The following is a 56,896-nucleotide window of genomic DNA, read 5'->3' as shown; positions in this document are numbered from 1 at the left end:
TAGGCGGTGGGGGTACCAGTCATTATAGCAAACCACACATTGCAAAGGACTTGTAAGATGTGGGAATCGCCCTGCTCAGAATAGCGTGTGACAGGGCGTTTTTCATGGAGCGGATCGCTTACCTCGTCTTAATAATCACCGTCATTTTTTGCTTCATCTTTGTATCCTGAATCCTTCCGATGATCTCCGCTCGCTTCCATACAACAAATTTATGCTCTTGCCCGTTATGCAGCTTGATCTTCATTCCGTTTGGGATCACGAATAGCGTATTCCGCTTTTCAACTGCCGCAATATCATTCAAGCTTAATTCGAGAGGTTGTGTTTGAATATTGAAACTGTGTGGTTGAAAATAGAGTCTTTCACTCGTAATCGTTAACTTCCCACCTACTCCTTCCATTCCTCTGAATAGGTTTGCCGCTATATTCTCTTGCACGATCGTTTCGTTTCGCCTGAGTTCCATTGTTTCCTTTTCCCCTCCGACATACGATTCCGTTTTTTTCACGAATTGGTAGGCACTTCATATTACCATAACTAGGAATAAAGAAACACAGTAGATGGCTTCAACGATCTACTGCGGTTCTTTTCATTAACAATCCTACCTATTCAAAAAAAGCACTGGGGTATTCAACAACGCCCGAGATATGAGCCAAGGCATTTTCTTGCAGTTCCAAAGCCATAAATACTTCATCCGGTACGTCGAAAGGTGCTTTTATTCCCCATCGGGATGCTTTTTGGAAGCCAAACTTCGGGTAATATTCGGGATGGCCGAGGACAACAACAGATTGGTATCCCAGTTCTTTGGCTTTTTGGAGGGCTTCGAGAATTAATTTCTTTCCTATGCCTTTGCTTTGGTAATCGGGCAAGACAGACACTGGAGCAAGTGCAAGTGACTCTATGCTCTGATTGTCATTGCAGATGTGTACTTTTGAAAAAAGAATATGTCCCAAGATCGCTTGATTTTCTTCATCAATCGCGACGAGAGATAACGCGGGGATAAATGCATCCGATTTTCTGATGCGAGACACCAATTCATGTTCTTTGTGATCGGTGAACTCTGCATTCGCGAATGCACTTTTTACGACTTGTTCAGTAACGGAATAATCATCTACCTGTTCTATTCTGATCATCGTGTTCATCGTTCACATCTCCTCATTCCATATCGCTTGTATTGCCCATATGTTATCACATCTATATGGCAAAGCGCCCTGCTCGTATGCCTGGAGACAGGGCGCTTCGTTTGTGTAAAGACGCAGGTTAATAAGTAAACTTATTGATCAAAACTTTCAGCTCTTCCGCCAATGACGACAAGGATTGAGCGGAGGTTGAGATCTCTTGCATGGAGGCGAGCTGCTCTTCGGTAGAGGCTGCTACTTCCTCGGCTGTTTCGGCATTGCTTTTCGCAATGGTGACGAGCACATTGGCTGTCGCGGTTACTTCCTGAACAGCAGCCAAGATTTGCTGTGCGATCATGGAAACCTCTGCGATATGTGGATTGGTCAGTCTGGTGCTCTCCATGATGCCTTCAAACTTGTGAATCGTCTCCTCGGAAACGTTCAAACCTGCTGCAACATCCAGTCTGACTTTTTCCATATTGTCGACGGATTGCTTGGTTTCCCGTTGAATCTCTGTGATCAATTCAGAAATTTGCTTGGCCGACAATTGTGATTGCTCAGCCAACAGGCGCACCTCTGTAGCAACAACGGCAAAGCCCTTACCATGCTCACCAGCCCGCGCCGCCTCAATCGCTGCATTCAATGCCAACAAATTCGTCTGCTGGGCAATTCCACTGATGACATCCGAGATCGTGCCGATTTCTTTCGAACGATCATAGAGTGATTTGGTCATGCGGTCCGACTGTTCTACCGATTCATGAATCGACTTCATTTGACCCATGACTTGAGCGACAAAGTTGCCTCCTTCTTCTGCCTGAACCGTTGTTTGCTGAGCAGTATCTGACAACACATTAACACTCTCTACAATCCGTGTGACCCCTTCCGAAATGTCCTGCAATGAACGAACATTTTGGTCGATTCCGCTCGTTTGTTGTTCCGCGCTGCCAGCTACGTCCTGAACAGAAGTCGTTACATGCTCGGTTGCAATGCTCGTCTGCTGCGCACTCGCAGTTAATTGCTCCGAAGACGCCGCTACTTGCTCTGCCCTGGCCTCAACATCGGAAATGAGCGCACGAAGGTTATCCTGCATCGTGTTAAACGCATGACCAAGCTCACCGATTTCATCAGTTGACCGCACTTTAATCGGGTCAGTCAAAATACCTTGGCTCACTCTGACCGCGTGTACCTTCACTTCCTGAATGGACTGGAGAAGGGAACGCAGTACAGCTGCTACAATGAGTCCTCCCAGCAGCAAGCAGATCGTGATCGTCCAAAACGTTTGTGCGAAAATCGGCTGTGCAGCATCCTCAATCTCTGACAGGTACATCGACCCGGCAATTTTCCAACCTGTAGCCGGATTCGTCACATAGTAAATCTGTTTCGGGATGCTTTGCTCCTCGTATTGGAATTGACCTGTTTCCCCTTGGTACATATTATCGTAAAAACTCTCTTGTGCCAGCGTTCCTGCCTGATTTTCCGGATGGACGACATACTTCTTATTGCTATCCACTACGATGACATCTCCATCGGAACCGATGCTGACTGAGTTTGCCAGTTGTTTGATCTGTTCAATCCCGACGGTAATGCAGATAACCCCTGCGCCATCCTCCGTCGTTCTCGCTACCGCTACTAAAACCTCGCCGGATACCGCCGAAATATATGGCTCCGTTACGACGACAGTCCCCTTGTTTTCCATCGCTCTTTTGTACCAGTCTCTCGTCCGCGGATCAAACCCTGCCTGTACTTCTTGCCTAGGAGCGCGGAAGTACTGTCCGTCAACCGTTCCCACACTGATACTGGACGCTTCCGCATGCATACCCATATACATATCCAGATGATGCATGATTTCTTCTTGGATATCAGTTGATTTCACGCCAGGTGTGATATCTTTTGCCAAATAGTCAGCATCCTTCTTTTTGCCCTCAAACGTACTGCTGACGATGGAGTTGACCAAATCGACGTTTTCGTTGGCGCTGTCCATGATCTGTTTGTCAATTTCTTGTTTCGCTTGATTGTAAGCCAGGCTTCCAACGACAAGGGAAGGGACTAACAGAATCAAGAGAAATGTGATGATGAGCTTGGTTCGATAGCTTCGAAACCAATTTCGCAAGTTAACTTTCACTTCATTTCATCTTCTTTCTAAGTTGTATTTGGATAAACGTTTCATGTTGGTGAAGTCCTAATTTTTTATATCGGTAACGAAGGAAGGTTCATTAAGTAAAAAAATATACAGAACTGTCATAGGTATAGAAAAAGCGGACCCTGAGGCCATAGAAAAACCGCCCTGCTTATGTATGACAGACAGGACGGTCGGTATTGGCTGACTATTTAGTAGCGAAATTTATTGATCATTGCCTTCATTTTCCCCAAGCGAATGAATTGTTCGTCACGTACACGAAGCTTTTCTGAGACAGACGTATCCTTATACGAATAAATACCTGCTCCGGTCTTGGTGCCAAGATTGCCTTCTGCTACTCGTCCCTCAATGATGGCGGGGGCTTTTGTCGAGGAATCCAGCTCTGGCGCCAGGTTATCCATCACACGCTTCCACGTATCGAGTCCACCAAAATCGGCCGTCTCAATAGGTCCGACAAAAGCCCAACGATAGCCAATGCCATCCTTCATCACCGTATCGATCTGGGCTGCATCTGCCACACCTTCTGCGAGCAAATGAAAAGCTTCTCTCATCAAGGCCGTTTGCAGACGATTGGCGATAAAGCCCGGTACATCCTTTTTCAGCAAAACTGGGGACTTCCCGATCTCTTCCATCAACTGCATCGTCTTGTGAACCACTTCCTGCGCGGTCTTCTCGTGCCTGACTACCTCGACCAACGGAACCAATTGGGCTGGATTGAAAAAATGTGTAATGATAAAGCGTTGTGGCGTAGTAGCTTTTTCGATCAGTCGCGCAATCGAAAACGTAGACGTATTGGAAGCAATAATCGCATCTGGCCTCGCGTATTGCTCCAGCTTTTCAAACAGCTCCCACTTCAGCTCGATGACTTCTGGTACCGCTTCTGTGATGACTTCTGCATCAGATACTGCCGCTCGCAAATCCGTGGTCAGGACGATTTGCTCTAGCGCTGCTACTCTAGATTGTTCTGCAATCACTCCCTCTGCAACCAGAAGGGAAAGGCTGTGCTCGATGCTAGCTCTCGCTTTCATCAAAAACGCTTCCTGCAAATCGTAAAGAGAAACACGAAATCCAGCCAATGCGTATAGCTGCGCGATTCCATGTCCCATAACACCTGATCCGATAACAGCCGCATGCTTTTCCATAGAATGAGCCTCCCAGGGGGAAATAGGTTTACTAACAAAGCTTTCCACGATCAAATACCTAGTTCCTGCCCAGCAAATTCCTACTACTTTTACTGAAATTCATTCCTATGGCGCTTGTTGGGGAAAACAAATTTTTGTACCATTAAAATCTCATGCATGAACCCAATTCTTGGAATGCACGTTTCACATCTGGAGGTACACATGAAACTACTGAATAAAGTCGTAGTCATCACAGGAGCCAGTCGGGGATTAGGTCTTGAAATGGCAAATGTTCTGGCAAAAGAAGGAGCAATTGTTTGGGCAACCTCTCGATCCGCGCCTCCTCCCAACGAAATCGCACACGCTGAACCGGGAAGTGTGACGAATATACAGCTAGACGTGACAGACGAGCAAAGTGTCCTTGCTCTGTTTGCCCATGTACAAAGGTTATACGGGCGTCTAGATGTCCTCGTCAACAATGCAGGAGTCGGCGTGTTTAAGCCTGTTGAACAAACGAGCTTAGAAGAATGGGAGAATGTTTTCCGCACCAATGTAACCGGACTCTTTCTTTGCAGCCGTGAAGGATACAAGGTAATGAAAGCTCACGGAGGCCGAATCATCAATATCTCTAGTGTCTCAGGATATATTCCGATTGCGGACAACGGCGTTTATGGTGCTTCGAAATTTGCCGTCCAAGGCTTTTCCCAAATTTGCAATGAAGAGTGGAAAAACGACAATGTGAGGGTCTCTACCATTTTTCCCGGTGCCGTTCATACAAACATGACGGAGGACCGGCATTTTTTTGATCCGAGTGCGATGCTCGTACCAAAAGATGTGGCAGATACCGTGTTAGATATCGCCTCCCGTCCCCTCCACGTTCGAATCGATGAAGTCAAAATCCTTCCTCCTACAGGCATTCTCTAAATAACAGATGAATAAGGAGCGTTTACAAATGCAGCAAGTAGCAATGATCACAGGAGCAGGCAATGGGATCGGGGCCGCAGCAGCAAAACTTTTGGCTCAGCATGGGGTCCATGTCGCTGTTCTTGATGTACAAGAAGAAAAGGCACAGTTAGTCGCCAAAGAAATCAAGCAGACAGGCGGTCAAGCCTTGCCCATTCGCTGTGATGTCGGCCAACGAGGGCAAGTTGAAGAAGCCATCCAGCTTGTGGAATCTCATTTTGGGAATGTCACCATCTTGGTCAATAATGCAGGAGTGGGCGGTCCATTCCACCGAGTCGACGAAGTCTCCGATGAGGAATGGGATTGGATCATGAATACCAACCTGAAGAGTGTGTTCCTATTTTGCAGAAACCTGTTGCCCAAGATGAAAGAAAGGAACTACGGGCGGATCGTAAACATCGCTTCCATTCAGGGCTTGCTAGGCTCTGCACATTCATCCACCTACGTCGCTTCCAAACACGGCATGATCGGCTATACGAAAACAATCGCTGCCGAATGGGGAGAGCACGGGATTACTTGCAACGCCATCTGTCCGGGATATGTGGATACGGCGATGGGCGTACGGCCGGAGGATATTTCGGATTACATGAATCGGGTCATCGCAAAAAGCCCGGTGAAACGCGTAGCTCAGCCGATGGAAATCGCCCAGATGATTTATCATCTCGTCGGACCACATAGCGGGTACATCAACGGAGCGAGCATCACCATGGATGGCGGGATCAGCAGCCACATCGGGATTACGGATCAGTTGTCCTAGTTCGGACACGTAGAAAAAGCCGCACGCTCGGTCAGCTTCCACCGGGCATGCGGCCTTTTTTCCCTATAAAAAGCGGCGGTGCACTTTCTTACCGTCGTACGTAAACAACACTTGTCGATCCTCCACCATCGATTCCAGGTGAACGGATTTCCCCCACAAGGTATAGATGTAAGGCAATGTTTTTTCTACGTATTTGACGTCCAGCTCCAGCCCTTCAAAATGATGCTTCAAGTACATCTCGCCGGAGCGTAAGTAATCCCCATCGTGCACGAGTACATAAGGGAATCCCCCGTTAACCCGTGTGCCCGCAAGACCATCGCGTACCTGTTCCCACTGCTTTTCCGCAACAACCCAGTCGTTGCCCTGCTTGCCGAACATATATAAATCCAGATCACTGACGAGGTCCTTGGTCAGGAAGTTGCGTATGAAGCTGATGTCGGACTCCAGCTCGCGCACCTCGAAAATTTTCGCGCGTCCCTCTCCTGGCTTGCGTCCGAAGCGCTCCTGCTCTTCCTTGGTCGGATTATCCCAGCGTTTTTCGATGTCCTCCAAAATTTTCAGACCCAAATGATACGGATTAATGCTCGTCGTCGAAGGCTGAATGACAGAGGAATGCAGCTTGGCAAACTCGATCGTCTCCGATTCTGTCAGCTCCATTTCCCGCAGGATGCGCATGTGCCAGTAGGTAGCCCACCCCTCGTTCATGATCTTCGTTTCCATCTGCGGCCAGAAATACAGCATCTCATCCCGAATGATCGTCAGCACATCCCGTTGCCAATCGTCCAGGATATTGCTGTATTCCATAATGAAGAGCAACAGGTCTTTTTCCGGCTCCGGCGGGAATTTGCGCGGTGCTTTTACCGGCTCGGCTTCCTCTTTTGCTTTGCGGTCCAACCCCCAGAGATCGTCATATGGGGATTGTCGTTCTTTCTTCGTCTTTTTGTTAGCTTCCTCGGGCTCTCGTTTCCAACGCAGCTTTGGACGCAGCAAGCTCGGATCGATATGCTCTTGAATTGCCAAGCTCGCATCGAGTAAATTCTCGACAGCATCCTTGCCGTACTCGATCTCATACTGGCGAATTCGCTCTCCGCTGGCCGCCATGCTCTCGACCATATCCCGATTCGTGTTGGAGAAGCGCACATTGTTTTTGAAAAAGTCGCAGTGAGCAAGGACGTGAGCCACAATGAGCTTGTTTTGGATCAAGGAATTGCCGTCCAAAAGAAACGCGTAACAAGGATTGGAATTGATGACGAGCTCGTAGATTTTGCTCAGATTCAGGTCATATTGCAGTTTCATTCTGTAAAAGGATTTTCCAAAACTCCAATGAGAAAATCGTGTCGGCATTCCATACGCGCCAAATGTATAAATGATGTCAGACGGGCATATCTCGTATCGCATCGGGTAAAAATCGAGATTGAACCCTTTGGCGATCTCGGTAATTTCATCAATGGATCGCTCCAGTTCTTTTCGCTCGTCGTTGGTCAAATCGTTTCGCCTCCCCCTTTTGCCGTCGGTCTACTTTATGTATATGGGGGACCGCGCTAAAAGACGCCATCGTTCCGAAGAAAAAAGGCATCCCCGGCCGGAGACACCCTTGATTTGTTTTTCATCGTGCTACTTAACCCTTGAACCAGTCGCGTACACCAGAATAAATAAGAGCTCCCGCGAATACGACCACAGCAATCAGACCAACTCCGTCTACCAGCGGGTCCAATCCACTTAGGAAGGAACCTTCCAACGGCGCTTTCAGCAATGCGTAACCACCGAGGAGACCTCCAACGTTGGAAATCCATTTGTTCATATTACGTCACCTCCCGTCGCAGCAGCCTGTAAGCGTTGCCACTGCGATACTTTACTCTATGTCGGAGGTTGACAAGCGGTCTGTACGGTAGTCCAAGGCGTGTTCACCAAATTACAATTGGGCTTTAGCGGTTGTTCAAAAAATCGACTTTTGATCACGAAGTAATATTGCATGCATATTCGACATCGAAAGTGACGTTCACCTTCAAAGTCCGGTGCTCATGTAGGATGCCTACACTCCGCTCCTCCTTCTTCAGGTTCTCGCCACTTTCTCGATGCTGAAAAGTCGACTTTTTGAACTTGGATTTTTACGTTAAAATAGAGAACAGACAAATCGTACAGGTTATGCGAAAAAGGAGTGACGCACTCATGAAGCTGTTTTTGATGCTTGGCAGTATCAGTGGATTTCTTTCGGTTGCGTTAGGAGCATTCGGAGCACATGCACTGAAGGAAAAACTGGACGCCTATTCGCTGGGCATTTTCCATACGGGCGTGACCTATCAGACGACACATGCGCTGGCTCTCGTGCTGGTTGCCCTGTTGCTCAAATGGTACCCGGATTCATCTGGCCTCGTCTGGGCAGGCTGGTGCTTTGTAGCTGGTACGTTGATCTTCTCCGGCAGTCTCTACACGCTGGCTATGACAGGAATTAAGGTTCTCGGTGCGATTACGCCGATTGGCGGAGTTTTGTTCCTCGTTGGATGGGCGCTGCTTGCGATTCATGCTTGGAAAGCCGTATCGTAGATAAAAGCTTGCAAAAGGTTGGGAATTCATTCCCAACCTTTTTACTTTACTCGCCAACCTTTCTCTACATCGTTCACTTTCCTGCTAAAATGAGGTGTCTAAATTTTCTATAAATACTACAATGTTAGGGGGCTAAAAGATATGAAAATTCTTCCCTATTGGGCAAAGACATATTTGCACAGGCTCGGATTAAAACAAGAAGAAGCAAGTCTTCCTTACCTATCCGCATTGTGCCGTGCTCATTTACAAACGTTTCCCTACGAAAACGTGAGCAAACTCCTCTCTTACTACTTTCACAAAAACAGCTGCGTTCCTACTCCTTCTGCCTTCATAGAAAATGCTGTGCGCCACAATTTCGGCGGAACCTGCTATGCCAATAATGCAAGCTTTTTGGCTTTGCTACACCTGCTTGGTTTTAATGGCTATCTCGTCTCGCTGGCTGACGAACACGCGGCAATAATAATTACAGATCTTTTGGAATCTTCTTATCCACTGTATGTGGACATTGCGGCAGCGGCCCCCTTATTTCAGCCTGTCCCTTTTACATCTGATCCTCTCTACCAATCTTCCTTTGGCTACGAATCAGTCCTGATTGCGCCTGATCCTGCCGATCCACACCGTTATCGTTTTCGTCGCATGCGACATCAACTGTTGGTAAACGATAGCTGGCACTTCGATCCGACACAAAAACGTGAGCTTTCCGATCTAGCACCAGCCATCGCCCGATCCTTTCAGCCTGATGCTACTTTCTTAACATGCCTGCGTATCCATATGTATCAACTCTCGCAAAAACGATGTTTATCACTGAAAAACAATTCCCTGTTCATCCTGTACGAAAACGGTGAAGACCAAAAACTGCGTCTCCGCTCTATCGACGAGTTAGAAGTTGTTGTCACACGCGAATTCGGATTGCCTCGACTTCCAGTCCGCGAAGCCGTTACTATCCTCGCTGATGCTGGTATCGATGTGTTCGCTGACAAGTCCTGATGGCTTCCTGACACCCTCCATGGACGATTGCCATATGCTGTAGAGTTAGCAGTTACCCCACTCACAAGGAGAGGAAATCATGACGAAGCCCTCCTATACACGCCCCTCTTACTTTTATGGAGGAATACCTGATGTCTACATGCAGATGGGGTACTATCCGTTTCCCACTCCTTCTGCTACGGAACAGCTGAGTCGGAGTGTCCACATTCCGTATGCAATGTCGATGGCGGATCAATGTAAATACTTCATGGGGCTATCGGAAAAAATGATCGTAGGCGACGGGGCTATCGGGATTGCTAGCTTGTCGAATCCCTTACGCTCCGGTGTTCATTTATTTGTCCATCACTGGATGATCACCAATCCATCCCCGCACCCGATAGAAGCACATTTCTTGTTTGGTAAAGCCGCCTCTCTCACAGGTACAACTCTCTCACGACAAGTGACTTCTGGTTATGTTCAACTCCCCGCTTGTCCCGTCGCCCAAGGGCAACTTTTGCATGGCACTGGTATGGCGGATACCTTTTCTGATCACATTCACACCGCCACGCGAATCATTCCGACGTCCTCCACCGTTGAGGCGACCCCTGGCGGACAGTGGATTCTCGGACCAGGAATGGCGCTCGTCGTTCGCGTCCCAAACGCAGGTGAGAAGACATCCTTTTCCTTTTCAATAGACTGGTGGGAACAACCCGTATATGGGTAGCTCTCACTGGAATGCTTGACGGACAAGTATAGCCGCAACAAAACAAAAAAGGGAACCCCCAAAGGAGTTCCCTGTCATTTCACTTTGTATTTTTCCTACACCATGTTGAAAAGCCAATTTTCACGTGATACAATGAGAATTGGTCTGTTGGTCATTTGTTAATATGTATCTATTTTATTCCCAATATAATAGTACCACATTCACTTTCGATTGTCAAACCATCAGGCCAAAAATGGGGAACGAAAAAGGAGCGGTACCATGAGCGTGACTGATCAAGATCGGCAAAACGAACAACAACGTGTTGAACAAGTCATCTCAGAGATAAAGAACCGAATAGATGACCTCAAAGAGCATGTGAATGTCGTGAGCGAGGATATCATCGGAATTCGCAAGCATTTTTGGGACGACGTGACAGTCAACTTCGAAGATGCCATCGAAGCTGTCGAGACTTACGCCAGTATCAAGCAGCAAGCGGAAGTCCTTTCCGAGCGTGAACGCATCCATCGCCATGCCCAAAATCAGTTGCGTACACTACAGCGATTGTTGCACTCTCCCTATTTTGGCAGGATTGATTTTCAGGAAAAGCATGAATCGAGGCCAGAAGCCATCTATCTCGGCATTGCTTCCTTGCTGGATAAAAACGACGAGGAGTTTCTCGTCTACGACTGGCGCGCACCGATCTCCAGTCTGTATTATGACTACTCGCCGGGACCAGCAGAGTACAATACCCCAAGTGGAAGCGTAAATGGAGAGATTACGTGCAAAAGACAATACATCATTCGCGACGGCAAATTGCTGCACCTGTTCGATACGGGCGTAACGATTGGCGACGAGCTGCTTCAGGAGGTACTCGGCAAACAGGCTGACTCCCAGATGAAAAGCATCGTGGCCACAATCCAACGGGATCAAAACCGCATCATCCGCAATGAACGCAGCCGACTCGTCATCGTCTCCGGGGCTGCAGGTAGCGGAAAAACGTCTGCGGCACTGCAACGAATCGCTTATTTGTTATACCGTTATCGCAAGACATTGACCGCGGAGCAAATCGTCTTGTTCTCGCCAAACTCTTTGTTTAACAGCTACGTCTCCACCGTTCTTCCTGAGCTCGGCGAGGAAAATATGCAGCAAACGACTTTTCAGGAATACGCGGAGCATCGTCTCGGTGACGACTTTCGCCTGGAAAACCCGCTTGAACAGATGGAGTATGTACTGACAGCAAATGATCAGCCTGGATACGAGGCGCGACTGCAAGGAATCCGTTTCAAATCAAGCGCCTTGTTTTTGCAGGCCATGGATGAATACGCGAATAGCCTGAAACAATCTGGTATCATATTTCGCCCCGTTCCATTTAGAAATCAGACGCTAATCAGTGCGGCTCACATCCATGAGCTGTTTTATGCTCTCGATACGAGTCTGCCGATCCCCAACCGAATGGTACTCGTTGCGAAATCACTGCTGACAGAGCTGAAAAAACTGGAACAGCGCGAACGATCAAAACCATGGGTAGAAGATGAAATGGAGCTGCTTGACCGAGACGCTTATGTAGCTGCCTATCAATCGCTGCGCCGCAAAAAGCAGTTTCGAGAGGATACCTTCGATGACTTCGAACGCGAGCAGGAGCTCTTAGCCAACTGGATCGTCAAAAAGCAGTTTCAGCCACTGCGCGATTTTATCCGGGAACTTCAATTTATTGATACGCGCGCGATTTACCGCCAGCTCTTCTTGTCACCTGACTTGCTCGGGACGCTTGCGCCAACCACTCTCCAACACGAAGCATTGGAAAATTGGCCCGCAGTGTGCGAACAGACAGCAGAGCGTTTAGAACAACAATATTTGGCATGTGAAGACATCCCTCCTTATTTGTATTTGCAGGAACGTTTGGAGGGCAAGCAGACGAACAACCTCGTCCGTCATGTCTTTCTCGATGAAGCCCAGGACTACTCCGCCTTTCAGTTCGCTCTCATCAAGAGCTTGTTTCCCCGTGCCAAAATGACGGTGCTGGGAGACTGGAATCAGGCGATTTACGCCCATGCGTATCAGCAGAATAGCTTTGAGGCTGTCGCTTCCCTGTTTGAGCCTGAAGAGACGGAGACCTTCGTCCTGACCAAAAGCTACCGCTCCACCTATCCCATCGTCTTGTTTACACGACAACTTTTGCGAAACGGGGATATGATTGAGCCTTTTATGCGCGACGGTCGCTTGCCAACTCTAACCAAAGTGACATCACCTCAAGCTCATGCCGATCAAATCGAAGCACGCATACGTGAGCTCGCTGATCGTGGTCATCAGACGATCGCTGTTATCACCAAAACGCTAGAGGAAGCCCACGTCGTTCATGACGCTTTGCAAGAGAGATTGCCGATTCGCTTGATCAAGCCCGCTACTCTTTCCTTTGAGAAAGGAATCTTGATCATTCCCTCTTATTTGGCAAAAGGGGTCGAGTTCGATGCCGTCATCCTTTATGATGCTTCTGCCACATGCTATGGCGAAGAAAGTGAGCGCAAGCTTTTTTACACAGCATGTACACGTGCCATGCACGAGCTGCACCTTTACTATTCGGGTGAAAAAAGTCCATTTTTAGATAACGTTTCTCCTGAGTATTACGAGCTGTTTATTTAAAAAAAGAGATCCAGCTGACCGCTTACTGCTTCAGCCGGATCTCTTTTTTACCTTTTTAGACCCACACAAATCGTGACAAGCATCAGGATCAAATTCAGCTCATAACCGCCCACAAACCCTTTCGCCCATTTCACTGTCACAATCGCTCCTGCCATGATCGCAGCTAATCCCCAGGCAGCATATCTCGCCCCGATTCCGATGATCAGCGCGAGACCGCCGATCACTTCTACGATCATCACCAGATACGCCAGCCACCCCGGCAAGCCGAGATCACCAAACGTCATCACAACATTAGCCATCCCTTTTTGCAGCTTGGCTATGCCATGGATGAAAAACAAGATTCCTGTCCCGATCCGCAATAAAGCAAACGCTTTTTCGTAAGCCATCTTCTCTTATTCTCCCTCCCCTCCACCACTACCATATGCCCTCTTGCAGACAATCAGTCTTGTGCTCTTCGGCGGGACACCAGCTCAAAGCTCTGGTGCTTGCAACGAGGGCATCCACGTTTTTTCAATTGCTCTATCGTCACTATTTTTGCCTGCGCCCCTACCTGGATCGATCTTTTGCAACGCTTGCATTGATACTCACGCTTGGAAGGAGTCTCTTCGCCTGTGTATAGCGACTCCAGAAATGGATGCTTGATCGTCGGAGCTGTTAGCTCTGTGGTGGTGAGCACGATCATCTGTCCCTTGTTTCCAATCATTTGCGCCGCTTCATATTCATTGAAATGACTGAGCACCTCTCGTACAGTCAAGCCTGCCATCACGAACTCCCGTTGCATATTCAGCGTGAAATCAGGCGATTTATGCGCAAAGGACAAGAAGATGGACAGTCCTTTTTGCTTTTGCAGCCCACTGATTCCGCGGGATAAAAACAGTGCCATTCCTTGCAGCGTGTAAGGTGGATCGGTGAAAAAGCAATCGTACCCACCCTGCAACTTCTTCGGCAGCGGCTGCCGTAAATCAGCCTGATAGCAGGCTACGGACAGTGCTTTTTGCCTGGACACATCCGTAATGTACTGGAGAAAGCGTTCATCGATATCGACTACGTCAATTTGCTCTGGACGTTGTTGCTTCCCTGGAAACAAGCGCTTGAGCAAAAGTCCGAGCGAGATGCTGACCAAATCATCATCCCCGACACATAATATTTTTTTGCCCACCAAGCTCTGATGCCGTAAACATAAGATTGCCCTGCGCAAGCTCGTCTCGACTGTGCATTTGGACTGATCGATCTGTACATCGACTTGCGGACGCTCAGCAAAAATCGTCTCCATCTCCGCTTGCAAGTCAGCCAGCTCGGTTTTCCAGGCTTCGTCGTCTCTCATCAGCTTCTCGTACAGCTCACGATCCAGCCCACTATACCCTAGCTTTTGCTCAATGAACGCCTCCCCTTCTGCGGTACATCTCACCCCGTTCCCCTGCTGTATGGCACCTGCCTTGATCAGCTCTTTTTTGATCGCAGTCGCCACAGGTACAGGCAAGAATACCTTTCTCGCCAGCTCTTTCGTAGGCAAACCCGGATGAAAATAACATGCGAGCAGAAATTGTTCGATCACTCGTTGTCCTTCTTGTAAACGCACTTGTTTATAGGTGTCTTCGATATAATTTTTCATGTAGAATACCTCTTTTCAAAAGGGATAGACCCATTGATGCACGCAAAAAGGCAGAGCATGAACATTCGTTCATCTCCGCCTTGAGGGCATACGTTCGCTACGTGCGCGTGGATAGTCACGCAAAAAAACCGTGCGTAAGAGCACGGTTCCCGTAGTCGAGCAAATGGGTAGATGGATGACCGTAAGTTCTTAACTAATCAAGGCCTCCCTTTTTCCATAGCAAATAAGCCGACATGAAATGTCGTTTTTGCTAAAATAATTCTGGGAGTACCCTATCCAGTTGCTTAGTTAAGAACACACACCGACATCAAAACGTCCCCTTTTGAAAAAGATACTTTCCATTATACGGTACTCGCAATCAATCGGCAAGAAGCTACATGGCTGTCTCTACAATTGCATTTCTAGGCTGCTTCCGCTTTTCATGCAGCCTGCGTCCCAGCCAATAAAAGATCAAGCTGACCAGCGCCAATACTGCCATGACCGAAAACATCACGGGGCCACCATATGCGGTGAGCACCATACCACCTGCCCATGGTCCGAGGAAGCTACCCAGCATCGTTGCGCTTTGTGCTCCATAGTAAGTCCCTCTCATATTCGCGGGACTGATCTCGTCGATTTGCGCATACTCCGCCGGTACAATCAAGATTTCCCCTAGCGTAAATACGACCATCGCTGTAATAAACCAAGCCCAATCTGGCGAAAAAGCAAAGCCCACTTCTCCTATGGCCATCAATACAGCGCCACCTGCTATCCGTGCAAACAAGGAATAACGCTCAACCAGTCTCGTCACTGGAATTTGCAAAAGCAAGACGGTAAATCCATTGACGCTCATCAAGGTTCCAAACAAGGCGACTCCCTCCGAAAAGTTTTCCCGCAAGTATTGGGAGAGCGTAACAGACATCTGACCGTACACCGTCACTAACAAGACTCCGCCTGTGACAAAGGTAAGAAGAACGACATCCCTTCTGAGCACTTGCCAGATCTCACCCAAACTGGCTCGCTCTACCTCTCCGTTCCCCCCACCCTCATCAGTGACGCCACATCTCCGACATGCCACTACTAAAATGACGGCAAAGCTCACCAAGGATACCGCCGTCAGAAAAAACGCCAGATTGCTGCCGGAAATCCCCAAAAAAGCACCGAGCATAGGACCAATCGCGAAACCTAGATTGTTCGCAAGATAGCGATTCGAGAACACACGAAAACGTTTGTGCTCGGGAGTCAAGTCGCCCATCAGCGCTTTTGAAACCGTCGCAAAAATCGAAGCCGCCAAGCCCATAACCATGCTGATTAACAGCAAACCGATCGGATGAGCCACCGTAATGAATCCGATAATCGAGCACGCCATAGCAAGCAAGGAAAAAAACATCAGCTTTTGTCTGCCAAACAAATCCGAGAGAATCCCGCCAACAAATCCCCCTACTGTTCCAGCCAAAGGACCTGCCCCGATAATCAGTCCAATATAGGCGTGAGAGAGCTTCGTCGTTTCACCGAGATAGATGGCCAGAAAAGGAATACTCATCGATTGGGTGAGCTGAACGAACACCGTCCCTGCCATCAACAGATGAACAATCGGGTGATACGCCTCCCACACTTGCCTCATTTTGCTCATACTGATTAACCTACCCTCTCAACAAAATCATGCCATTTCCATAAGCAAAATTACTCTGGTCCATGGAAGAAGGAACGCAGTAAGACCGGGAGACGCTCGACGAAGGCTTCTCGCAGACTGTAGTAGGAAATCGTCGTACTTCCTGTGTAGTGAGCACGAATCAGCCCCGCTCTGCGCAACGCCGTCACATGATGATGGACGGTGCTTTTGGCCAAGGATACTTGCTTCTGTAATTCACCGAGGGTGCACGTCTTTTTTGCCAGGCAGCGCAAGATTTGCAGGCGCTTCTCATCCGCTAGGCACTGTGTGATAGGCAACAGCTCCAGGAGCGGCTGTGGTTTGGTCGTTGCCGCATCTTTGACAGGGTACATGCAAGTGGCAAGCCCCCGATAAAAGTCGAGAACAGAAGAATGGGCACAATGATATTGCGGGATGAGTACAACCTCTCGCAAATCTTCCATCGGCTCAATCCAGATACCATTCGTAACATGATCGACCAAATCGATGGGAGGCGTTTCTTTGGCGCGGACTGTCAGCTCATCGGCGCTTCGTTGCAGATTCTCCAAAATGCGTGGGTCCACTTTCGAAAAATAATGCTCATTCCATCGGGTAAGCAACGATAGACTGCGATCACGGATTTCCCCCAGGTTCAGCGGGATTGTCTCCACCCATGGCGCGAGGCGCTCATAAATTTCACCGGGCGGGATGCTTTCCAGCCACCCAAGAAATTCTTCAACGGATTGGGTCTGCGGTGATTGCGCTACAAGCAGCACCAAACGGTGGAGTACTTCCCAGCGTTCATCTGCGAGTTCATCTGCAAAAGAAGCCGGGAGCATTTGTTTTGTCTCCTCTTTCCAAGCCGTACCAAGCAAATAATGCTTGCGCTCCTTTTCGTAAATGTAAGTGTAGAGGCTAATGATACATTCATACGCAGGAGACCATTCTACTTTGATCGAATATAACCCATTCATTCTATCACCATCGTACGTTTAGTTTTTTTCAGTGTATCATTCTTGTTGGATTTTGCATAGCGCCATTTCGTTAGAATAACCTGTAAAGGTCCTTAATGGGGTCAACATAGTGGAGGAGAAGAAAAAGCACAGAGCTCTTCGACTCTGACACGCCAGCAGGTGGGATTCACTGTCCGTCTCCACTTCCAAAAGGGGACCGTCGAGCCAAAGCCACCCTACGGGCGGAAGTTTCTCAAAGAAGAAGTGTTCGACAAGCGTGGTCCCCTTTTTAAAGTTCCAACTGGGGAGGCGTTGTCAAGGTCTACGAGCCCTGTGCTTTTTCTTCTTACCAGCTTTGTTGGTTTATCGATACCATTTAAACCTTTGGCAAAAGCTTTACTGAAACAATGTAAGAAGCAGACGCTGAGGTGCCTTGTTCACACAAAAAAAGTAAGCCCCCAGCTTCACTAACTGACGAGGCTTACCTATACTAGCTTCCCTTATACAAACGGCGGGTCCCACGCTTTTTTTCGCCAACCCAACCGATGATCAACGACGTTCAAATCACGATCCAAGACAACATCTACGCCAAATGGCAGCTTGCGGTTGTACCAAAAGCGCACATCGCTCCATGTGACTTCATAACCATCAGCAATCTCCTTCCACGTGACGTGGATTCGTTGAGCAAATCCGAGAAAAGCACGAACCCCGTCTACACCGACAGTAGCCTGAATGATTGCATCACGCTGCTGCTTTGGATACACATCCTCCAGTATCACGCGTGCATACTCGATTCTCCCTGTGTAAAACAGTTTCTCCGTCTCTATGACGAATCGCCAGTGAAAAGGATGTATGCTCGGGAAAACATGGGATATGCCGCTTGTTTCCAATGCCCTTGCTACCCGCTTGACGTTACGGTGATGCTGCCAAGCACGCACGCCAATATACACAAGCGTCATCCCATATGCTACCGGAAATAGCACGGTGGGATCTCCGTTAAAAGCTATCCACCATATCGCCGCTGCCAGATGAACCGCGAACACCAGTGGCTCAAAAATCGCGAGCACATCCAAATGCACCCAGCGCTTGGTAATCGGTCGAATACATTGAACTCCATAGGCGTTTAGCATATCGAGAAAAACATGCAGCACAACAGCCAACAGCGTCCATCCGTACAAAATTCCAAACTGCCCCATGAGACCAAACCCCCAGGCAAGAGGAAGACTGATGATGAGGGGCCACAGAAACAAGGCGGGAATCGAATGAGTGATTCCCCGGTGAAAGCGAATGTAAAAAGAAATACCGCGAAGTCTGGCCACAGTGTCGAAATCCGGGGCATGAGAACCCACTACCGTTGCGACCATCAGCGCCTGAGCAAGCGCCGGATCATGTGCCACTGCTGGCGTGATATGGGCTAAGCCCGCCAGTGTGACACCCAACAAAAGATGACTGCCAGTGTCCATTATGATGCCTCCCTTTGCAAGTATTCCCTTCCCTTTTACTGTACGAAAAAATAGCGTGGATTCTATAAACCACAGGTAAAGGTTATCCGAAGATTTCGTCTGCGATATTAACAATCTCTCAACGAAAAAGCAGCCTGTCGGAAAAGAGACAGACTGCTTCGAGCTTATTTATTCGTGAATTTATGCTTCTTCTGTCAGGCGCAGGAATTCGTCGATATCTGCGACAGCCAGATCAACAGCTTTTTGCCAGAACTCAACTGTCGTCATATCCTCACCGAGATGCTTCTTCGCCAAGTCCTCTACCATCAGGCGGCCCGTATCCTGGAGCAGTGCATCGTATTTCGGCGCGAAGCTCTCGCCTTCTTCAAGCGCACGCGCATAAACACTCATGCTAAACAAGTACCCGAAAGTGTATGGGAAGTTGTAGAACGGATACGAGGTGATGTAGAAATGCAGCTTGGATGCCCAGAAGTGCGGCTCGTAATCTGCCAAAGCTCCATTGTACGCTTGCTTTTGCGCCTCTTCCATGATTCGGTCGAGATCAGCCGCGCTAACGAGACCTTCTTTGCGCTTCTCGTAGAAGTTTTTCTCAAAAATAAAGCGAGCGTGGATGTTCATGAAAAACGCGACAATGGATTGCAGCTTATCTTCCAAGAGCACCAGTTTTTCATCGTCATTGGCTGCATTTTTCACAGCAGCGTCAGCGAGGATCATCTCTGCGAAGGTCGATGCTGTTTCCGCTACGTTCATCGCATAGTTTTGGTTAAGGGCTGGCAGATCCCACATGACTTGCTGATGATACGCATGCCCCAGCTCATGTGCCAGTGTGGATACATTGCTTGCGCTTCCTGCATACGTCATGAACACGCGGGACTGCTTGCTGACTGGGAAGCTCGTGCAGAATCCGCCTGGGCGCTTGCCAGGACGATCCTCTGCCTCGATCCAGCCCTCATCGAATGCCTTTTGCGCAAACTCAGCCATGCTCGGATTGAAACGGTTGAAGTGCTCAACGATCAGGGCAGCTGCTTCATCGTAAGACACTTCTTTATGTACCTTACCAACCGGAGCCCCTACATCGTACCAGCTCAGCTTGTCTACACCGAGCAGCTTTGCCTTGCGCTCCAGGTAGGCAACCAGACGATCCTTGCGATTATCGATGGCCTGCCACATCGCGTCGAGTGTTTTTTCCTGCATCCGCCCAATATCTAGCGGCTCACGCAGGACAGAGTCCCAGCCGCGATGACGGTACAGAGAGAGACGGAAGCCACCCAAGTGATTCAGCGCCTGCGCGCACAGCTCCGTTTCCTTGCCCCAAGCCTCTGTCCACTTTTCAAAAACATGGGCACGAACAGCACGGTCAGGACTGCTCATCAGGTTAGAAGCTTGCCCGACAGACATCTGCTTCGTCTCTCCATTGACCTCAACCTCAATACTCATACGTCCCACGACCGCATTGTACAAATCTTGCCAAGCGTGATAGCCGTCTACTGCTAAATCGTTTGCCAGCACTTCTTGTTCAGGCGACAGCTTTTCCTGTGCACGGCGGCGGCGCTCATTCAGCACGAAAGCAAGCAGTTGCAATTCTTCGTCTGCCAACAGATTCTCCCATGCAGCCTCGTCGATAGCCAGCAGCTTTTCTTCCCAACGCGTCAACACTGCACCAAACGCAGCCGAGATGCTCTTTACACGCCCACCCATCAGCTTGGCTGGCTCATCCTTTACATTTTGAGCAGTCAGGCAGGAAATGAATGCACCTGCTTGTCTCACACGCACGGCAATGCTTTGGACATGAGTGACAACTTCCTTGAAAGCCGCTGTTTCATGCAAACTAGCGCCAGATTGCTCCAACCGAGCCTTCAGGTTCGCAATATCCCCTTCCAACGTTCCTAAAAACGCCCGAAAATCCTCCGATTCACTACCACCAGGAAAAATCACATCCATATCCCAGCGTTGTGGCAATGCTTTTGTCATAGGTACCCCTCCTCAAAAAACTTCTTCGATAAAAATATTTCTATAATAAGGTAGCTATTCCCTTCCCATTTATTCATATCGTTAGAAAAGCGACTGCCATGTAAGCAGTCGCCAACTTTTCATACCTATTGAACAGGGATAGAAAACGTCTCCCCTTGTTTTTCAACAACAATCCTGTCCCTCTCGTCCCCCGCTGCTGCCAACAGACGCTCGAACGGTTCATCAACTGGCTCACGCGAGAGCACAAACGTATTCCAATGAATGGGCACCAGCCATTTGGCTTCAGTCTCCTTGAACATTTGCCATGCTTGCTCTGGCGTACAATGCGCTGCTTGATACGAATCTGGCTTGTAGGCGCCAATCGGCATAAATACCAGATCGATCGGCCCGAATTGCTTCGGCAAATTTTCCATGGAGATAGATGCCGTATCGCCTGGATAGAGGATACGCACGCCATTTTTCTCAATCATATAGCCGTTGTAGCCATACTCGTGATTCCATGGAAAGCGGTTGCCCCAATGGCGAACAGGAATCGCAGTAACTGTAATTCCTTCTTTGGTTGTAACCGATTCTCCCGGCCGCATTTCCTCATACGAACCAAATGGCATATGCTTGAACAGCTTGCTCGTCTGGTGCGCCGTAATGACATGTGTGGAGCGATTCGCTATTTTCTGCAAAGTAGGCAGATCGACATGATCCAAATGGGCATGCGATAGCAAGATGATATCTACCTCGCCAATTTCAGTAAAGTCGAGGGCAGGAGGCGTAAAGCGCTTGGGACCAAAATGGACACCTGCAAGCTTAATCCCGAGCTTCTCGCCCAAAACCGGGTCCGTCAGTATTTTCGTACCAAACATATTCAACAGAATCGTCGAGTGACCGATCCATGTAAATGTAACCTTATCATGACTCCAGTCGGCAGGCACTGGCTTTTTCGTGTCCAGATGACGAAACTCCGGCTTCGGAAGCTGCCCCATATGGTACCAGTAGCGGTAAGCCACATAGCCAATCAATCCGAGTGCGAGTACCCCCACTATAGAGCCTACCCATGTAAAAAAGTTGAGCATCAGACAACTCCCTTTATCTAGCTTTGGTTTCCCCATTATAGCAAAAGGCAGCCTTGCTGTAGCAAGCCTAAAAAAGCGGCAAACTGCTTTTTACGCTTGCTTACTTCCTCCTGCCGGGCTTGCTATAATTGCTAGAGAAAAACGTAGAGAATCGAGGAGAAACCCATGATCCTGCACAAGGGAGAAGTCCTGTTTCGACAAGGAGAATCTGGACCGCTCTATCATCTGAAGAGCGGTCTGTTAAAAATCGTTCGGGTACATGCAGACGGAGCATTGACGCTGGTCAATATCATCGTTCCGGATGAGATCATTCCGCATCATTCGTTGATGAGCCCGAATCCCTATTACGGGACAGCAATCGCTCTCGTGACCTGTGAGGTCGAAGTGCTGTCTGCCCCGGATTGGTATCGCCATCTGGATGACCATCCGGAAAAGTGTCGTGATATCGCGCTACAGCTACAAGGGAAGCTGCGGATGATGCAGCAGCGTATCGACCAACTGACCGAAGTCTCTCCTGCTGAAAAGCTGCGCAAGCTCCAGCTTTGGTTTCAGACTTTCATTCCTGTCGTCTCGCTTTCGGAGTTGCTGACTCAGGATGAAATCGGTCAGCTCATCGGGCTTCGCCGAGAGACGGTAAATCGATTGCTGCGCGCTCAAACTGCGAATCGCGAGTAAGCTTGAGCTTTTTTCGTGAGAGCCTCTTTTATGCCAAGGTCGCTGCCGGACCAAAAAACTCAAAATGAATATCGTCTGCTGGTACTCCCCATTCCAACAAAGCACCATTGATCGTCTTCATGAATGGAATTGGACCACAGAAATAGTAGCTCGCCTCTTTTGTATCGATGACCTTTTGCAGCCACGGCAAGTCGATATACCCTTCTTTCTGGAAAGCACCGTTCACTCGATCTTGTTCGGTCGGCTGTGTATAGCACCAGTGAACAGAAAGCTGCGGATGTTTTGCGGCCAGTTCCTCTACTGCCTGCTTCATGGCATGCACATGTCCGTTTTTGGCAGCGTGAATGAAAGTGATTGGACGATCTGTTCCCGATTTGATCAGTGTGTTCAGCATGCTGATCATTGGGGTCAATCCTACACCACCACTGAGCAGCACAACCGGACGGCTGTCCTCTTGCTGTAAGGTGAAATCTCCAGCCGGAGCAGACAAATGCAGGCTATCTCCTTCCTTCACTTCCTCTGACAAATAAACGGATACTTTTCCTGCTGGCTTATCTTGCATCGCGTCCTCGCGTTTGACAGAAATGCGGTAGTATGCATTCCCTGGCGCATCAGAGAGGCTGTACTGGCGAATGTGTGTATATTGCTCGCCCGGTAATTCTACCTTGATGCTGACATACTGCCCTGGCTCATAGCTGGAAATCGGTTGACCATCCGCCGGAACCAGATAAAAGGAAGTGATTACGTCGCTTTCCTTCACCTTGCGTTGGACGATAAACTCTCTGAAATCTACCCATCCTCCAGGCTGCCCACTCGCCTCTTCATACATTTCGTGTTCTACACCGATGAAGGCATCCGCAATGACACCATACGCTTCCGCCCACGCCTGCAAAATCTCGTCCGTAGCGGCATCCCCAAGTACGTCTTTGATCGCGGCTAACAGGTTTTCTCCGACGATTGGGTAATGTTCGGCCTTCACTCCCAAGCTGCGGTGCTTGTGTCCAATCTGCTTCACTACAGGCAAAATCGTTTCCAGCTTATCAATATACAAAGCCGCAGCATACACCGCATTTGCCAGAGCTGTTTGCTGCCTTCCCTGCTTTTGATTGGCGTGGTTGAAAATATTAAGAAGCTCAGGGTGCTTAGCAAACATCATTTGATAAAAACGTTTTGTAATGGCAGTTCCGTGTACCTCTAGCACAGGAACGGTTGATTTTATGATTTCAATGGTTTTTGGGCTTAACATCGTAGAACCTCCTTGAAGTGCTTCGTTCTTTCTATATTTCAAGTGTACGGGAGGTTCAGAAATACACATGTGATTCTGGTCACAGGAAATAGAAACGATTTGTGACAACTGCAAAAGACCATAAGAAAAAGTCGTCCCCCAACTCTCTTGTTGCAAAAGAAACGATTGCCATGATAGCATATCAGCCAAATCTATCATTCCAACAAAAACACTGAAGGTGAATGAATGCTAACAGTAAACCGAGATGACGAGCGTCCAATCTGGCAGCAACTGCTGGACCAAGCGATCCATAATATTACCTCTGGAAAATGGCAGCCAGGTGAATTGCTACTACCCTCCCGCGAACTCGCTTCCTTAATTGGCGTTTCCCGTTCAACCATACAGATTGTTTATGAGGAGTTATTCAGCCGCGGATACACGGTAACCTCTCGTCGCGGTGGGACTAGAGTGAGCGAATGGACGTATGCAACTCGTCCTTCAGAAGATGCTGCGCCCGAAGGACCTGTTCCTCCCGAATTGCCTTTATTAAACGCTACAATCGGTCATTTGCACGGTTGGTTCGGGGACAAAGATAGCCAAAAGGTTGAGGTCGATTTCAGTCCCCATGAGCCATATTTGGACGAACATTTTCAAAAGATTTGGAGACGTTCGTTTTTACAGGCTTCCACAGAAACAAATCTGGACAATTGGGCTTATGGCAATCCCTATGGATACCAACCGCTACGTGAACAGATCCAACGATATTTGTCACTTGAACGGGGCGTTCATGTGACTATCGATCAAATCATGTTAACCTCAGGCGCACAACATAGCATTGATTTGATCGCCCAAGCCCTTTTACAAGAAGGAGATACCGTTTCTGTTGAAGATCCTGGCTTCCCTGCTGCCTGGATGGCAATGAAGTATCGGCATATGCAAGTTGTCTCCGTTCCAGTTGACGAGTACGGGTTATGCGTAGACCAGATTCATCCGGGGTCCAAGCTTGTCTATGTTACGCCATCGCACCAGTGTGCGGTTGGAGTCATTATGTCAGAACCTCGCAGGCAACAATTGTTACACATGGCTGCCGAGCAGCGGTTTTGGATCGTTGAGGATGATTACGACAGCGAATTTCGCTATCGTGGCGACCCGCTTCCCACCTTGTTCAGTCAGCGACCTCAGAACACGTTGTATATGATGAGTTTTTCCAAAATGATTGCTCCTGGTATTCGAATATCGGCAATCGTTGGTCCCAAAGAGGCCATTCGTCAGCTCGCCCACGTCCATGAATTAACCTATCGTCATCTTCCGATTATGGAACAATTAACGCTTACTCATTTTATTGAGCATGGGCATTTCATGCGCCATATGAGACGGGTTCGAAATGTATATCGGCGCAGACATGAAGCCATGACGAAGGCCATCATCACGACAGGTCTGAACGAACACTTCACGCTAAGCGGCGTGGAAACGGGGTTGTATATCCTTCTTGAAGCTGATAAATCGTTTGATGAAGACGCCGCGACGAACCTAGCAATCGAAAAAGGAATCCGAGTTTATCCACTTAGCAAGTATTGCTTGAAAAGCGCTCGAAAAGGATGGGTACTAGGCTTTGCTAAAGTAGACGAATCAACCATTGAAGAAGGCATTTTTCGTCTTGCGGAGATTACACGGTTTTACCAGGTTTGAACATTTTTTCATCTTCCATTTGATTTTCTTTCGCAGTGATATGATGTGGATCTATTCGGTACACCTGAACCGGACCACCGAATACTGCTGAACGGTATTTGTCTACGTGCTGCTTGGGTAAAGGCCGATTATAGTAGCCAGGCACATACTTATTCATCATTTCTTGCAGCATGTATGTAGCTTCATCCAGATCGTCTATTTGTTGGGCCCTGCCAAAAATCATTACACTCATATACGCTGTGTCTGTCTTGGCTGGCACCGGATCAGTAATCGTTCCATATTCTTCACAAACCGTAAAACAGACCTCTGGATTAGCATCCATAACCTGATTTCTTCTCCCGCCGTTGGCGCCATGGAAATAAAGCTTTCCATTTGTCCAAACAAAATTGAGCGGAACTACATACGGCAAATGACCATCGACCATTCCAAGATGTCCGATTCTAGCTTGCTGCAAAAATGTCTCAATCTTGTTCTTATCCAATACTTCTCTCATTTTGTAACGTACTCCATCCATCGTTATCACTCCTATTATTTAGATGCTGCAAGTTTATCAGCCGTTGGAGTGAAGATATACGTCCAAAACCACCAGATTGGAGCAATCCATAACTTATCGTCTAAAGCATGAAAAACGAAAAAGCTGCCGGAACATCCCGGCAGCAGGCATTTCTTATTACTCGGTATGATTGATTAAATGAGCAATTTCTTTCACTCTCTCCATTGTAATTCCTTCTCTTTGTTCAACTGCAAGTGGATGATTCGTATGTTCTAATTCTATTAAGGGAACCGCACCAACTTCTTGTGTATGTACCCATGTCTTTAAGGATAGGGTCGTTTCTGGATAAATGGAAAGTTCAGTCGATAACCAACCAAAATAAGGTTCTTCATTTTCTCTTCCTTCTACATGCAGCAATTCATTCGACCTCAAAAAGTTTTCTTCACTAAGAGAAACCCAAACACTCCATATCAATTTCTCATTTGTATCAATGATTGGTATTTCAATATGTCCTCTAATAAAGAAATGCTGTTCATCAATTACACAAAAGTCCCTGATTAATTCTGTTCGTTTCTCTTCTGGTACCATGTAAAAATAATGTGGCGCTTCTATTCCGTAACAGAAAGGAAGTTCATTTAATTCGTTGTTACAGTGAGGGCATTTCATGTTTTTTGCTCCTTATCGTTTCTCGCCGATTTTTTATTTACATTACCACATATTTCATTACATGGATCATCTCCCATGCTACAAAAAAAAGATCATCCCCAATCTAGCTGGAATGATCTCAATGTTTCCCTTACAAAATTAGCTATGTTGTCTATGTCATTAATATCGAAAAATGGCAGCCCCGGCTGACGCTTGTCTGACCAACCTACGATCCCTACCAAATTTGTAATAATCGATAAGAGCTCCTCATCTTCTGGCCAGCGAAGCAAAGCGAGCTTGGGATAGCCTTCACGCTTGAAGCCTTCTACCAAAATGAGCTGGGCTCCGGCTTCTGCCAAGCGCTGGACAAGGACGGACAGCTCCTGCGGTTTTTGCTCCACGATGGCTGTCTTCGTTTTGGATGTGATCGCGACCAGAGAGGCTCCGGCTTCACGATAACGCCATGTGTCCTTCCCTGGCTGATCCCACTCAAAATCGTGTCCTCCATCATGCTTGATGACCCCGACTCTTATCCCTGCTTTTTCGAGGATCGGAATGAGCTTGGTGAGCAACGTCGTCTTGCCACTGTTCGAATAACCGACAATCTGCAAAACACAAGGTGGCTTGACCATTTGCTATCCCTCTCTTCTCCAGGTTGGGGCAGCATGCGTGAGAACATCAACCAGCTCTCCTGCTTTTTTCCCGCTTCCCCCGGCTGGTATGATCATAAAGCATTCGCTGTCCTTCAACGTCCCCAGATTCCCTGCCTTTTCATTGAAATCAGGGATCGCGTGCAAAACCCCATCTTTTTCGAGGAGCTTCCCTCGCAGATAACGCGGGTATGGACAAGGCTTCTTATAATCGACGCCTAGTCTCGCCTTTATCACCTGTTGCACCACATGGGCTTCCCCCGAGATGCGACGAATGGCTGCTCGCCCAAATAGCTCAAACCCGAGAAAACAGGCACCCGGATTACCTGATAGAGCAATTAAAGGCTTGCCTTCCATGATCATGGCTGTCGTCGGGCTTCCCGGACGTATTGCGATTCGGTTGAACAAAAGCTCCACCTCAGGCTCATCCACTAAAGCCGCGATCACATCAAAATCCCCAACGGACACACCGCCGCTGGAAATGACCAGATCCACGTCCCGCAAGCATTCACTGATTTTCGCCTTTGCCACCGACAAATCATCCGGCAATCTTGAAAACGAAACAGGGATGCCCCCTGCCTCAGCAATCAAGGCAGTCAGCATCACTGTATTACTGTTGCGAATTTTGCCTGGAGCAAGCGGCTGATCAATCTCCAACAGCTCGCTTCCAGTCGAAATCAGACCGACACGCGGCTTGCAGTACACCTCTACCTGCGAATAGCCAAACGTAGCCAAACTGGCAAGAGTACCTGCGTTAATCCGCTCTCCCGCCTTTGCAATGATCGTTCCTGTGGCCATCTCTTCACCGCGACGCGATACATTTTCCCCAGGCTTCATCTCCCGCTTGATCCGTACGGTATCCGCCTCTTCGGCTGGGTTGTACGTTTGCTCAAACATGATGACCGCATCCGCACCCGCAGGCATCATCGCACCCGTCATGATCCGCGTAGCGTAGCCTTTTTTCAATTCTCTAGTAGGTACCTGCCCGGCCGCAACCGTCTCTAGCACTGTTAGCGTAATCGCGTGGTCAACGGAGGCCCCAACCGTATCCGCAGCTCTCACGGCAAAACCATCCAGCGGCGAGCGGTCAAAGTGCGGCAAATCGTATGTTGCACGTAGATCAGAGGCCAGTATCCGCCCGTATGCCTCTCCGATCTGCACTTGTTCCGTTCTCCCTGTCAGCAATTTTGCCAACAGCTTGCTCATCGCTTCTTCAACCGAGAGTGTTTGTCGCGAAAAACGCATGGCTTGTTCCTCCTAATCTTGACCACCCATTGCTGCAGCTCGTCAGCCGACGTTTACTTCCAAATCTTCTACTTCTCTCTCCACGTATTTCAAATCTTTATTGGCGTGGAAAGTGTCCGCTTTTTCAACCTTCACGGCTGTATTGTATTCGGGAATACCTGCGTATGTCTCGTATACACCCTTTGGAATGAGTACGTTTCCTTCCGGCCAGTGTACTTGAATGTTGCCGCGTCTGGTGTCCTCGAATTTGGCACGTCCTTGGAACGTTCCATATTTATTGTAAACGACGATATTTTCGCCTTCTGCAATGCGCAGTTCTTTTGCATCCTCTGCATTGATCAGGATATCATAACGGTCCGCATTGTTGAACGGGTCTTTCTGGCTGTAAATCATCGAGTTGAACTGCTTACCGCGACGAGTTGTTACATAGAAGTGTCCCTCTGGCTTGTTCAAATCGGGAATTTCAATCGGAATCAGATTCGCTCGGCCATCTTGTGTCGGGCATACGCCGCCTTCACACAACCATGCCCCGCCCCATTGGAAAACATCTCCGCGGTTTTTCAGATGCTGGATACCATCGTAGTTCGGATTCGCCTGGGCAATCTCTGCGCGAATTTCAGCTGCGCTTGAGAAGTGCATCAGATGCTTTTTCTCTGGATTTACCCGTGCCGCCAGATCTACGTAAATCTCCCATTCCGAACGCGCTTCTTCAATACGTGGCCCTTCCACTTCGGCACTGAAGTAGACCATACGCTCTGTACTAGTCGAAGTACCGCCACCCGGCTGCTCGTATCGAGTCATCGCTGGCAGTACGATTACTTCTTCCTTCGCGTCCACCAACGTAGATGTATTGAAAATGATGTCCTGATGTACACGTACTTCTATGCTCTCCAAGCATTTTTGCATGAAGTCCGGATCTGGCATCGTCTCCAGGAAGTTGCCGCCACTCGTATAGAACAATCTGGTCTTGCGCTCATGCCCATCTGGCAACACGGCATTCTCCAAAGAAATACCGACGATATCTCCTTGCCATTTCGGGATTGGGAAATTCCAAATTTTTTCAATGCGGTTCCAGGATTTTTCTTCAAAATCTCCACCTGGCAAGCTGAACGGATCAGCACCCATTTCACCGGAGCCCTGTACGCCGGAGTGTCCGCGAATCGGCATGAGACCAGTGTGCTTGCGACCCAAGAACCCACGAAGGATGGCCAGATTGGCTACTTGAGAAATATTGTCCGTACCGAATTTGTGCTGGGTCAGACCCATACTCCATACGAATACACCATTTTTGGAGTTGGCGAGCAGTTGCGCGAATTCTTTGATACGCTCGCGGCTGAGACCGGAGGATTCTACGATTTTCTCCCACGATTCATTCATCACATGCTTGCGCAGCTCTTCGATTCCGTTCGCGTGCTCCTTGATGAATTCATGGTTGATCGCAGAGCCTGGCTTGGCTTCCTCCATCTCGAACCAAATCTTCATCACGCCGTTCATGAATGCAATGTCGCCGCCAATGTTCACTTGGTAGAAATCGTCCGCAATCTTCGTTCCGAACAAAGCACTATCCGGTACAGATGGAATCCAGTACTTCTCCATCGCTGGCTCTTTGTACGGGTTGATCAGGATGATTTTCGTTCCTGCTTTTTTCGCAGCATACATGTATTTCGTCGATACAGGCTGGTTGTTACCTGGTACAGAGCCCCAGAATACGAGCACATCGGTACCGATCCAATCCTGATAGTTACAGCTCGATGCACCAATTCCAACCGAACGCTTCAATGCTGTCTTACTCGGTGAGTGACAAATACGCGATGCGTTGTCGATGTTGTTGGTTCCGAGGAAACGAGCCATTTTAGCTGCCGTGTAATATACCTCGTTGGTAATCCCACGAGCGGTCAAGAAAAAGGCCAACTGTTTCGGGCTGATGTTTTTGATTTTTCTCGCGATGCGGTTTAACGCTTCATCCCAGCTAATGCGGGTGAACTTGTTTTCGCCTGGCTTTCTTGAAAGCGGATACGGAATTCTTCCCAGCTTGCGTAATTCTTCGCTAGACAGCTTGCGCAGGGCATTCACGTCTTCAAACCATTTGGCATCCATGGCAGGCATGGTATTGAGGCGCAGTACGTTCAGTCGTGTAGTGCACAAATGCGGACCAGTCAACGTCTGATCGTAGAGACCGGATACGCCGAGAGCGCAGCCATCACATACCCCTTGCGTCAAAATGCGATAGGCATACCCCAAATTATCGCGATTGTCATAGGCCACCTTCATCGTATCGCGAATGTGATGCGGTTTGATTTTTCCGAGTCCCATCGGCATCAGTGAAGCCCATAAGGAAGGCTTCCACGAAGTATCCAGCTTAATTGGTCCGCCATGCTTGGTCTTGCCCATTTCTTTTGTCTCCCCTCTAATAAACTCCATTGAGACGAAAAAACCACCATGAAACCGTCCCTTGTCCTATAGGAAAAGAGCGTGTTCACGGTGGTTGTCTACGGCAGGTTCGCTACCTAGTCTCAACTTCGTGTTTGCTTTTGCGAATTCCGTTACGTCTAAGCCGGTGAACAGGAACGCTGCTTCGTTTAGACTTACGGTTCGTTTTTCATTCTTTTTTCGATGTCTTGATCAAAAACAAAGATCGACATTCCAAAATCCCGTTCAATGTCAATATCGACGAATAGATCAACGAGTTTTGCTCCAAGAAACGCTTCCATGTCAACTGGCTGGTGTTTCCGATAGATCTCTTTGACCATTTCGGTTCGGGCAGCTCGTAATGTCTGCTTTCCGTCTTCCGAAGTGGCGATGAACTTTTCCACCGGAGAAAGGTTGCCTTCCATCTCGCAAATCGCCCAGTTCTTGCAGAACGTGGTGCTGATCTTGCTAGGTCCCTTTCCCATATGGCGCTTTCGGAAAGCTCTGACCAAATTACTGAATTCTGCTTCGAACTTATTCATCGAGGAAAATCACCTTTACTTCAAATCATTCTCTACTTAAACTTTACCATTGATTAACTAGCCAATTCAACAGACTTTTCTCTTTGTTTGGCTTCTTCCTTTAGTTTTTTGATATCCAGACGGACTAATAGCGAGATCACGAGAGCGACAACGAACATCCCTGCGAAAACACTCATGGTTCCGGTATAGCTATCTGTCGTCTTGCGAACCCATGCTGCAAAGATCGGTCCTGCCAAGCCGGCAGCAGCCCATGCCGTCAAAATGTAGCCGTGAATCGCGCCCAATTGCTTCGTTCCAAACAAGTCACCAATGTAAGCCGGAATGGATGCAAAGCCACCACCGTAACAGGTCATAATGATAAACATCGCGACCATGAACAGGATTGGATTGGACATATTCGGTAACAGGAAGAACAATACCATTTGGATGGCAAAGAAAGCTGTGTACGTATTTGGTCGTCCAATGAAATCAGACAGAGACGCCCATCCGATTCGTCCACCACCGTTGAACAAACCGTTTAGCCCTACCATCAGAGCTGCTGTTCCGACAGACATGCCCACCATTTCTTGCGCCATCGGCGATGCTACCGAAATAACGGCGATTCCACATGTCACGTTGATAAAAAGCATCAACCACAGCCAGTAAAAACGGCGTGTCTTGATCGCTTCGTTGGCAGTTAATTGGCACAAATCTTTTTTGATTTGCTTGCTGCCAGCTGTTCCCTCAGCGGAAAATCCAGCCGGTACCCAACCTTTTGGAGGTGGAGCCAAATATTGAGCCGAGGCCAACATTACAACGAAATAAATAATGCCCAAAATATAAAAGGTGTTCGCAATTCCTACATTTGCAATCAAGGCGTTCATAATTGGACTGGCAATCATGGAAGCAAAGCCGAAGCCCATAATCGCAAGACCTGTTGCTAAACCTCGGCGATCCGGAAACCATTTGACCAACGTCGATACGGGCGTAATATACCCTACACCAAGACCAATACCGCCAAGTACCCCATAACACAAGTACAAGAGAGGCAAACTGCTCAATTGAATCGCCAAGCCAGCCCCGACAGTTCCTACTCCAAAAAAGATAGATGCGAGAATGCCAGCTTTGCGTGGGCCATGCTTTTCTACATAATGACCGAGGAAGGCAGCAGACAGCCCCAAGAACAAGATCGCAATACTAAACGTAAATTGAACGTCTGGCAAGTCCCAGCCGAACTGCTCGGTAATTGGCTTGGTGAATACACTCCATGCGTATACCGATCCAATCGAGATGTGGATGCCTACCGCAGCCAACGCAATGAGCCAGCGGTTTTTCACTTTTTGTTCCAAATCATTCATCTCCTTCGCAATGGTCTTTAGCATGCTGTGGATCCATCAGCAGCCTTCGAAAAAAAGAAAAACTGCTGATTTCACCGACTCACCCAGGTCTCCACAAATGGAAACGAGGGCTACGATGAAACACAGCAGTTAATCATCAGCAGGAACGCTACATCAGCATCAACAAGCATTGTGTTCACTATGTAATTCGCTGCAAGGCTACAAAATAATCGGTGGCAGGGTCGCTGCTCCGTGTCAATCTGTCCTTACGCTATGAATACATGAAAAGACGAAAATTTTATGACACTTTTCATCTCACATAGTATACTACCATGTAAGCGTTCACTCGACAATATTTTCCTCACAAAATAGCCATGAAACCTTCATGAATTCGACAAAAAGGAGGCCCGTATGTCCGAACTAACCATCACCACCCGATTGCCCGTGTTGAAAATTACGGCTGACCAACATGGCTGGGAAGACGACGAAATCGTTACCGAATACCCCCTCACGATTTTCCTTAATGATGAGGAATTCGCTACAATCGTATGTACCCCAGCCGACCTGGAAGAAATGGTCATTGGGTTTCTCGCAGCCGAGGGTGTCATCAAGAGCTACTCGGAAATCAAACAGCTTACGCTTAATAAGGCCCAAGGGTTTGCTTACGTTGATTTACATAAAGAAACGATTTTGTCGCAGAGCTTTTACTCCAAACGCAGAATTACTTCCTGCTGCGGAAAAAGCAGACAATCCTTTTACTTTTTTAGCGATGCGCGCACAGCAAAGCCCGTTGAAAGCACAACAACTGTCACTCCCGCTCAATGCATGCGCCTGATGAAAGAATTGCAAGCGTCGTCTGATATCCACCGCCAAACAGGTGGCGTCCACAATGCAGCCCTCTGTACACCGGATGAAATTTTGCTTCAGTACTCCGACATCGGACGTCACAATGCTCTCGACAAGATCTACGGGAAATGCTTGCGAGATAACATTTCCACCACGGACAAAATTCTTGTATTCAGTGGACGCATCTCATCTGAAGTGCTGCTCAAGGCTGCCAAAATTGGCGCTGGCATCATTTTGTCCAAGTCCGCTCCAACTGATCTCGCCCTGCAATTGGCAGATGAACTGAAGCTCACCGCAGTCGGATTTATCCGCAATGACAAAATGAACGTGTATACACAAGCAAAGAGAATCCTCCTACCTTAAAGGAGGATTCGGATTCAATCAAAAGCGGGACAAGCTCAGAGCCTTCCCGCTTTTTTTATGTTTTTCTCATCTGGTAATCTCAAAGCCTGAGATAGCCTCTCGGTTTTTTGTTCTTTGTACGTGGGAATTTTTTATTTGCAGCAGCAATGCTTCTTTTTGTGATGCTTGCAGTGATCGTCATCATCTTCGTCCTCGTCATCTTCTTCATCTTTGTCTTTGTCTTCGTCGTCGTCCTCTTCTTCGTCTTCATCATCTATCTCATGCTTCTTGCAACAGTGGTGGTCATGTTTTTTAAAGCATTTGCAATCATGGCGCTTGCAACAACAGCAGTGATCGTGGCAATGTTCATGCTTTTTGCAGCAGCAATGCGGCTCATCGTAATGACTCTGTTTTTTGCAGCAGCAGTGAGGCTCATAGTAATCGTCGTGTTTCTTGCAGCAGCAGTGGTGGTCGTAATACTTGTCGTATTTTTTGCCACAGCAGTGGTGGTCGTAATACTTGTCGTGCTTTTTGCTGCAACAGTGGTGGTCGTAATAGTTGTCGTGCTTTTTGCTGCAACAGTGGTGACCGTAGTGTTTACCCTGTTTTTTGCACTTTCTTGTCATTGAGCTCCCTCCTTTCGTTAGCCATCACTACTATTCATACGGTTTGTCCAGAGAAACGCTTGTATGATAGCCCTCTATGTAAAGCCCCTTTTTTCCAAACAAAAAACAGGACATACCTTAAGCATGTCCTGTCTTTCTGCGTTTTTCTTCAAGTTTAGCCTGTTCGTACTCTTCCGGCGTGTTGACATTAAAAGCAGCCCAAGGGTCCAACCATTCATCAGGCATGGGCACCACGCGCAGTTCATCTAATGTCCGCATTAGTTTTCGCTGTCCATGCAACAGCGCCTGCTCCCAATTAGGCTGCGTTCTCCGATGGTACACAGCACATAATGGATGGATTCGTCCCTCTGATTGGGCGACAATCACGTCCCAATCGGTTCTCTCTCTCGCAAATTCAATGAGTCTGGCGATTTGCCCACGATCCATAAAAGGAAGGTCACAGGATAGCACCAGCAAAGCATCCTCGGAACTTACGCGAAAGGCAGTAACCAGTCCACTTACAGGACCGCAGGATGGTACCAGGTCAGGTGTAATTATGACGGGCTGTTCATCAATTTGTTCCTTTTGTGTCACTTGAGTGTCCGAAAAATCGTTCGCTACAATGAAACAAGACAAGCCAACCGCCTGTATTTCTTTTACAAGCTCTGTTAAAAAGGTTCCGTCCCTCCACGGTAAGTTTTGCTTTGGCGAGCCCATTCTGCTGCTTTTCCCGCCAGCTAAAATAACCGCACCGATACGCAACTGCTGCATAAATTTCCTCCCGGGTGTTGACAATACTCCTTATTAGTTTATAATAAGTTTAACAAAAGAATTATTATAAACAAGGAGAGATTCTCGATGGAAAACACACTCTATAGCGCATTAAATAAACAAGTGGCGAACTGGACAGTCCTCTATACGAAACTACACAATTTTCACTGGAATGTAAAAGGACCTCACTTCTTTACGCTCCACGCAAAATTTGAGGAATTGTACAACGAAGCAGCAGCGAATCTTGATTCCCTTGCTGAACGTGTCCTCTCCATCGGTGGAAAGCCTGTAGCGACTTTGGCTGCATGTCTGAACACAGCGAGCATCACCGAAGCAGAAGGAAGCGAAACAGCCGAGCAAATGGTAGAAACGATCGCGAGAGACTTCTCCATTCTCGTAGACGAGCTGAAGCTGGCTATGGAAACGGCGGACCAAGCCGACGATGAAGCGACAGCCGATATGCTGTTGGGAATCCGCAGCAGCCTGGAAAAACACATTTGGATGCTCAAATCCTTCTTGCAATAAGCAAGTAAATCAATAGACACCAAAAGGCGATTGTGCATAGACACATCGCCTTTTTTGGGTCTTGTCTCCCGTGGAACTGCCTATCTCCCCCTGGTTGCCTAGAGTGAAAAAATCAGTTTCCGCCCGTCCTTTTCTACTTTTACTTGGGGTAGATACTTTAATGACTTCTGTACACCTATGTAGGGACTCGCAAACTCTACCTGGTGCCGTGCTTTCAACACGGAACAGAGATCAGCCAATGACATCGGAGACATCGCTTCCCTCAACAGGTTTTCGATGTGCTTTGCAACTTCCAAATAATCGTGACGGATGTGCGCCTTTCTCACCTTCATACGCTTCATCAGATCATCGGAAAATTCCTCTGTCGACATAGCTGTATCTTCTGAGCTTTCATCGTCTCCGATCCCGGCTTCGTTATCCAACTCGCGAATGCGGCTCAAAAGCTGCTTGATGTCAGCTCCCAACTGCTTGTCCTGATCGACATACTGTCGACGCAGTGCCATACGCTGCTCTAGCATGGCCTGCAATGTCATTTGTAACGCTTTCCGTTCGTTAAACATTGCGTTATGTATTCCCCTTTTCGCAAAAAGTAGAATGATGAAATTATACCCAATGATAATATAATTCTCACTAGTTGGAAATGGGAAATTGAAGTGCCCAATTTAGCAACTAAAAATAGCTTTTTACAAAGCCGTAATCTGCTTTCGTAAAAAGCTATCTGCGTTTTTTAAGGTTATTTACAGATTGTTCAATGAGAGAGTGTAATCAGACTTTCCAATAGACCAGAGTCTTATATAGTATGTTTCACCAGCAACTACATCGAATTCTGCTTCACCAGAACTCATTGCAAGAGTGGTATTTGTGTCTGAAGTCATTACAACGTATGGAACAGCTGATGCTTCCTTATTCGTAAGGCTCGTACTCATTTTTCCGGTTTGGTTTGCTACAAAAACAAAATGATCAAAATCACTGTTTCCCGCTTGCCCTGAGATAGAGGAGTTAACCTCTAAAGTATCCGCTGTTGCAATAGTATCGTTAGGTTCTGTTTCCGTATTCGCAGCAAATGCGGATGAGGATAGTGCAAATACTAGTGTCAATGCGAGTAAGATTTTTTTCACGATGATTGCCTCCTATATTATGGAATAATTGGAATATACCATTTTATTCAATATTTGTCAAAACATAATGCTTTTTGCCTATATTTGTTGTTTTGTGTAGACTCTCATAAAAATTTTGTCGAGGTATAGCCACTCAGTGCTTTAAGAAGCTTCCAAGTTGTCCCCATACGTTCCAAAATAAAAAGATAGCTTTTTACAAAGCCATAATCTGCTTTCGTAAAAAGCTATCTGCGTTTTTTAAAGGCTAATTACAGATTGTTCAATGAGAGTGTGTAATCGGATTTTCCAAAAGAAATGAGTTTTATGTAGTATGTTTCACCAGCAACAACTTCAAATTCTGCTTCACCGGAACTCTCTGCAAGGCTGGTAGTTTTGTCTGAAGCCAATACAACGTACGGAACTACTGATTGGTTCTTATTGGTAAGGTTCGTTTTCATTTTTCCGGTTTGGTTTGCTACAAAAACAAAAATATCTACATCGCTGTTATCTGCTTTCCCTGAGATAGAGGAGTTAACCTCTAAAGTATCCGCTGTTGCAATAGTATCGTTAGGCTCTGTTTCCGTATTCGCAGCAAATGCGGATGAGGATAGTGCAAATACTAGTGTCAATGCGAGCAAGATTTTTTTCACGATGATTGCCTCCTATATTATGGAATAATTGGAATATACCATTTTATTCAATTTTTGTCAAAACATAATGCTTTTTGCCTATATTTGTTGTTTTGTGTGGACTCTCATAAAAATTTGTCGAGGTATAGCATAACCAACAGAATCCACCAAAAAAGACCCATCCAAAAATGGACAGGTCTCGTTCCCCTACGTATTTCTATTACATCATCAAGCTGCTTTCTCTTCACTCAATCGATCCGTAATCACCGCAATCGCACCATCACCGGTTACGTTACAAGCGGTACCAAAGCTATCTTGAGCGATGTACAGCGCAATCATCAACGAAGTCAACGTGGTAGTAAATCCGAGCATCGACTCCATCAATCCGAGTGCCGCCATGACTGCGCCGCCCGGCACACCTGGTGCAGCGATCATCGTTACGCCCAGCATCAAGATGAACGGAAACATCACGCCAAAGGATGTCGTCATGTCATTTAGCATCATGACTGCCATGGAACAGCTGACAAGCGTAATCGTGCTTCCGGAAAGATGAATCGTCGCACAGAGTGGAACGACGAAATCCGCGATCTTTTCGCTCACACCGTTTTTCTTGGTCTGGCTCAGTGTCACAGGAATGGTGGCTGCCGATGATTGTGTTCCAATCGCTGTGAAGTAAGCGGGAAGCATATTTTTCAGCAGCGTGAATGGGTTTTTGCGTCCCATCTGGCCCGCTATCAAGTACTGCACGAACAGATAGAATAGATGCAAGACAATAATCATAACGAAAACTTTAACAAACACGGACAAAATCATCGTGACTTGTCCACCATAGGTCAGGTTGGAAAATACAGACAGGATATGTAATGGAAGCAACGGGATAATGACGGAAGCGATCAGCTTCTCTACGATATCTCTCAAGTCTACCATCACCTTTTGCAGGGCGCTCCCCTTGATGACAGTCGCTCCAAGACCAAGGGTGAAGGCGAGCAACAATGCTGTCATCACACCTACAATCGGCGGCATGTCCACAGTAAAGAACGGCTTTACCAGTGCTTCCTCCGGATTGGCATACTGATTCACCAGTCCACCTACCTCAAGAATGTGTGGAAAAATACTCGTACTGACCAAATAAGCGAGTGCTCCTGCAAGGATCGTAGACAAGTAAGCAACCCCTGTGGTTACCCCAAGCAAACGCCCTGCCCCTTTGCCCAGCTCACCAATGCCTGGCGCGATAAATCCAATGATAATCAACGGAATCGCAAATCCGAGGAAATTTCCAAATAGGCCACTAAATGTAGCCAATCCTTTCACAACCCAAATCGGCGAGATGGAGCCGATCCCGATCCCAAGGACAATGGCGATCAGAATTTTGGGTAGTAAACCTAACTGTTTCATGACTTGAACCCCCGTTACGTGTTGTAAATAATGTCCACGTGGAATGGATTATGTCTCTTTTACATGGACTAATGAATAACAAGGTAACACATCCGGGATGAGATTGTCATGAATCATAAAAAAGTACTAATATTTTAAATTAAAGAAAAACCCCCAATGAGCGTTGCTTACTCACTTGGGGGAACGATATTATTTGGCGCAAACCACTTGGCGAAATTCTTCTTCGATATCTGCCAGCACGCGCATGGCATCCGCGAGCTCTTTCTCCTTCTTTTCTACGGTCAATGTGTGACACCGTCCGAATTGCTTCGCCTGCTTCTCTTTGATCACCGCCAGTTCTGGCTCATGCTTCAGGAAAAATCCTGCGAAATCCATCGCTCGCCTCGCCCCTAGCTGGAAAGCAAAATAGGCTAAGTGGCCCAATTCCTCTGGCGTAAGTCCACCTTCCTCTTCCATCCGCTGCACTACACGCAAGATCGCTTCCTTTCCGTATAGGATCGCAGAGTTCTGTTCCGCCGCTGCGCTTTCCTGATAGATTCCTTTGTATAAACGAAGGGCATTTGCAACCAGCTCCTCCTCGGTCGGACTGCCTACACGCTTTGGTCCAGTCCAATAATGATAGGAAAAGAGGCCATCAAAAATTTTCTCAGCCTTCCACGCCAAGACAAACTGAGACAACGGCAGGCTGACAAAAGGAAAACCTGCTGGATCATGCACATAGATCGCTTGATCATCCATCTCATACGCAAGAACAAAATGATCAGCGCCACCCAAATACTGAGCATTTGGGTTATACGTCAGGTAGCCCATATCAAGCGGTCCGAGCAACACAGGCCCCTTTTCCAAATCGCGCCGTAATTCCACCAACGGTGGCTCGCCCTCCGCATCCCCTGATCTTTCCGTCCAACGAAAACCAAGCAGCTCTAGCGCATGACTGACACCACGGTCAGGGATCACTTGTCCGAAATAAATCACTTTCTGCTCCTCATACCAGGTAGCTCCGACTCCTACCCCGGAGAGCACTTCGAGAACGGCAGGAGCTACCTTCTCCCCAATTGTCTCCAAAAGCATTGATGATGAATTTGCGTAGCAGTAGTGGCCACTTCCGATGTACGGTAACATGCTTTTCTCCCTCTTTCTCGTCAATGTATGGCTTACCTATCATTGACTTCGGGTCGCATGCTTTTCTGACAACGCTTTGCAAAACACTTCTCGATCACGCGAAATATTTTTTAAAAAACTCCATCTTCTCATTCACGAAAGCATCATCTGATTCGCTGCTACTCATGATATGAGGATCATGCATGCACAGCCCCATTAGCCATAATTGGCGAATACCTGTCATAAGTGACACCGCAGCCTGATCGTTTTCAGATAAGGGACGAACCTCGGTATATCCTTTTAGGAAAGCATTCCATAGTGACTCCACCAGTTCGTCATTTTCTTCGATCAATATTCGGCTCAGCTTGAAAGCAGCCAGATCATACGCCCGCCAACCATATCCACACAGGTCGAAATCAAAGTGGGTATAGGTGTTGTCCGTAGAAAAGTTCGTATTAAAATTCCCTTGAAGGTCTCCGTGACAAATCCCCCAGTCGAGTCCGGCACGGATATGCTCGTTCAGCTTGGCTTCCAGCTCAATCGCCAGCTTTTGGAGAAATTGAAAATCTTCCTTCCGATGCTGTAGACGTGGCTCAATATTGGCTAACGGGCGATGAATCAGCGTCTTGGCGTCCCACACTTCGCGAGCTTGCTGTGTGGAAAAGCCTTCTGATTTTACATGCAGTTCGGCTACGGCTCTGCCGAATCGTTCGCTCAGTTCCTCGGTATCAATCTCCTGCTCCTTGCCACAGGCAAAAGTGAACAGCGCCCCAAAGCGATTGCCCTCTGCTGCTTGCAGTCTCAAGACATGCTTTCCTGAGCCGTCTGCAATTGGCACAGATACAGATACGCCTTGTCTGTTCAAATGGAGCAACAGCTCCATCTCGAACGCGACTGCTGCTTCCTCTGTTCGCCAATCACTGCGATACAGCCTGAATATTCGTTTTTGATCGATCGTCTTCACGAGGTACGTATCGTTCATGCCTCGAAGCATGTAGGAAACCGATTGTATGTGTTCGGTTGGATATGCTTCCTGAAGTACTTTGTGTAATGCTTTTTCACAGATGGTTGAGTAGACGACGGATAAATGCATAGTCTTGCTGCTCCTTTTTGCTAAGTATTGGTAAGTTATTATGGATGACGTGTGAATGGGGAAAAGGACACAGCAAGTAAAAAAGAACCTTGAAGGGCTAAAGGCCGATCAAGGTCTGGTACAGGCTGCAACGATTTGTCCCCCTTGCTGAATAAGCTCTTCAAGGAATCGGGCAACATAAGTAATGGATTTGTATTCGTCACGCTCATCAGAAGGTTTGATGTCAAAAAGAAGAGTTATTTTCTCACTTTTCCCTTGATCTCGCGCAATTCCTCGAGGATCAGATCGTATTTGTCGCTGTATTTGTCCAGCAAGTCCTGTAAACGCCCCTCGCGTTCTCGATTTGCCTTCATAATATAAAACAACAACCAGACAAACAAAGCAGCAAATGGCCCTTGCTGAAGTAATACGGTTGTTACTTGATCTTCCATGTTTGATCTCCCCTTTTGTCACTGTATAGAACGTGTGTTCCCGCATCGTCCTTATCTGTATTTTGTACAAAAGGCTTGTACATAATTCGTTGAAAACAAAATTAATATCCATACTTTTCTTTTTCCCTTTCATTTAGTACAATAACTTTGTACATCCTCACAGGAAGGACTGGCACGCTCATGCTATCTCAGCGCTTACGCACAGCTCGTAAGACAAAAGGTCTGACCCAGGAAGAGTTGGCAGAGCATGTCTGCACGACCAAGGGGACGATCAGTAACTACGAGAACAACCATAGCACACCACCGAATGACATGCTGCGGCAATTGGCTGATGTGCTGGACGTCACGACCGATTGGTTGTTGGGCCGCACAGATGAAGTCACGGCCTATATTCTCCCCGCAACTGAGCAGACAAATCAACGTTCGTTGGACGAGCTCTTGCAGGAAAAGATCGATGACCCAGACGACTACTATTTCCTAGACGGGTATCTGGACGCTTCAGAAGAGGAGAAAAAAGAAATTCGCCGCTACTGGTACGACTTGAAGAAGCAGTGGAAAGTCCGTAAAGTACGCGAGGAACGACCTCCGTCTTTGTTTGATATCACGGAAGACATCAAAAAAAAATAACCCCAGTGCGGGGTTTTCTTTTCAGCGAGAAATAGAACGTACGTTCCTTACCATTCATTTAGGAGGTCCTTGATGCTTCACTCCCTTTTGAAAGAAATCTGCGAACCGCAAACATGGCTCGAGAGTCGCGTTTACTTGTTGCTTCAGCATCACGGCATCGACCAGCCCGAACAAATCGATCTGTATTTGCTGTGCGAGACGTACGGCATCGATATCCATCGTATTTGCGGCAGAAGTCGTGCACACGCGCATCCCTTTTTGCCGGGACGTTATGTCATTGCGGTGGACGAACGACTCGATCTGGCTACCCAGCGGGTTAAAATCGCGCATGAACTCGGACATTTACTCCTTCATGAAGGCATTCAGCCCCAGAGCAGCGAATGGATGATTGACTGGCAAGAATCGCAAGCGAATCATTTTGCCGAGCATTTGCTGCTTCCCATCTACATGATGAGTCCCCTACTTGCCGATTGCTCGCGATACAACGCTCCGGCTATCATGGCTCAACGCTTTCAGGTGCCGATGCCTCTTGCTCGTGCCCGTTTTGAGCGCATACTGAGCCGTCTGTATGCCAAAGGCTTTCCCGTCTATGAGTAATTGTCAACGCTATTATGTAGGAGGCGATACCTGATGAAACGAGTCTTTATTGCCGGAGATGCATACACGACTCATTTTTTTGATCTCGCCTTAGACCAAGACGAGGAGCTGTCTCTGTTACCCTCTTTGCAGGTAGCCAGCTATCACGTGGCTCGCTTTGCTCTCATCATGCGAGATGACGGCCTTCGTGGACTCGGTATTTTTCCCGGAGATGCTCTCCTGATCTCAGACTTTTCGATGGAACCTGTAAAAGACAGACCTGTATTGATCCGGCAGGAGGGGCAGTTCCTTGTGCGTATCGCTGCAGACGTTAATCCATTGGAGTGTCTGTTTACAACCACACGCGAGCAAGACACCCCCATGTTACTCCCCTCGGAAAACATTCGCATTACAGGTGTTGTATCCGGTATTATTCCACGTTCATCATCGTAACCTCATTAAGCAGCCAATCCTTGATTGCTGCTACCGTTTGCTGCCACTGCTCCTGCGGGGTAATGGCAGCGGGCTGGTCGCCCTCCTGCGATCCATAGCTTCCGAACTGGGCATGGTTCCCCCCTTCTATGGACATGTAAACAGTACGATCCGGCAAATATTGCTTGCTCTCCATAAACTTTTCCATAGTGATCACTCCATCGCGAGAACCGAGCAAAGACAGCACAGGCAAATTCACCTTCTTCAAGTTCCCCTGACTGTTCGGATACGCTCCCAGTAAAAATACACCACTGATTCGGTCCGAGTGGTTTGCTGCGAATTGAGCTGCCATCGTTCCTCCAAGCGAATGTCCTCCGATGACAAACGTTTTATTCGGGTACGCCTTTAATACTTGTGTAGCTCGGGTCATATCACTTACAGCCAAATTCAGCGGCATTCGTGCGAGAAAAACATGGTAGCCAGAGCCTGCCAAGGCACGGGCTATCGGTGCATAGCTCTCCGGTTTGACCAGTGCTCCCGGATACAAGATGAGTCCCGGTTCGCGTGACTCCCCGCCTTGAAAAATAATCCAGTCATTCGTATCCATGACCGTAATCCCTTCACCGCCTTGCATGGCCGTTAACGCTGCCTGATCAGGCTGATACGGCTGCAAATACCATATAGCGAGACAAATCGCTCCGAGTGTCACCAATACGAGTGCCTGAAACCATTTTTTACGTGCTTGACTCATCCTACCCACCTCGTTTCCGCCCCCATGTATGATGCTACTTATTATGTCTCAAACGCGCTGCTCATGTGCATAAATTGTGAATCTCGACATCTTCGCAGTGTTGACGAACTGATTTTTTAATAGTAGTATTCAAACATACTACTTATATTTGTTTGGAGGTTTTTCTCATGATTGAGCACGTAAAACGAATGGGTTTATCCGATTTGGAAGCGCGGTGTTACTTGACCGTGCACGAAGAAGCAGACCTGTCTGTAATAGTTTTGGCGGATCAGTAAAGCCTACGGCGCTCATTACAAAAGTCCGGAGACCATTACGAAAAACTACTCGATTTTTACAAAAAAGAAAAGGAAGGGAATTGTTATGAATCTACAGGATGTGCAATTTTGCGAGGAACTGGTAAGAAGTGCGGGAAAGGAGCTTCTAGTTGAATTTGAAAAAGGCGTGCCCTGCCACAGCAAGGAAGCAATGACTAAACGCTTTGAAGAGGTGAATCCCGTGGTTGAAGCTCGATTGAAGCGCTCATTATCCGAGCGGTTCCCCACCTATGAATTCTCTGACGCGGAATTCAATCTGGCTGCACAGGAAAAGCCTGAATTCACAAGTCCTTATTGGGTGATGGATGCAATCGATGGAGCAGTTCACTTTCTGCAAAACATGCCGATGTGGGCTACTTCCCTCTGCCTGATTGACGGAGGACGCACGGTTGTTTCTTTTGTCTATGATCCATGCCGTGATGAACTGTTTACCGCAATTAACGGGCGTGGAGCTTTTTTAAACGGACAAAAAATCAGTACCTCATCCAAATCGCAGCTAAATGAGTGCATTCTAGGGACGCTCTTTGCTTCCTCCGAGCCGATGAACCTCTTGGTCGGAAAGTATACAGCGAATTCCTTGACGCGAGTGATGCCAGAAGCTTTTGCCATCCGCATGCAAGGCGCGGTTTCGCTCCATCTCGCCTATGTGGCGTGCGGACGACTCGACGGTTACTGGGAATATGGTAAAGGGGTGTATGATTGGCTGGCTGGTGCTCTTTTGGTCCAGGAAGCGGGAGGCACAATTACGGATACGCAAGGGAATGATTTTTGCTGGAAAAGCACAGGCATCGTAGCAGCAGGCTCGACCATCTACCCTAAGCTGATCCAATTGACTCCCGCTTCATAAAGAACAGATAAAAAGGGTGAGCCTATGCGCATCACCCTTTCTCCTTTTTCCGTTCGCGAAAACGGCGCACCTTCATCAGGTTTCCGCACATTTTGTCATCACACCAGCGGCGCACCCGGTTGCGGCTTTCATCATAAAACACCCAGCAGCAATCCTCGTTGTCACATATTTTGACTCGCTCCAGATGCTGCGGGGCAAGCAACTCCGCGAAAGAGGCTGCAATTTGTGCCATGACGAGGGGCCAGCCCTCTGTTGAGCTGGATTGCTCTTGCTTGTAGCTACCCTCCTCTTCTACATACAACACCTGCACATGAAAAGGAGCGAGAGCCAAAGCTCTGTTCAATTCCGCTAGGTCCTCCTCTTGGAATCGCTCTCCACGGACAACTGCTTCCAGCATACGTCGCAAACGCTCGCGCAACTGCAAAAGTGAAGCGGCACACTCCTCATTCATCGGCAGCGGTGCGGTTAGCTTGTATGTTTGCAAAAAGGATGACAGCCATTCCTGGTTCTCCAGGCGATTTTCCCCACGACCAGAACCGCGCCAATCCCGCCAATCACTATTTAAAAAATCGATACAAAGCCAGTCCATGTCATCATCTCTCCTGACGAAACCCTTCATTTTCTCTCTTGTATGATCATACAGGATATGGTAATCTCTATTTGTAACCATCGTAATAACATTAACTGGTTACAATCTCATTTCTTATTGCTATTATAGCGTTTCATCAATCTGTTTCACAGGAGGAAGCGTATGAATCGGAAGGAATTGCTTTTGCACGGATGGGAATGTACGTATGACAAGGAAGACTGGTATCCACCCTTAAAAGAAGCGCTTTCCGGCGTATCAGCAGCCGAGGCGAGCTGGCGCCCTGTGGGAGAAGCAGCCAACACGATCTGGGAAAACGTCAGCCACCTTCTTTATTACAAAGAACGCCTGTTGCATCGTCTAATGGGCACTGAATTTCCTGGATCGGCTGAGACGAACGATGATACCTTCATCCCGTCCGGCGGTCCCGATGACGAAGACGCTTGGCAAGCTACTCTCGCTCGCATGGAAAGCGTCCACCGCCACATTCACGAAAAGCTTTCCTTGCTGACGGATGAGGAGTTAAATCAGATGGCTACTTATACGCCCATTTACCAAAATGTGATGAGTCTGGTCCTGCATGATGCGTTTCATACGGGACAAATCGTCCAAATTCGCAAGCTGCAAGGCTCCTGGCCTGCCAGACGATCATTTGAATAACAAAATTTCACATTGATTAATCACAAACAATCCTTTATAGTTGATGAATCACATAATTTCATACATGTTATCCTCATCTTTCACGGTGAGGATAGAGGTCGCGGCTTTTATATCATCCTGTACGAGATTCAGAGAAAATCAATGACTCCAGGTAAGGAAAATCCGCCGAAGCTCATATCGCGTCTCTGTGCGATTGGGTTGGGGCTGTACTCGAAAGGGGCAGAACTGTCACGTTTGCATGCCAAGCAAACGTGGTGAGCTATCTTCAGTGAAGGCTTGGTGGGGATTGGATGATACCGCCCTATGCCATTTTTTTGGCTATGGCGGTTTTTTCGTTTCCGACCTTCCTTCTCAAAAATCAAGAAAGGTCGTGCAAGCAGCTTATGTCACAAAATCAATTGCAACGTGGTTTAAAAGCCCGACACCTGACGATGATCGCCATCGGCGGCTCGATTGGGACGGGATTGTTTCTTGCGAGTGGAGGCTCGATCCACTCCGCCGGACCTGGTGGAGCTTTAGTCGCCTATCTCGCCATTAGTATCATGGTTTACTTTTTAATGACCAGCTTGGGGGAAATGGCGGCCTTCATGCCTGTTTCCGGTTCGTTTTCGACGTATGCCACACGGTTCGTCGATCCATCTCTCGGTTTTGCTCTCGGCTGGAACTACTGGTACAACTGGGCCATTACCATTGCCGTCGAGCTGTCAGCTTCCGCACTCATTATGAAATATTGGTTCCCGGATACCCCAGCGATATTGTGGAGTGCTTTGTTCCTCGGATTGCTGTTTGCCTTGAATCTCCTGTCTGTGAAAGCCTATGGAGAATCTGAATATTGGTTCGCCTTGATTAAAGTAATAACGGTTATCATCTTTATTATTGTGGGTGTGTTGATGATTTTTGGCATTATGGGCGGTCAAGCAGTCGGCTTCCAAAACTTCACCAAAGGCGACGCGCCATTCAACGGCGGCTTCATGGCCCTGCTCGGTGTCTTTATGATTGCCGGATTCTCTTTTCAAGGGACAGAGCTGGTTGGTGTCGCAGCTGGAGAGAGCGAAGACCCTGCCCGCAACATTCCGAAGGCCATCCGTCAAATTTTTTGGCGCATCCTGCTCTTCTACATTCTCGCTATTTTGATCATCGGGTTGCTGGTTCCATACGATAATCCAAATCTGATCAGCGGCGACCTTACGGATATTGCGATCAGCCCGTTTACGATTGTATTTGAAAATGCCGGTTTTGCTTTTGCAGCATCCGTCATGAATGCCGTTATTCTCACGTCAGTATTGTCTGCTGGTAACTCTGGCATGTACGCCTCTACACGCATGCTGTGGAACCTGGCAAAAGAAGGAAAAGCACCAAAATGGTTCGCAAAAGTAACCGGTAACGGCGTACCGATCAATGCCCTGATCTTGACTGCGCTCATCGGCGCCCTTGCTTTTCTGTCCTCTCTGTTTGGAGAAGGCGAAGTGTATGTCTGGCTTTTGAATGCTTCCGGTATGTCCGGCTTCATCGCTTGGCTGGGAATTGCAATTAGTCACTACCGTTTCCGCAAAGCGTTTATCGCTCAGGGCCGTGACTTAAGCGAATTGCCTTATCGGGCAAAGTGGTTCCCGTTTGGTCCGATTTTTGCCTTCATCATTTGCTGTATCGTTATTTTGGGGCAAAACTATTCCGCATTCATGGGTGGAACGATCGACTGGTATGGCGTCCTGGTCTCTTACATTGGCCTGCCACTCTTCTTAATCATTTGGCTCGCTTATAAAGTCACCCAAAAGACCAAGCTCGTCCCTCTAGAACAAGTAGACTTCAGCATGGATGAATACACGAAGTAATCGAAGAAAAATTACGGACTTCCGTTATCTAAACGGGAGTCCTTTTTCGTGTTTGCCAGCATATGTGAGGAGAGTAGAACATGCAAATCCAATCGTATTCCCGCTACCTATCCCCCCAGCTTCCAACTAACCAAACTGTACCTAAAATGGTGACAGGAACTAGTTTGGCATTGCCCAAGCTCGATACTGTAGACCTTCGTTCACACAAGGCACGCGAGCTACCTGCTGATGCCATCGAACATCACAGCGTCCAATTTTTCTTTAGCACAGAGATTAATGAGCGTTTGGATAAAATTTTCGCAGATAAACCACCTGAGGCTCGCAAGGCCTTTGACCACATCCTGGAGCGAAATTTTTTCAACTCCCAATCCACCTACACCGATGAAGAAAGAGCTGCTTTGGTAGAAGTGGGTTTAACCCAAGGCAAATATTTGGCAGACCAATACATGGCTGATGAAAAACATGCTGCTGAATTTTTGGATACCCTTCATCTGCTTGCTGGCGTTGCCAAAACACGAAAGGTTGACCCTGCAACTGGCAGTGTCAGCTACGTAGAGCTTCCGCAAAAACCGCAGGGGGCGCCGAACGACTATGTTAATCCGTCCAAGCTGATGGAGCGGTATGACCCTAAAGCCTACAAAAAAATGCAAGCGGTCACAACCAATCAAACAGAGAAAGTAAGCATGCTGATTCAATTCGTCAAAAAGCTGCAACATCGTCCAGACTGGATCGCACAATACCGGAACGAACAAGCTACACTTCTCTCTGATTTAAAAAATACAAAAATCGCTAACCGTTTTGAGAATGTAAATACAAAGGACGCCACTGACTTTGTTCGTCAAATGAATACGCTTGCTGAAAATGCTTCCGTTTCTGCCTTCACACCATTGCTACAAACGAATCTTGCCTCTTTTATGATGATCCTGGCCAAGAAAACGAGTTAACTTCACAAAGATGATCGTCACAGCCTCCGCCCGAACTTCCCTGGGACTGGGGCTGTTTTTTCTTGTGTAGTACCAATCTCTTTCCTTTTCCAGTTAAGGAAAGGGACTGGCAGGTGGTGGACATACTAACCCGTAAAGGAGGAGACGAACATGGATGACAATCGCGAAAACGACCTGCCTGATTTCAAACAACTGGATGACAGACTGATCGCTCAACCTCCGACTAGCCCAATAATCGCAATCCGTACCAATCTGGACAAGGAACCAAATGACGTCGACAATCCGTATGTGCAGCAAGACTCTACACCCACTGGACAAAATAAGGGGGAAGCAAATGACTGATCGCATCTCAAATGAAAAGCCGGACATGGGTTATAACGGAAGCAATATGCATGGTTATTCCCTTACACCAAAGGAAGGGACATTGGATCAAGCTGACAAGACGACTGCGGCAAAAAAAGAAAACAGGGAGAAAGAATAGTTTTTCCCCATTACGAAGAACAATTCCCCTTTGGGAAAACAGGTAGATGCTCACTTTGCCTTTTTCCTGAAGGGGATTTCTTTTGGATTTCTAACCAAGAACATGGTGAAAAAACATTTTCTTATTGACGAAATTCTATTGGAAATATATACTTTTCATGGATTTGATAATGAGAATCGTTATCAAATATTTGCATATATAATCAGGAGGTTGCCCCATGAAATCCAGGCTCTTCAAACACATTTACAGCACAACATTAGTCACTTTTCTCCTCACAGGTGGCGCCCATATAGCTCTGGCCGCACCACTCATGGCCACTGCTGAACAGACGGATGTTTCCCCTTTGTCGCTAGATTTCGCAGTTGAACAGGCAATTAAGAACAGCGTTGATCTGGAGGTGCTTCGGCTTGAATTAGATATTACGAAGTACGAAACATCCATCACACTGAGAGAAAAAGCAGAAATAAAAAAAGCCGATATCATGACTCTGGCTGATGCAAAAAAGAAATTCGAAGACGCTGCCAAAGCAATCAAAGAAGTAGTTGTCGATGAAGTCGCCCTGAATACGCAAAAAAACACCATACAATTACAAGTGCAAAAAGCATTCTTCGAAGTCCAATCATTAGATGCCAAAATCAAAGCGCAAAAGACAAGCTTGCAAAGACAGTACTGGTTGGACTCCCAAGACACAGAAGCTCACAAAAATCTTGCTGCCCTTGAAGCCAGCTACAAACAAGCATTGGCCAAGCTCAACGATTTATTGAATGAAAAAGCGGACAGACAATGGAAGATGATCGCTACTGATCTGACCCAGCACGAGCTGCTTTCCTTGGAGCAATTGCAAGCAAAAGCTTATGAAAAACGTCCTGAGATGATCAAGGCACAAGCAGAAATAGACTTTGCCCAAGTAAGAATTGATTACACAGCCGAGTATTCCGCACTCAGCACATATAAAGGTACAATTGCAAAAAACGAGCACAAAAAGGCAGAACTGCAAAAACAAAAAACACAAAAGAAAATCGGTCAAGAAGTAAGTGACAACTATACGAAGGTACTGGCAGCGAAAAAGGCATTAGAGGAAAGTACAGCAAAGAAAGAAACCGCATTGGAGCGCTATCAGGCAACAATCGATCAATATAGATTAGGAAAAGCATCGATGAAAGAACTGATAAAAGACGAAGCAAACCTGTTTGACTCCGAAACAAAAGCAATCGAATCAGTTTATCAATACAATCTCGCTGCTATCACCTTGAACCAGTTGACTGGTTATTAATATTTCGCATTACGAAGGATCTCATTTATTCATTTAAAATAAAGAAGGCTTCATCCCACAGGGTGAAGCCTTTACTCATTTATTAGCCTCTCAAAAACTCCTGGCATCACCAGACGACCACCGTCTACACCAAAATCCTCTATGAACCACCAAGCCGATAGCACACTGTGGCAATACGCCCACGCCAGCACTCTCTCTTTTTGCAAAGACAGGGCCTTCGTCAGCCCATCGACCCGCTGCTTCATTACTTCTTCTACCCCATCCTCTGGCAAATGGTTCAGCAAAAACGGAATCACCTCGTATTCTGTCTCCCCGATCAGCCCTTTTGGATCAATTGCCAGCCACGGCTCTCTTTGTGCCCGCAAAATATTTTCATGATGAAGATCACCATGTAGCAGGCACTGTTCTTTTTGTGAGGAGAGAAGCTTTTTGTACCATTGCATGGCCTGCTCCACCATTTGCTCGGGAATCGGTCCTGTCCCACCTCGGAAATGAGAGCGAATCCCTACCAGTCCCACAGCCCAGTCCGCTATTGTCGGAAACGTAGACACAAGCTTACCCACTCTGGAAACGGGTGTATGCATCCTTTTGATCACGTCCGCCAAGCATTGAATTCGCTCGTCTTCATTACTCAGCTTGTCCAGTGTCTCTCCTGGCATGATGCGCTCCAAAAGCATGATGCCTTTTTCCTCGTCCGAATCGAGTAGCTGCACCATTCCCCGCCCCGCAAAAGCCCGAATTGCCGTCAGCTCTTTCTGCCAGTCCAGCCCAGGCACGCCCAGCTTCAACACGGCGTTTCTCCCATCCTCTAACACAACAGGTGCAACAAAATTATAAGAGAGTGGAAAATGCTCAAGCACTTTTAATGACCATCGTGCTTCGCATTCGGCAATCAACTCATGAAAGGAATCCAGCCAGAGACGCCCGTCTTCTTTATGTACGCCGACAACTGTTTGGGTAAAATGTGTTGGCAGTGAAATCATTAAGAATCTCCTCCTCGAACTACTTGCAAAACATCCTCTTGCATTAGCTTTCAAGCTGTTCCCTTCCCACAGCCGCTTCTTCCCCACCACAGCCACTCGTTAAAAAAGGGAGCAGCTTGAAAGCCGCCCCCCTTTATTTCCCGGAAAATGTTATGACATTCGTCCCATCAAGCGCTCCATACGTTCCAGCGCCTTCTTCAACTGCTCGATCGATGTTGCATAAGAACAACGGATATGCCCCTGTCCGCTTTCGCCGAACACGTCTCCAGGTACAACAGCTACCTTTTCCTCCATCAGCAGCTTCTCCGCAAACTCAGAAGAGCTGAGACCTGTAGAAGCTACAGACGGGAATGCATAGAATGCTCCGTCTGGCTCGTGGCAAGTCAATCCGATTTGACGGAATCCGTCTACCACATAATTGCGGCGCTGACGGTAGCTCTCGATCATTCGTTCCATATCAGAACGTCCATGACGCAGGGCTTCCAATGCAGCCATCTGAGCCATCGTCGGTGCACACAGCATGGTGTACTGATGGATTTTCAGCATGCCCGCAAGTAAATCAGGCGATGCGCAGACATATCCCAGACGCCATCCGGTCATCGCGAACGCTTTGGAAAAACCGGAGATGAGGATCGTCCGATCTTTCATCCCTGGCAGAGCCGCGATACTATCGTGCATTCGTCCGTAGGTAAGCTCCGCATAAATTTCATCGGAGATCACCATGAGGTCGTGCTTTTCAATGATCGGCAAAAGTGTTTTCCACTCTTCAGCCGTCATAGTCCCCCCGGTCGGGTTATTTGGATAGCAGAAAATGATTGCTTTTGTACGCGCGGTGATGTGCGACTCCAGCTCTTGTGGTGTCAGCTTGAACTGGTTTTCCATCGTTGTTTTCAGGAAAACTGGCACCCCACCAGCCAAGCGAATGACTGGTTCATAGGAGACATAGCAAGGCTCCACGACCAATACTTCATCACCCGGATCGAGAATGGCACGCAGTGCGATATCAATTGCTTCGCTGGCACCGACCGTCACGAGAATTTCTGTCTCGGGATGATAGCTGACAGAAAAACGTTCTTCCAGGTATTTCTGAATTTCCACGCGCAATGGCAGCATACCGGCATTGGATGTATAAGCTGTATGTCCACGCTCCAGGGAAGAAATCGAAGCTTCTCTCATACGCCAGGGAGTGACAAAATCAGGCTCCCCTACACCTAAAGAAATGACTCCCTCCATCGATGCTGCCAAATCGAAAAAGCGGCGAATGCCTGATGGCTTCAACGATTGAACTGTACTGGATAAACGGTTTTTGACTTTGACTTGTGTACTCACGGCGTAACCACCATCCTGTGATCTTCGTCACGATCTTCCAGCTCAATGCCATCGTGCTTGTAACGTTTCAAAATAAAGTGTGTAGCTGTTGAGACCACCGAATCGAGAGTGGACAGCTTTTGCGAAACAAAAGTGGCTACTTCTTTCATCGTTTTGCCTTCCAAAATAATTGACAAGTCATAGCTTGCACCAGACATCAAGTAAACAGCCTTCACTTCTGGGAAACGGCAGATTCGCTCCGCCACTTCATCAAAGCCGACATCGCGCTTCGGCGTCACTTTCACATCAATCATGGCGTTCACGTACGGATGATCATCCACACGCTCCCAGTTCACCAGCGCCGGATATTTGACAATGACCTTCTCGGCTTCTAATGCTGTAATCGTCTGTTCAACAACCTCGGTCGGTTCCCCGATCATTTTTCCGATTTGCTCAGCGCTCATGCGACTGTCTTCTTCCAACAGGTGCAACAGCTCTCTTTGCTTCAAGCGATCCATGCCCCACCACTCCAGTTTTCTCTTTATTTTTGTACATAAGTGCGTGTTCAAGTAGTCGACTTTTTGAACGACGACATCATGCAAAAAGCCCCAGCAACCAGACTCATGATTTCCATGAATCTGATTGCTGAGGCGAAGGTATCGCGGTACCACTCAGCTTTTTTGCCTCTCTCACAAAAGGCAAACTCGTGCTGTCTACAAAGACATGCGCCCCATAACGTGGGCCATCCGCTGCTTTCTACTTGGCATTTTCAAAAGCAGAGCTCCAAGGTGGCTTTCAAAAAGAGTTCGCGGCTGCCCTCTCAGCTAACAGGCAACTCTCTGGACGTCAAAATCCCTTTTTTACTTTCCTTTTCACGGCTGTGTTGGTTGTTTTATTGAATGTCTCAGATTATAAATGACGTTTTCTCTCATTGTCAACCAACAACTTCTGTCTTCTGAACCTCTTTCAAACCGTTAGGCAACAAGACGCGAAACACCGTCCCTGTTCCCAAGCTGCTTTGTACGTCCATTTTTCCTCGATGATTTTCTACGATCGCTTGGGTGATCGACAGCCCCAAGCCAGCCCCTCCGCTTTTGCGTGCGCGTGAGGATTCAATCCGGTAGAAACGGTCAAATACATGCGGGACATGCTCCGGTGCGATCCCGGTTCCATTATCTCTAAACGTCAGTTCAATCCCATTGGCAATCTTGCTCAACGTAAGCTCGATCTCACCGTTCACAGGGTCAGTATGCTGAACCGCATTTTGAAACAGATTGAGAATAACTTGCTTCATTCCGTCACAGTCGAAAGTAGCCGTAACATTCGGTTCTACGCGGAAATGAACGTTTCGGTCACCGGCCAGGACCATGAGCTGCGATTCCATACTGTACACGACCGCGTCCAACTGCCCTTCTTGCAAAAGGAAAGCTGGTTCCCGATCCATCCGAGCCAGGTACAGCAAATCGTTGACGAGTTTATTCAGTCTCTCTGTCTCGCCGTGCATGCTTTTCAATGCTTTTTGCAAATGTTCGGGATTTGACGCCGCACCACGCAACAGCACCTCCAAAAAACCATGGATAGAAGTCAGCGGTGTTCGCAATTCGTGCGAGGCATCCGCCACAAAGCGTCGCATCCGCTCTCCTGCTTCTTGCTCAATTTTAAAGGAGGTTTCCAGCCGCTCCAGCATTCCGTTAAAGACCGCCGATAATTGATCAATTTCCATCTGGCCTTGATCCATCGGCAGTCGTTCATCCAAATTACCCGCATTAATCCGCTCAACTGTAACCTCAATACGCGAAAGTGGGTTCAGCGTACGGCGGAGCACAGGCACGTAGGTTAACAAGCCGATAAGCAAGGCGAGTGCAGATGCAGAGAAGAAAATGATCAACTGTGGAAACAGCACTTCCCGCATCGAGCCGACAGGTGTACTCAGTTGTACGATTCCTTGCAGCTGTTCAGGTGATTTGATAGGTGCCAGCACGACCAAATAATCCTTCCCGGTGCTACCTTCCAATATTTTGTATTTAAATGTGCATACGCCACTAGCCAGGATCTCGCGGTACAAACTATCTGGAAAGCGTGGGGAATACCCTTCGCTCGGATTCGCAAACAGCTCCGTCACGTTGGCGTCGTTGTCAATAAAGGCATACTTGATATCGGGAGTACGCAAGGAAAGCAACGCGCTGACATACTGATCGTATTTCGGGAGCGTTTCCGTATCTTCCAAGACCTGATACGGAACAGTGACTGCCAGATTTAACAAGCTTTCCGCTTTGCTGCGATACAAGAACTGCTCCATCAACAAGTATTGAATCATACCGATTAGAAGCAGCAACCCGGATAAGATAAATAACGAACGAGACAACAGCTGATAACGCAAAGAGTTCGGTTCTAGAAAGGCGGCCCATTGATTGTTTCGATTCATCTTCATACAAAATCAACCCGATAGCCCGCACCGCGCAATGTGCGAATGATCCGATGCTGACGATCGTTCAGTTTGTCACGCAGGGAGCGAATATACACCTCGACAATGTTCTCCTCCCCACCGAAATCATAGCCCCACACGTTATCCAGAATCATTGGTTTACTCAAAACCAACCCGTGATTGGTTACTAAATATTTCAGCAAAGAGTATTCCGTTGGTGATAGCTCCAGAAGCGTTTCCTCGTAAGTAATTTCCTTTCGCCTGTCATCGATTTGGAAGGGGCCGAGGTGTACCTTGGAAAGCAAATGTGGGTAATGATTACGAATACGCGCATGGATACGGGCAAGCAGCTCCTCAAAGCTAAACGGCTTGATCATATAATCATCGGCACCAAGCGTCAGCCCTTTTACCCGATCCTCTACGTCTTCTCTGGCTGTCAGCATGATCGTTGCTACATTCTGTATCTTTTTCAACATCCGACATACCTCGAAGCCGTCCATGCCTGGCATCATCACATCGAGAATGACGACATGGGGCTGATGCTCCTTCACCATGGTCACCGCAGTCATCCCATCTTGTGCCGTCAATATCTGGAAACCTTCATTTTCAAGACCCATCTCCAAAAATTGCAGGATGGTCGGTTCATCATCGACAAGCAATATTTTAATGCCTTTGCTTAGGTTCATTTCTTTCACCTCAACTCCATTTTACCTGATCAGGCCAAGAGTAGCTGAATGTTTGCTGAATATGCACTGAGTACGAGCTGAAAGCTTTTTACAAAATCACAAACCAAAAAATGTAAATTAAATATAAAGAACGTTGATAATTCTCTTACCCTTGCACTTTCAACAAACTTTCAGCCAGCTTTCAAGACCCACTCAGCTTCCTCTCTCATAATGATCCCTGCGTAGTCAAATACATACGACTCAAGTTTGAACACTTCAAAAATATGGAGGTTATCCAATAATGAAAAAGAATTCTGTTATCCTGACAGCATCAGTTGCCACGCTCGTGGTCGGTATCGGGGGCTACATGCTCTATGACTATTTCGTGGGAAACCATGTGGAGATTCAGCCTGCAGCTGCGGTAACCACAGCCTCATCTACCGCTTCATCAACACCTCTGACAGCAGATCAACTGAATAAAAAATGGACAATCAATGACCAGTCCAAAGTCTATTTCTCCGTCACTACGTCGAAAGAAACGGTAAACTTTGAAATGGACGGCATTACTGGTAGCTGGGATGTGAACCTTTCTGCACCAGATCAAATGAAAGCAACAGCTTCTGCCGACTTGAATAAGCTGAACTCCGGTAATGAAAAGCGCGACACCCATATCAAATCTCCTGATTACTTTGATACCGCCGTGCACCCAACTGCTACCTTTGAAGCGAAATCTTTTGAGAACTGGCCAACTACATGGATCGAAGGACAAAAGGCTTCGTTCACCATCAATGGCGTCCTGACTGTAAGAGGAATTGCCAAAGACGTGAAAATGAATGCTGACGCGATTTAT

At 47.6% G+C, this 56,896-nt stretch carries 59 protein-coding genes, 1 riboswitch and 1 other annotated feature (1 of these 61 cut by a window edge); of the genes, 23 read left to right on the top strand and 36 right to left on the bottom strand.

Annotation, left to right across the window (positions count from 1 at the left end; translation table 11 throughout):
* A protein-coding gene (locus tag HP568_RS19245) for a hypothetical protein (RefSeq protein WP_048031534.1) crosses the window boundary here: on the top strand, positions 1–56 show its final stretch. 214 nt of this gene lie to the left of the window's left edge; 56 of the gene's 270 nt are visible here — the last part of the coding sequence; its start codon lies beyond the left edge, outside the window; it ends in the stop codon at positions 54–56.
* 62 nt (positions 57–118) lie between these two features.
* On the opposite strand, the gene HP568_RS19240 is transcribed toward HP568_RS19245, so the two are convergent.
* The 4 genes from HP568_RS19240 to HP568_RS19225 form a co-directional block, all read right to left on the bottom strand.
* Positions 119–460, bottom strand: coding sequence for a GRAM domain-containing protein (locus tag HP568_RS19240; protein WP_173629957.1), 342 nt, complete (start codon positions 458–460; stop codon positions 119–121).
* Positions 461–599: 139 nt separating this feature from the next.
* The gene (locus tag HP568_RS19235; protein ID WP_173629956.1) at positions 600–1,136 is read right to left on the bottom strand and encodes a GNAT family N-acetyltransferase; all 537 of its coding nucleotides are present in this window, start codon (positions 1,134–1,136) and stop codon (positions 600–602) included.
* Between the two features lie 118 nt (positions 1,137–1,254).
* Complete coding sequence (locus HP568_RS19230) at positions 1,255–3,234, bottom strand: methyl-accepting chemotaxis protein (RefSeq protein WP_173629955.1); 1,980 nt, start codon at positions 3,232–3,234, stop codon at positions 1,255–1,257.
* Between the two features lie 206 nt (positions 3,235–3,440).
* Positions 3,441–4,391, bottom strand: a complete 951-nt coding sequence (locus HP568_RS19225; protein WP_173629954.1) for a 3-hydroxyacyl-CoA dehydrogenase family protein — start codon at positions 4,389–4,391, stop codon at positions 3,441–3,443.
* A 201-nt stretch (positions 4,392–4,592) separates the two neighbouring features.
* On the opposite strand from HP568_RS19225, the gene HP568_RS19220 reads away from it, so the two are divergent.
* The gene (locus tag HP568_RS19220; RefSeq protein WP_048031531.1) at positions 4,593–5,294 is read left to right on the top strand and encodes an SDR family oxidoreductase; all 702 of its coding nucleotides are present in this window, start codon (positions 4,593–4,595) and stop codon (positions 5,292–5,294) included.
* Positions 5,295–5,322: 28 nt separating this feature from the next.
* Positions 5,323–6,090, top strand: coding sequence for an SDR family NAD(P)-dependent oxidoreductase (locus HP568_RS19215; RefSeq protein WP_173629953.1), 768 nt, complete (start codon positions 5,323–5,325; stop codon positions 6,088–6,090).
* Positions 6,091–6,153: 63 nt separating this feature from the next.
* On the opposite strand, the gene HP568_RS19210 is transcribed toward HP568_RS19215, so the two are convergent.
* Together HP568_RS19210 and HP568_RS19205 are read right to left on the bottom strand one after the other, a co-directional pair.
* Positions 6,154–7,575: a SpoVR family protein gene (locus HP568_RS19210; RefSeq protein ID WP_048031529.1), complete on the bottom strand. Its 1,422-nt coding sequence runs from the start codon at positions 7,573–7,575 to the stop codon at positions 6,154–6,156.
* Between the two features lie 133 nt (positions 7,576–7,708).
* Positions 7,709–7,891 (bottom strand): hypothetical protein, encoded by a 183-nt coding sequence (locus HP568_RS19205; RefSeq protein WP_048031528.1) that lies wholly within the window; start codon positions 7,889–7,891, stop codon positions 7,709–7,711.
* A 368-nt stretch (positions 7,892–8,259) separates the two neighbouring features.
* Between HP568_RS19205 and HP568_RS19200 the strand changes: the two genes are divergently transcribed.
* The 4 genes from HP568_RS19200 (at position 8,260) to helD (ending at position 12,943) form a co-directional block, all read left to right on the top strand.
* Positions 8,260–8,634, top strand: coding sequence for a DUF423 domain-containing protein (locus HP568_RS19200; protein WP_173629952.1), 375 nt, complete (start codon positions 8,260–8,262; stop codon positions 8,632–8,634).
* A gap of 141 nt (positions 8,635–8,775) precedes the next feature.
* On the top strand, positions 8,776–9,621 hold the full coding sequence (locus tag HP568_RS19195) for an arylamine N-acetyltransferase (RefSeq protein WP_048031526.1): 846 nt from the start codon (positions 8,776–8,778) through the stop codon (positions 9,619–9,621).
* Between the two features lie 79 nt (positions 9,622–9,700).
* A complete protein-coding gene (locus HP568_RS19190) occupies positions 9,701–10,324 on the top strand; it encodes a DUF6143 family protein (RefSeq protein WP_173629951.1) in 624 nt (207 codons plus the stop codon).
* Between the two features lie 258 nt (positions 10,325–10,582).
* Complete coding sequence (gene helD / locus HP568_RS19185; RefSeq protein ID WP_173629950.1) at positions 10,583–12,943, top strand: RNA polymerase recycling motor HelD; 2,361 nt, start codon at positions 10,583–10,585, stop codon at positions 12,941–12,943.
* A gap of 47 nt (positions 12,944–12,990) precedes the next feature.
* Here helD and HP568_RS19180 read toward each other — a convergent pair whose 3' ends face one another.
* From HP568_RS19180 to HP568_RS19150, 7 genes are all read right to left on the bottom strand, one after another.
* Positions 12,991–13,329: a DoxX family protein gene (locus HP568_RS19180; RefSeq protein ID WP_173629949.1), complete on the bottom strand. Its 339-nt coding sequence runs from the start codon at positions 13,327–13,329 to the stop codon at positions 12,991–12,993.
* 53 nt (positions 13,330–13,382) lie between these two features.
* Positions 13,383–14,555, bottom strand: a complete 1,173-nt coding sequence (locus HP568_RS19175; protein ID WP_048031522.1) for a bis-aminopropyl spermidine synthase family protein — start codon at positions 14,553–14,555, stop codon at positions 13,383–13,385.
* Between the two features lie 373 nt (positions 14,556–14,928).
* Positions 14,929–16,158 (bottom strand): MDR family MFS transporter, encoded by a 1,230-nt coding sequence (locus tag HP568_RS19170; RefSeq protein WP_254551350.1) that lies wholly within the window; start codon positions 16,156–16,158, stop codon positions 14,929–14,931.
* A 59-nt stretch (positions 16,159–16,217) separates the two neighbouring features.
* Positions 16,218–17,138, bottom strand: coding sequence for an ArsR/SmtB family transcription factor (locus tag HP568_RS19165; RefSeq protein WP_173629947.1), 921 nt, complete (start codon positions 17,136–17,138; stop codon positions 16,218–16,220).
* Between the two features lie 479 nt (positions 17,139–17,617).
* Complete coding sequence (locus tag HP568_RS19160) at positions 17,618–18,580, bottom strand: metal-dependent hydrolase (protein ID WP_048031519.1); 963 nt, start codon at positions 18,578–18,580, stop codon at positions 17,618–17,620.
* Positions 18,581–18,760: 180 nt separating this feature from the next.
* The gene (locus HP568_RS19155; protein ID WP_173629946.1) at positions 18,761–20,551 is read right to left on the bottom strand and encodes a M3 family oligoendopeptidase; all 1,791 of its coding nucleotides are present in this window, start codon (positions 20,549–20,551) and stop codon (positions 18,761–18,763) included.
* A gap of 125 nt (positions 20,552–20,676) precedes the next feature.
* Positions 20,677–21,618 carry an MBL fold metallo-hydrolase gene (locus HP568_RS19150; RefSeq protein WP_173629945.1) on the bottom strand — a complete coding sequence of 314 codons (942 nt, stop codon included), beginning with the start codon at positions 21,616–21,618 and terminating at the stop codon, positions 20,677–20,679.
* Between the two features lie 165 nt (positions 21,619–21,783).
* Between HP568_RS19150 and HP568_RS19145 the strand changes: the two genes are divergently transcribed.
* The gene (locus HP568_RS19145; protein WP_173629944.1) at positions 21,784–22,293 is read left to right on the top strand and encodes a Crp/Fnr family transcriptional regulator; all 510 of its coding nucleotides are present in this window, start codon (positions 21,784–21,786) and stop codon (positions 22,291–22,293) included.
* Positions 22,294–22,321: 28 nt separating this feature from the next.
* Here HP568_RS19145 and hmpA read toward each other — a convergent pair whose 3' ends face one another.
* Positions 22,322–23,539, bottom strand: a complete 1,218-nt coding sequence (gene hmpA, locus HP568_RS19140) for an NO-inducible flavohemoprotein (protein WP_173629943.1) — start codon at positions 23,537–23,539, stop codon at positions 22,322–22,324.
* Positions 23,540–23,764: 225 nt separating this feature from the next.
* Here hmpA and pdxR point away from each other — a divergent pair, with 225 nt between their 5' ends.
* Positions 23,765–25,207, top strand: coding sequence for a MocR-like pyridoxine biosynthesis transcription factor PdxR (gene pdxR / locus HP568_RS19135; protein ID WP_173629942.1), 1,443 nt, complete (start codon positions 23,765–23,767; stop codon positions 25,205–25,207).
* Here the strand turns inward: pdxR and HP568_RS19130 are convergent.
* The 7 genes from HP568_RS19130 to HP568_RS19100 all read right to left on the bottom strand — a co-directional run bounded on the left by HP568_RS19130 (position 25,185) and on the right by HP568_RS19100 (position 32,519).
* Complete coding sequence (locus HP568_RS19130; protein WP_048031513.1) at positions 25,185–25,721, bottom strand: pyridoxamine 5'-phosphate oxidase family protein; 537 nt, start codon at positions 25,719–25,721, stop codon at positions 25,185–25,187. The two genes, pdxR and HP568_RS19130, sit on opposite strands and share 23 nt — an antisense overlap.
* A gap of 156 nt (positions 25,722–25,877) precedes the next feature.
* Complete coding sequence (locus tag HP568_RS19125; RefSeq protein WP_048031512.1) at positions 25,878–26,366, bottom strand: DUF2199 domain-containing protein; 489 nt, start codon at positions 26,364–26,366, stop codon at positions 25,878–25,880.
* 92 nt (positions 26,367–26,458) lie between these two features.
* The gene (gene mobB, locus HP568_RS19120; RefSeq protein WP_048031511.1) at positions 26,459–26,977 is read right to left on the bottom strand and encodes a molybdopterin-guanine dinucleotide biosynthesis protein B; all 519 of its coding nucleotides are present in this window, start codon (positions 26,975–26,977) and stop codon (positions 26,459–26,461) included.
* 3 nt (positions 26,978–26,980) lie between these two features.
* A complete protein-coding gene (locus tag HP568_RS19115; protein ID WP_173629941.1) occupies positions 26,981–28,240 on the bottom strand; it encodes a molybdopterin molybdotransferase MoeA in 1,260 nt (419 codons plus the stop codon).
* Between the two features lie 42 nt (positions 28,241–28,282).
* The gene (locus tag HP568_RS19110; protein ID WP_048031509.1) at positions 28,283–30,631 is read right to left on the bottom strand and encodes an FdhF/YdeP family oxidoreductase; all 2,349 of its coding nucleotides are present in this window, start codon (positions 30,629–30,631) and stop codon (positions 28,283–28,285) included.
* A 194-nt stretch (positions 30,632–30,825) separates the two neighbouring features.
* Positions 30,826–31,191: a Na-translocating system protein MpsC family protein gene (locus HP568_RS19105; protein WP_007722503.1), complete on the bottom strand. Its 366-nt coding sequence runs from the start codon at positions 31,189–31,191 to the stop codon at positions 30,826–30,828.
* A 53-nt stretch (positions 31,192–31,244) separates the two neighbouring features.
* Complete coding sequence (locus tag HP568_RS19100; protein WP_304412535.1) at positions 31,245–32,519, bottom strand: L-lactate MFS transporter; 1,275 nt, start codon at positions 32,517–32,519, stop codon at positions 31,245–31,247.
* Between the two features lie 399 nt (positions 32,520–32,918).
* Here HP568_RS19100 and fdhD point away from each other — a divergent pair, with 399 nt between their 5' ends.
* Positions 32,919–33,716: a formate dehydrogenase accessory sulfurtransferase FdhD gene (fdhD, locus tag HP568_RS19095; RefSeq protein ID WP_173629940.1), complete on the top strand. Its 798-nt coding sequence runs from the start codon at positions 32,919–32,921 to the stop codon at positions 33,714–33,716.
* A 107-nt stretch (positions 33,717–33,823) separates the two neighbouring features.
* Positions 33,824–34,324: a hypothetical protein gene (locus tag HP568_RS19090; protein ID WP_217366669.1), complete on the top strand. Its 501-nt coding sequence runs from the start codon at positions 33,824–33,826 to the stop codon at positions 34,322–34,324.
* A 114-nt stretch (positions 34,325–34,438) separates the two neighbouring features.
* On the opposite strand, the gene mobA is transcribed toward HP568_RS19090, so the two are convergent.
* Positions 34,439–35,071, bottom strand: coding sequence for a molybdenum cofactor guanylyltransferase (gene mobA / locus HP568_RS19085; protein ID WP_048031505.1), 633 nt, complete (start codon positions 35,069–35,071; stop codon positions 34,439–34,441).
* An 87-nt stretch (positions 35,072–35,158) separates the two neighbouring features.
* Between mobA and HP568_RS19080 the strand changes: the two genes are divergently transcribed.
* Complete coding sequence (locus HP568_RS19080; protein WP_048031504.1) at positions 35,159–35,596, top strand: Dps family protein; 438 nt, start codon at positions 35,159–35,161, stop codon at positions 35,594–35,596.
* Between the two features lie 98 nt (positions 35,597–35,694).
* Here the strand turns inward: HP568_RS19080 and HP568_RS19075 are convergent, their stop codons facing one another.
* From HP568_RS19075 to HP568_RS19045, 7 genes are all read right to left on the bottom strand, one after another.
* The gene (locus HP568_RS19075) at positions 35,695–36,156 is read right to left on the bottom strand and encodes a hypothetical protein (protein WP_048031503.1); all 462 of its coding nucleotides are present in this window, start codon (positions 36,154–36,156) and stop codon (positions 35,695–35,697) included.
* 177 nt (positions 36,157–36,333) lie between these two features.
* On the bottom strand, positions 36,334–36,714 hold the full coding sequence (locus tag HP568_RS19070; protein WP_173629938.1) for a hypothetical protein: 381 nt from the start codon (positions 36,712–36,714) through the stop codon (positions 36,334–36,336).
* A 248-nt stretch (positions 36,715–36,962) separates the two neighbouring features.
* Complete coding sequence (locus tag HP568_RS19065; RefSeq protein WP_048031501.1) at positions 36,963–37,343, bottom strand: hypothetical protein; 381 nt, start codon at positions 37,341–37,343, stop codon at positions 36,963–36,965.
* 207 nt (positions 37,344–37,550) lie between these two features.
* Positions 37,551–38,717 (bottom strand): dicarboxylate/amino acid:cation symporter, encoded by a 1,167-nt coding sequence (locus tag HP568_RS19060; protein ID WP_173629937.1) that lies wholly within the window; start codon positions 38,715–38,717, stop codon positions 37,551–37,553.
* A gap of 189 nt (positions 38,718–38,906) precedes the next feature.
* The gene (locus HP568_RS19055) at positions 38,907–39,788 is read right to left on the bottom strand and encodes a hypothetical protein (protein WP_254551349.1); all 882 of its coding nucleotides are present in this window, start codon (positions 39,786–39,788) and stop codon (positions 38,907–38,909) included.
* A gap of 145 nt (positions 39,789–39,933) precedes the next feature.
* The gene (locus HP568_RS19050) at positions 39,934–40,911 is read right to left on the bottom strand and encodes a homoserine kinase (RefSeq protein WP_173629935.1); all 978 of its coding nucleotides are present in this window, start codon (positions 40,909–40,911) and stop codon (positions 39,934–39,936) included.
* 236 nt (positions 40,912–41,147) lie between these two features.
* Entirely contained in the window at positions 41,148–41,342 is a 195-nt protein-coding gene (locus HP568_RS19045; RefSeq protein ID WP_012684855.1) for a BhlA/UviB family holin-like peptide, read from the bottom strand.
* 180 nt (positions 41,343–41,522) lie between these two features.
* Between HP568_RS19045 and HP568_RS19040 the strand changes: the two genes are divergently transcribed.
* The 3 genes from HP568_RS19040 (at position 41,523) to HP568_RS19030 (ending at position 42,998) form a co-directional block, all read left to right on the top strand.
* Entirely contained in the window at positions 41,523–41,969 is a 447-nt protein-coding gene (locus HP568_RS19040; RefSeq protein ID WP_048031497.1) for a helix-turn-helix domain-containing protein, read from the top strand.
* A gap of 72 nt (positions 41,970–42,041) precedes the next feature.
* Positions 42,042–42,566 (top strand): ImmA/IrrE family metallo-endopeptidase, encoded by a 525-nt coding sequence (locus HP568_RS19035; RefSeq protein WP_173629934.1) that lies wholly within the window; start codon positions 42,042–42,044, stop codon positions 42,564–42,566.
* 33 nt (positions 42,567–42,599) lie between these two features.
* Positions 42,600–42,998: a hypothetical protein gene (locus HP568_RS19030; protein ID WP_017251977.1), complete on the top strand. Its 399-nt coding sequence runs from the start codon at positions 42,600–42,602 to the stop codon at positions 42,996–42,998.
* Here HP568_RS19030 and HP568_RS19025 read toward each other — a convergent pair.
* Positions 42,976–43,728 carry an alpha/beta fold hydrolase gene (locus HP568_RS19025; RefSeq protein WP_173629933.1) on the bottom strand — a complete coding sequence of 251 codons (753 nt, stop codon included), beginning with the start codon at positions 43,726–43,728 and terminating at the stop codon, positions 42,976–42,978. The two genes, HP568_RS19030 and HP568_RS19025, sit on opposite strands and share 23 nt — an antisense overlap.
* 360 nt (positions 43,729–44,088) lie before the next feature.
* Between HP568_RS19025 and HP568_RS19020 the strand changes: the two genes are divergently transcribed.
* A complete protein-coding gene (locus HP568_RS19020) occupies positions 44,089–44,889 on the top strand; it encodes an inositol monophosphatase family protein (RefSeq protein ID WP_173629932.1) in 801 nt (266 codons plus the stop codon).
* Positions 44,890–44,920: 31 nt separating this feature from the next.
* Here HP568_RS19020 and HP568_RS19015 read toward each other — a convergent pair whose 3' ends face one another.
* The gene (locus HP568_RS19015; RefSeq protein ID WP_173629931.1) at positions 44,921–45,478 is read right to left on the bottom strand and encodes a CGNR zinc finger domain-containing protein; all 558 of its coding nucleotides are present in this window, start codon (positions 45,476–45,478) and stop codon (positions 44,921–44,923) included.
* Between the two features lie 162 nt (positions 45,479–45,640).
* Here HP568_RS19015 and HP568_RS19010 point away from each other — a divergent pair, with 162 nt between their 5' ends.
* From HP568_RS19010 to HP568_RS18985, 6 genes are all read left to right on the top strand, one after another.
* Positions 45,641–46,135, top strand: a complete 495-nt coding sequence (locus HP568_RS19010; protein ID WP_048031493.1) for a DinB family protein — start codon at positions 45,641–45,643, stop codon at positions 46,133–46,135.
* 84 nt (positions 46,136–46,219) lie between these two features.
* A riboswitch (Lysine riboswitch) is annotated at positions 46,220–46,405 on the top strand.
* Positions 46,406–46,518: 113 nt separating this feature from the next.
* Positions 46,519–47,967, top strand: coding sequence for an amino acid permease (locus HP568_RS19005; RefSeq protein WP_048035718.1), 1,449 nt, complete (start codon positions 46,519–46,521; stop codon positions 47,965–47,967).
* Positions 47,968–48,047: 80 nt separating this feature from the next.
* Positions 48,048–48,911 carry a hypothetical protein gene (locus tag HP568_RS19000; RefSeq protein WP_173629930.1) on the top strand — a complete coding sequence of 288 codons (864 nt, stop codon included), beginning with the start codon at positions 48,048–48,050 and terminating at the stop codon, positions 48,909–48,911.
* A 150-nt stretch (positions 48,912–49,061) separates the two neighbouring features.
* Positions 49,062–49,253 (top strand): hypothetical protein, encoded by a 192-nt coding sequence (locus HP568_RS18995; RefSeq protein WP_173629929.1) that lies wholly within the window; start codon positions 49,062–49,064, stop codon positions 49,251–49,253.
* Entirely contained in the window at positions 49,246–49,392 is a 147-nt protein-coding gene (locus HP568_RS18990; protein WP_173629928.1) for a hypothetical protein, read from the top strand. Before HP568_RS18995 ends, HP568_RS18990 begins: the two co-directional genes overlap by 8 nt.
* 217 nt (positions 49,393–49,609) lie before the next feature.
* Positions 49,610–50,665: a TolC family protein gene (locus HP568_RS18985; RefSeq protein WP_173629927.1), complete on the top strand. Its 1,056-nt coding sequence runs from the start codon at positions 49,610–49,612 to the stop codon at positions 50,663–50,665.
* Positions 50,666–50,736: 71 nt separating this feature from the next.
* Here the strand turns inward: HP568_RS18985 and HP568_RS18980 are convergent, their stop codons facing one another.
* The 5 genes from HP568_RS18980 to HP568_RS18960 all read right to left on the bottom strand — a co-directional run bounded on the left by HP568_RS18980 (position 50,737) and on the right by HP568_RS18960 (position 56,067).
* Positions 50,737–51,648, bottom strand: a complete 912-nt coding sequence (locus tag HP568_RS18980; RefSeq protein WP_173629926.1) for an aminoglycoside phosphotransferase family protein — start codon at positions 51,646–51,648, stop codon at positions 50,737–50,739.
* Between the two features lie 150 nt (positions 51,649–51,798).
* A complete protein-coding gene (locus HP568_RS18975; protein WP_048031488.1) occupies positions 51,799–52,977 on the bottom strand; it encodes an aminotransferase in 1,179 nt (392 codons plus the stop codon).
* Entirely contained in the window at positions 52,974–53,474 is a 501-nt protein-coding gene (locus HP568_RS18970; protein ID WP_048035717.1) for an Lrp/AsnC family transcriptional regulator, read from the bottom strand. Before HP568_RS18970 ends, HP568_RS18975 begins: the two co-directional genes overlap by 4 nt.
* Positions 53,475–53,599: 125 nt before the next feature.
* Positions 53,600–53,841, bottom strand: a binding site (T-box leader).
* A gap of 49 nt (positions 53,842–53,890) precedes the next feature.
* Positions 53,891–55,387, bottom strand: a complete 1,497-nt coding sequence (locus HP568_RS18965; RefSeq protein ID WP_173629925.1) for a sensor histidine kinase — start codon at positions 55,385–55,387, stop codon at positions 53,891–53,893.
* Positions 55,384–56,067: a response regulator transcription factor gene (locus tag HP568_RS18960; protein WP_173629924.1), complete on the bottom strand. Its 684-nt coding sequence runs from the start codon at positions 56,065–56,067 to the stop codon at positions 55,384–55,386. Before HP568_RS18960 ends, HP568_RS18965 begins: the two co-directional genes overlap by 4 nt.
* Positions 56,068–56,347: 280 nt before the next feature.
* Between HP568_RS18960 and HP568_RS18955 the strand changes: the two genes are divergently transcribed.
* Positions 56,348–56,896, top strand: a 549-nt coding sequence (locus HP568_RS18955; protein WP_173629923.1) for a YceI family protein, incomplete at its 3' end; no start/stop codon positions are given.

It is taken from the genome of Brevibacillus sp. MS2.2 (genome assembly GCF_013284345.1).
GTDB lineage: Bacteria > Bacillota > Bacilli > Brevibacillales > Brevibacillaceae > Brevibacillus > Brevibacillus brevis_C.
The sequence above is the reverse complement of the archived record's forward strand: the minus strand, read 5'-3'. Positions and strand labels throughout refer to the sequence as shown.

What these genes read in the sequence shown, in the direction of transcription:
- HP568_RS19240 (WP_173629957.1), bottom strand. Translation starts at nt 460, where the DNA reads ATGGAACTCAGGCGAAACGAAACGATCGTGCAAGAGAATATAGCGGCA.
- HP568_RS19235 (WP_173629956.1), bottom strand. Translation starts at nt 1,136, where the DNA reads ATGAACACGATGATCAGAATAGAACAGGTAGATGATTATTCCGTTACT.
- HP568_RS19225 (WP_173629954.1), bottom strand. Translation starts at nt 4,391, where the DNA reads ATGGAAAAGCATGCGGCTGTTATCGGATCAGGTGTTATGGGACATGGA.
- HP568_RS19220 (WP_048031531.1), top strand. Translation starts at nt 4,593, where the DNA reads ATGAAACTACTGAATAAAGTCGTAGTCATCACAGGAGCCAGTCGGGGA.
- HP568_RS19215 (WP_173629953.1), top strand. Translation starts at nt 5,323, where the DNA reads ATGCAGCAAGTAGCAATGATCACAGGAGCAGGCAATGGGATCGGGGCC.
- HP568_RS19205 (WP_048031528.1), bottom strand. Translation starts at nt 7,891, where the DNA reads ATGAACAAATGGATTTCCAACGTTGGAGGTCTCCTCGGTGGTTACGCA.
- HP568_RS19200 (WP_173629952.1), top strand. Translation starts at nt 8,260, where the DNA reads ATGAAGCTGTTTTTGATGCTTGGCAGTATCAGTGGATTTCTTTCGGTT.
- HP568_RS19195 (WP_048031526.1), top strand. Translation starts at nt 8,776, where the DNA reads ATGAAAATTCTTCCCTATTGGGCAAAGACATATTTGCACAGGCTCGGA.
- HP568_RS19190 (WP_173629951.1), top strand. Translation starts at nt 9,701, where the DNA reads ATGACGAAGCCCTCCTATACACGCCCCTCTTACTTTTATGGAGGAATA.
- helD (WP_173629950.1), top strand. Translation starts at nt 10,583, where the DNA reads ATGAGCGTGACTGATCAAGATCGGCAAAACGAACAACAACGTGTTGAA.
- HP568_RS19180 (WP_173629949.1), bottom strand. Translation starts at nt 13,329, where the DNA reads ATGGCTTACGAAAAAGCGTTTGCTTTATTGCGGATCGGGACAGGAATC.
- HP568_RS19175 (WP_048031522.1), bottom strand. Translation starts at nt 14,555, where the DNA reads ATGAAAAATTATATCGAAGACACCTATAAACAAGTGCGTTTACAAGAA.
- HP568_RS19170 (WP_254551350.1), bottom strand. Translation starts at nt 16,158, where the DNA reads ATGAGGCAAGTGTGGGAGGCGTATCACCCGATTGTTCATCTGTTGATG.
- HP568_RS19165 (WP_173629947.1), bottom strand. Translation starts at nt 17,138, where the DNA reads ATGAATGGGTTATATTCGATCAAAGTAGAATGGTCTCCTGCGTATGAA.
- HP568_RS19160 (WP_048031519.1), bottom strand. Translation starts at nt 18,580, where the DNA reads ATGGACACTGGCAGTCATCTTTTGTTGGGTGTCACACTGGCGGGCTTA.
- HP568_RS19155 (WP_173629946.1), bottom strand. Translation starts at nt 20,551, where the DNA reads ATGACAAAAGCATTGCCACAACGCTGGGATATGGATGTGATTTTTCCT.
- HP568_RS19150 (WP_173629945.1), bottom strand. Translation starts at nt 21,618, where the DNA reads ATGCTCAACTTTTTTACATGGGTAGGCTCTATAGTGGGGGTACTCGCA.
- HP568_RS19145 (WP_173629944.1), top strand. Translation starts at nt 21,784, where the DNA reads ATGATCCTGCACAAGGGAGAAGTCCTGTTTCGACAAGGAGAATCTGGA.
- hmpA (WP_173629943.1), bottom strand. Translation starts at nt 23,539, where the DNA reads ATGTTAAGCCCAAAAACCATTGAAATCATAAAATCAACCGTTCCTGTG.
- pdxR (WP_173629942.1), top strand. Translation starts at nt 23,765, where the DNA reads ATGCTAACAGTAAACCGAGATGACGAGCGTCCAATCTGGCAGCAACTG.
- HP568_RS19130 (WP_048031513.1), bottom strand. Translation starts at nt 25,721, where the DNA reads ATGGATGGAGTACGTTACAAAATGAGAGAAGTATTGGATAAGAACAAG.
- HP568_RS19125 (WP_048031512.1), bottom strand. Translation starts at nt 26,366, where the DNA reads ATGAAATGCCCTCACTGTAACAACGAATTAAATGAACTTCCTTTCTGT.
- mobB (WP_048031511.1), bottom strand. Translation starts at nt 26,977, where the DNA reads ATGGTCAAGCCACCTTGTGTTTTGCAGATTGTCGGTTATTCGAACAGT.
- HP568_RS19115 (WP_173629941.1), bottom strand. Translation starts at nt 28,240, where the DNA reads ATGCGTTTTTCGCGACAAACACTCTCGGTTGAAGAAGCGATGAGCAAG.
- HP568_RS19110 (WP_048031509.1), bottom strand. Translation starts at nt 30,631, where the DNA reads ATGGGCAAGACCAAGCATGGCGGACCAATTAAGCTGGATACTTCGTGG.
- HP568_RS19105 (WP_007722503.1), bottom strand. Translation starts at nt 31,191, where the DNA reads ATGAATAAGTTCGAAGCAGAATTCAGTAATTTGGTCAGAGCTTTCCGA.
- fdhD (WP_173629940.1), top strand. Translation starts at nt 32,919, where the DNA reads ATGTCCGAACTAACCATCACCACCCGATTGCCCGTGTTGAAAATTACG.
- mobA (WP_048031505.1), bottom strand. Translation starts at nt 35,071, where the DNA reads ATGCAGCAGTTGCGTATCGGTGCGGTTATTTTAGCTGGCGGGAAAAGC.
- HP568_RS19080 (WP_048031504.1), top strand. Translation starts at nt 35,159, where the DNA reads ATGGAAAACACACTCTATAGCGCATTAAATAAACAAGTGGCGAACTGG.
- HP568_RS19075 (WP_048031503.1), bottom strand. Translation starts at nt 36,156, where the DNA reads ATGTTTAACGAACGGAAAGCGTTACAAATGACATTGCAGGCCATGCTA.
- HP568_RS19060 (WP_173629937.1), bottom strand. Translation starts at nt 38,717, where the DNA reads ATGAAACAGTTAGGTTTACTACCCAAAATTCTGATCGCCATTGTCCTT.
- HP568_RS19055 (WP_254551349.1), bottom strand. Translation starts at nt 39,788, where the DNA reads ATGCTTTTGGAGACAATTGGGGAGAAGGTAGCTCCTGCCGTTCTCGAA.
- HP568_RS19050 (WP_173629935.1), bottom strand. Translation starts at nt 40,911, where the DNA reads ATGCATTTATCCGTCGTCTACTCAACCATCTGTGAAAAAGCATTACAC.
- HP568_RS19045 (WP_012684855.1), bottom strand. Translation starts at nt 41,342, where the DNA reads ATGGAAGATCAAGTAACAACCGTATTACTTCAGCAAGGGCCATTTGCT.
- HP568_RS19040 (WP_048031497.1), top strand. Translation starts at nt 41,523, where the DNA reads ATGCTATCTCAGCGCTTACGCACAGCTCGTAAGACAAAAGGTCTGACC.
- HP568_RS19035 (WP_173629934.1), top strand. Translation starts at nt 42,042, where the DNA reads ATGCTTCACTCCCTTTTGAAAGAAATCTGCGAACCGCAAACATGGCTC.
- HP568_RS19030 (WP_017251977.1), top strand. Translation starts at nt 42,600, where the DNA reads ATGAAACGAGTCTTTATTGCCGGAGATGCATACACGACTCATTTTTTT.
- HP568_RS19025 (WP_173629933.1), bottom strand. Translation starts at nt 43,728, where the DNA reads ATGAGTCAAGCACGTAAAAAATGGTTTCAGGCACTCGTATTGGTGACA.
- HP568_RS19020 (WP_173629932.1), top strand. Translation starts at nt 44,089, where the DNA reads ATGAATCTACAGGATGTGCAATTTTGCGAGGAACTGGTAAGAAGTGCG.
- HP568_RS19015 (WP_173629931.1), bottom strand. Translation starts at nt 45,478, where the DNA reads ATGGACTGGCTTTGTATCGATTTTTTAAATAGTGATTGGCGGGATTGG.
- HP568_RS19010 (WP_048031493.1), top strand. Translation starts at nt 45,641, where the DNA reads ATGAATCGGAAGGAATTGCTTTTGCACGGATGGGAATGTACGTATGAC.
- HP568_RS19005 (WP_048035718.1), top strand. Translation starts at nt 46,519, where the DNA reads ATGTCACAAAATCAATTGCAACGTGGTTTAAAAGCCCGACACCTGACG.
- HP568_RS19000 (WP_173629930.1), top strand. Translation starts at nt 48,048, where the DNA reads ATGCAAATCCAATCGTATTCCCGCTACCTATCCCCCCAGCTTCCAACT.
- HP568_RS18995 (WP_173629929.1), top strand. Translation starts at nt 49,062, where the DNA reads ATGGATGACAATCGCGAAAACGACCTGCCTGATTTCAAACAACTGGAT.
- HP568_RS18990 (WP_173629928.1), top strand. Translation starts at nt 49,246, where the DNA reads ATGACTGATCGCATCTCAAATGAAAAGCCGGACATGGGTTATAACGGA.
- HP568_RS18985 (WP_173629927.1), top strand. Translation starts at nt 49,610, where the DNA reads ATGAAATCCAGGCTCTTCAAACACATTTACAGCACAACATTAGTCACT.
- HP568_RS18980 (WP_173629926.1), bottom strand. Translation starts at nt 51,648, where the DNA reads ATGATTTCACTGCCAACACATTTTACCCAAACAGTTGTCGGCGTACAT.
- HP568_RS18970 (WP_048035717.1), bottom strand. Translation starts at nt 53,474, where the DNA reads ATGGATCGCTTGAAGCAAAGAGAGCTGTTGCACCTGTTGGAAGAAGAC.
- HP568_RS18965 (WP_173629925.1), bottom strand. Translation starts at nt 55,387, where the DNA reads ATGAAGATGAATCGAAACAATCAATGGGCCGCCTTTCTAGAACCGAAC.
- HP568_RS18960 (WP_173629924.1), bottom strand. Translation starts at nt 56,067, where the DNA reads ATGAACCTAAGCAAAGGCATTAAAATATTGCTTGTCGATGATGAACCG.